The 46,194-nt window shown below is 70.1% G+C and carries 34 protein-coding genes and 1 pseudogene; 10 read left to right on the top strand and 25 right to left on the bottom strand.

Annotation, left to right across the window (positions count from 1 at the left end):
• The 6 genes and pseudogenes from AB0C02_RS28695 to AB0C02_RS28670 all read right to left on the bottom strand — a co-directional run.
• Positions 1-503, bottom strand: a pseudogene (locus tag AB0C02_RS28695) (ABC transporter permease); the annotation flags it as partial.
• On the bottom strand, positions 500-2,056 hold the full coding sequence (locus AB0C02_RS28690; RefSeq protein WP_357552168.1) for a sugar ABC transporter ATP-binding protein: 1,557 nt from the start codon (positions 2,054-2,056) through the stop codon (positions 500-502). The gene AB0C02_RS28690 and the pseudogene AB0C02_RS28695, both read right to left, overlap by 4 nt.
• A complete protein-coding gene (locus AB0C02_RS28685; protein ID WP_357552166.1) occupies positions 2,053-3,231 on the bottom strand; it encodes an ROK family transcriptional regulator in 1,179 nt (392 codons plus the stop codon). Before AB0C02_RS28685 ends, AB0C02_RS28690 begins: the two co-directional genes overlap by 4 nt.
• A gap of 200 nt (positions 3,232-3,431) precedes the next feature.
• On the bottom strand, positions 3,432-4,436 hold the full coding sequence (locus tag AB0C02_RS28680) for a YihY/virulence factor BrkB family protein (protein WP_357552164.1): 1,005 nt from the start codon (positions 4,434-4,436) through the stop codon (positions 3,432-3,434).
• Positions 4,437-4,495: 59 nt separating this feature from the next.
• Positions 4,496-5,305 carry an ABC transporter permease gene (locus tag AB0C02_RS28675; RefSeq protein WP_357552162.1) on the bottom strand — a complete coding sequence of 270 codons (810 nt, stop codon included), beginning with the start codon at positions 5,303-5,305 and terminating at the stop codon, positions 4,496-4,498.
• Positions 5,306-5,316: 11 nt separating this feature from the next.
• Positions 5,317-6,081: an ABC transporter permease gene (locus AB0C02_RS28670; protein ID WP_357552173.1), complete on the bottom strand. Its 765-nt coding sequence runs from the start codon at positions 6,079-6,081 to the stop codon at positions 5,317-5,319.
• Between the two features lie 331 nt (positions 6,082-6,412).
• Between AB0C02_RS28670 and AB0C02_RS28665 the strand changes: the two genes are divergently transcribed.
• The 3 genes from AB0C02_RS28665 to AB0C02_RS28655 are packed head-to-tail and all read left to right on the top strand — an operon-like array spanning position 6,413 to position 8,867.
• Complete coding sequence (locus AB0C02_RS28665) at positions 6,413-6,985, top strand: hypothetical protein (protein ID WP_357552160.1); 573 nt, start codon at positions 6,413-6,415, stop codon at positions 6,983-6,985.
• A gap of 56 nt (positions 6,986-7,041) precedes the next feature.
• Entirely contained in the window at positions 7,042-8,211 is a 1,170-nt protein-coding gene (locus AB0C02_RS28660; protein ID WP_357552158.1) for a sensor histidine kinase, read from the top strand.
• Positions 8,208-8,867 (top strand): response regulator transcription factor, encoded by a 660-nt coding sequence (locus AB0C02_RS28655; protein WP_357552157.1) that lies wholly within the window; start codon positions 8,208-8,210, stop codon positions 8,865-8,867. The genes AB0C02_RS28660 and AB0C02_RS28655 overlap by 4 nt, the downstream gene beginning before the upstream one ends.
• A gap of 518 nt (positions 8,868-9,385) precedes the next feature.
• Here AB0C02_RS28655 and AB0C02_RS28650 read toward each other — a convergent pair.
• From AB0C02_RS28650 to AB0C02_RS28630, 5 genes are all read right to left on the bottom strand, one after another.
• Positions 9,386-9,697, bottom strand: coding sequence for a hypothetical protein (locus AB0C02_RS28650; protein WP_357552155.1), 312 nt, complete (start codon positions 9,695-9,697; stop codon positions 9,386-9,388).
• A 36-nt stretch (positions 9,698-9,733) separates the two neighbouring features.
• Positions 9,734-10,228 (bottom strand): hypothetical protein, encoded by a 495-nt coding sequence (locus AB0C02_RS28645; RefSeq protein ID WP_357552154.1) that lies wholly within the window; start codon positions 10,226-10,228, stop codon positions 9,734-9,736.
• A 26-nt stretch (positions 10,229-10,254) separates the two neighbouring features.
• The gene (locus AB0C02_RS28640) at positions 10,255-10,899 is read right to left on the bottom strand and encodes a hypothetical protein (RefSeq protein ID WP_357552153.1); all 645 of its coding nucleotides are present in this window, start codon (positions 10,897-10,899) and stop codon (positions 10,255-10,257) included.
• Positions 10,900-11,205: 306 nt separating this feature from the next.
• Complete coding sequence (locus AB0C02_RS28635; RefSeq protein WP_357552151.1) at positions 11,206-11,397, bottom strand: DUF397 domain-containing protein; 192 nt, start codon at positions 11,395-11,397, stop codon at positions 11,206-11,208.
• Positions 11,388-12,176, bottom strand: a complete 789-nt coding sequence (locus tag AB0C02_RS28630; protein WP_357552150.1) for a helix-turn-helix transcriptional regulator — start codon at positions 12,174-12,176, stop codon at positions 11,388-11,390. The genes AB0C02_RS28635 and AB0C02_RS28630 overlap by 10 nt, the downstream gene beginning before the upstream one ends.
• A gap of 312 nt (positions 12,177-12,488) precedes the next feature.
• Here AB0C02_RS28630 and AB0C02_RS28625 point away from each other — a divergent pair, with 312 nt between their 5' ends.
• Positions 12,489-12,734: a flavin reductase gene (locus AB0C02_RS28625; RefSeq protein WP_357552149.1), complete on the top strand. Its 246-nt coding sequence runs from the start codon at positions 12,489-12,491 to the stop codon at positions 12,732-12,734.
• A gap of 29 nt (positions 12,735-12,763) precedes the next feature.
• Here the strand turns inward: AB0C02_RS28625 and AB0C02_RS28620 are convergent, their stop codons facing one another.
• Positions 12,764-13,663, bottom strand: a complete 900-nt coding sequence (locus AB0C02_RS28620; protein WP_357552147.1) for a DUF6528 family protein — start codon at positions 13,661-13,663, stop codon at positions 12,764-12,766.
• A gap of 261 nt (positions 13,664-13,924) precedes the next feature.
• Between AB0C02_RS28620 and AB0C02_RS28615 the strand changes: the two genes are divergently transcribed.
• The gene (locus AB0C02_RS28615; RefSeq protein WP_357552145.1) at positions 13,925-15,556 is read left to right on the top strand and encodes a hypothetical protein; all 1,632 of its coding nucleotides are present in this window, start codon (positions 13,925-13,927) and stop codon (positions 15,554-15,556) included.
• A 44-nt stretch (positions 15,557-15,600) separates the two neighbouring features.
• Here AB0C02_RS28615 and AB0C02_RS28610 read toward each other — a convergent pair whose 3' ends face one another.
• Positions 15,601-16,533 (bottom strand): ABC transporter ATP-binding protein, encoded by a 933-nt coding sequence (locus AB0C02_RS28610; RefSeq protein WP_357552143.1) that lies wholly within the window; start codon positions 16,531-16,533, stop codon positions 15,601-15,603.
• A 371-nt stretch (positions 16,534-16,904) separates the two neighbouring features.
• Here AB0C02_RS28610 and AB0C02_RS28605 point away from each other — a divergent pair, with 371 nt between their 5' ends.
• Genes AB0C02_RS28605 through AB0C02_RS28595 form a run of 3 tightly spaced genes read left to right on the top strand, consistent with a single transcriptional unit; the run spans position 16,905 to position 20,607 of the window.
• Positions 16,905-19,253 (top strand): nitrate- and nitrite sensing domain-containing protein, encoded by a 2,349-nt coding sequence (locus AB0C02_RS28605; protein WP_357552140.1) that lies wholly within the window; start codon positions 16,905-16,907, stop codon positions 19,251-19,253.
• Positions 19,250-19,642, top strand: a complete 393-nt coding sequence (locus tag AB0C02_RS28600; RefSeq protein WP_357552139.1) for a roadblock/LC7 domain-containing protein — start codon at positions 19,250-19,252, stop codon at positions 19,640-19,642. The genes AB0C02_RS28605 and AB0C02_RS28600 overlap by 4 nt, the downstream gene beginning before the upstream one ends.
• Positions 19,639-20,607 carry a TAXI family TRAP transporter solute-binding subunit gene (locus AB0C02_RS28595; RefSeq protein ID WP_357552137.1) on the top strand — a complete coding sequence of 323 codons (969 nt, stop codon included), beginning with the start codon at positions 19,639-19,641 and terminating at the stop codon, positions 20,605-20,607. Before AB0C02_RS28600 ends, AB0C02_RS28595 begins: the two co-directional genes overlap by 4 nt.
• Positions 20,608-20,610: 3 nt before the next feature.
• On the opposite strand, the gene AB0C02_RS28590 is transcribed toward AB0C02_RS28595, so the two are convergent.
• Together AB0C02_RS28590 and dnaG are read right to left on the bottom strand one after the other, a co-directional pair.
• The gene (locus tag AB0C02_RS28590) at positions 20,611-21,147 is read right to left on the bottom strand and encodes a hypothetical protein (RefSeq protein WP_357552136.1); all 537 of its coding nucleotides are present in this window, start codon (positions 21,145-21,147) and stop codon (positions 20,611-20,613) included.
• The gene (gene dnaG, locus AB0C02_RS28585) at positions 21,147-23,039 is read right to left on the bottom strand and encodes a DNA primase (protein ID WP_357552133.1); all 1,893 of its coding nucleotides are present in this window, start codon (positions 23,037-23,039) and stop codon (positions 21,147-21,149) included. Before dnaG ends, AB0C02_RS28590 begins: the two co-directional genes overlap by 1 nt.
• A 114-nt stretch (positions 23,040-23,153) precedes the next feature.
• Between dnaG and AB0C02_RS28580 the strand changes: the two genes are divergently transcribed.
• Positions 23,154-24,347, top strand: coding sequence for a low temperature requirement protein A (locus AB0C02_RS28580; RefSeq protein ID WP_357552131.1), 1,194 nt, complete (start codon positions 23,154-23,156; stop codon positions 24,345-24,347).
• A gap of 9 nt (positions 24,348-24,356) precedes the next feature.
• Here AB0C02_RS28580 and AB0C02_RS28575 read toward each other — a convergent pair whose 3' ends face one another.
• From AB0C02_RS28575 to ppdK, 7 genes are all read right to left on the bottom strand, one after another.
• A complete protein-coding gene (locus AB0C02_RS28575; protein WP_357552129.1) occupies positions 24,357-24,605 on the bottom strand; it encodes a helix-turn-helix transcriptional regulator in 249 nt (82 codons plus the stop codon).
• A 10-nt stretch (positions 24,606-24,615) separates the two neighbouring features.
• Complete coding sequence (locus AB0C02_RS28570) at positions 24,616-25,467, bottom strand: ABC transporter permease (RefSeq protein WP_357552127.1); 852 nt, start codon at positions 25,465-25,467, stop codon at positions 24,616-24,618.
• Positions 25,464-26,354 (bottom strand): ABC transporter ATP-binding protein, encoded by an 891-nt coding sequence (locus tag AB0C02_RS28565; RefSeq protein WP_357552171.1) that lies wholly within the window; start codon positions 26,352-26,354, stop codon positions 25,464-25,466. Before AB0C02_RS28565 ends, AB0C02_RS28570 begins: the two co-directional genes overlap by 4 nt.
• 130 nt (positions 26,355-26,484) lie before the next feature.
• Positions 26,485-27,327 (bottom strand): siderophore-interacting protein, encoded by an 843-nt coding sequence (locus AB0C02_RS28560; protein ID WP_357552126.1) that lies wholly within the window; start codon positions 27,325-27,327, stop codon positions 26,485-26,487.
• A gap of 44 nt (positions 27,328-27,371) precedes the next feature.
• The gene (locus AB0C02_RS28555) at positions 27,372-28,616 is read right to left on the bottom strand and encodes a deoxyguanosinetriphosphate triphosphohydrolase (RefSeq protein ID WP_357552125.1); all 1,245 of its coding nucleotides are present in this window, start codon (positions 28,614-28,616) and stop codon (positions 27,372-27,374) included.
• A gap of 3 nt (positions 28,617-28,619) precedes the next feature.
• Positions 28,620-28,970, bottom strand: coding sequence for a VOC family protein (locus AB0C02_RS28550; RefSeq protein ID WP_357552169.1), 351 nt, complete (start codon positions 28,968-28,970; stop codon positions 28,620-28,622).
• Between the two features lie 166 nt (positions 28,971-29,136).
• On the bottom strand, positions 29,137-31,872 hold the full coding sequence (gene ppdK / locus AB0C02_RS28545; RefSeq protein ID WP_357552123.1) for a pyruvate, phosphate dikinase: 2,736 nt from the start codon (positions 31,870-31,872) through the stop codon (positions 29,137-29,139).
• 312 nt (positions 31,873-32,184) lie between these two features.
• Here ppdK and AB0C02_RS28540 point away from each other — a divergent pair, with 312 nt between their 5' ends.
• A complete protein-coding gene (locus AB0C02_RS28540) occupies positions 32,185-33,942 on the top strand; it encodes a family 20 glycosylhydrolase (protein ID WP_357552119.1) in 1,758 nt (585 codons plus the stop codon).
• A gap of 35 nt (positions 33,943-33,977) precedes the next feature.
• Here AB0C02_RS28540 and AB0C02_RS28535 read toward each other — a convergent pair whose 3' ends face one another.
• The 3 genes from AB0C02_RS28535 to AB0C02_RS28525 all read right to left on the bottom strand — a co-directional run bounded on the left by AB0C02_RS28535 (position 33,978) and on the right by AB0C02_RS28525 (position 45,444).
• Positions 33,978-34,418: a hypothetical protein gene (locus tag AB0C02_RS28535; RefSeq protein ID WP_357552118.1), complete on the bottom strand. Its 441-nt coding sequence runs from the start codon at positions 34,416-34,418 to the stop codon at positions 33,978-33,980.
• Between the two features lie 278 nt (positions 34,419-34,696).
• Complete coding sequence (locus AB0C02_RS28530; protein WP_357552116.1) at positions 34,697-41,278, bottom strand: polymorphic toxin-type HINT domain-containing protein; 6,582 nt, start codon at positions 41,276-41,278, stop codon at positions 34,697-34,699.
• Between the two features lie 152 nt (positions 41,279-41,430).
• Complete coding sequence (locus AB0C02_RS28525; RefSeq protein ID WP_357552114.1) at positions 41,431-45,444, bottom strand: LamG domain-containing protein; 4,014 nt, start codon at positions 45,442-45,444, stop codon at positions 41,431-41,433.
• Positions 45,445-46,194: the final 750 nt, after the last annotated feature.

Raw genomic sequence — 46,194 nt, 5'->3', positions numbered from 1 at the left:
AGAGTCGCGATGAACGGCACCAACCGCCCGTACGACACCAGCAGACCGTTCACCACACCCACTCCGAGGCCCACGGTCAACGCCGTGAAGATCATCCCGGCGGCGCCGAAACTCTGCGTCGCCACCGTCGTGGACCACACCCCCGCCACCGCGACGATCGCCCCCACCGACAGGTCGATACCCCCACCGATGATCACGAACGTCATCCCCACCGTGACCACACCCACCACCGAGGCCAGCTTCAAAATGGTGAGAGTGTTGCCCCACACCCAACTCGCATCACCGTAAAGATCAGGCCGGGTCACAATGCCGATAACCACCAACACCAGCAGCGTCGCCACCAGACCCAAATTCCGGCGGACACCCTCACCCCCGTCACCCCGCCAGAAGGAAAACCGCGCCGACGCCCCCGCCTTCCCGGCCCCGGCCGAATCAGCCGATGGCGACTGGGCCGGCACGTCCGCCGGCCGCTTCGGCGCAGCGGTCCCGGTCCCCTCAGTCACGCCAGGGCTCCTTCCATGAGGGACCCCGCCATCACGAGGTCAAGCACACTGTCTTCATCCAGGTCACCGGCCGGCGCTTCCCGCACCACCCGGCCCTCCCGCATCACCAACACCCGATCCGCCAGACCGAGGACCTCGGGCACCTCACTGGACACCAGCAACACCCCCACACCCTGAGCCGCGAGATCCCGGATCACCTGATACAACTCCGCCCGAGCTCCCACATCCACACCCCGGGTCGGCTCATCCAGCAACAGCAGCCTGGTGTCCCCCAACAACCACCGGCCCACCACCGCCTTCTGCTGGTTACCACCCGAAAGGGTCCGCACCGGCCGGCGCACGTCACGCGGCCGCAGCTCCAGCAGGTCGGCGATCCGCTCCGCCTCAGCCCGCTCCCGCCCGGCATTCGTGAAACCCAACCGCGCGTAGCGGCTGAACGTCGCCAGAGTCACGTTGCGGTAGATCGGTTCACCGAGCAGCAGCGCCTGACTCTTCCGCTCCTCCGGCGCCATCCCCATCCCGGCCCGCACCGCCGCCCCGACGCTTCCCGCCCGCAACACCCGGCCGTTCATCCGCACCGTGCCCGCGTGCGCGCGGCGAGCCCCGTAAATGGTCTCCAGCACCTCGGAACGGCCGGAGCCGACAAGGCCGGCGATACCGACGATCTCCCCCGCCCCCACGCTCAGCGACACATCAGCGAACTCACCCGCCCGGGTCAGCCCCTCCACCCGCAGCAACTCGGCACCAGCCGACCCGCCGGCCGGACGCTGCGGAAACACGTACTCAATGCTGCGCCCCGTCATCCGGGCCACCAGGTCGTTGGTCGGAGTGGTCCGGGCCGGCAGATTCGCCGCAGTGGTCCGGCCGTCCTTGAGCACCGTCACCCGATCACCGATCTCCCGGATCTCCTCCATCCGATGCGAGATATAGATAACCGCGATCCCCTGCGCCGTGAGCTCCCGGATAATCCGGAACAGATTCCCCACCTCGTCATGAGCCAACACCGCAGACGGCTCATCCATGATGATCAACCGGGCATCGTGGGACAACGCCCGCGCCATACTCACGATCTGCTTACCCGCAGCCGGCAAATGCCGCACCAGACGACCCGGGGAAATCTCCGCATGCCCCAACCGGGCCAGGATCTCCCGCGTCCGCCGCGCCATACTGCCCCGACGCACGAACCCCAACCGGCGCGGCTCGTGACCAAGGAACGCATTCTCCGCCACCGACAGATCCTCAACCAGGTCGAGCTCCTGGTAGATCGTGGCGATCCCCGCCCGCATCGCCGCCTGCGGATCAGCGAAACCCGCCGGCTCGCCACACCACACGACCTCACCCGAATCCGGCCGATGCACCCCCGCCAAAACCTTGATCAACGTGGACTTACCGGCGCCGTTCTGCCCCAACAGGCAGTGCACCTCACCCGCCCGCACCTCCAACTGCACCCCGTCCAACGCGCGTACACCGGGGAACGTCTTCACCACATCGGTCAGGCGCAGGACCACCTCGCCGGCGGCGGTGGCCGGGGTTTCCACCAACCGTCCGGTCATGACGCTTCCGCGAAGGCGACGTCGCTGGCGAGCACCGCAGCCCCGGCCACCCCGGCGCGCGGACCGAGTTCGGAGAGCACGACCGGCAGGTTGCCGGTGGCCAGCGGCAATGAACGGCGGTAGACCACGCTACGAATCTCCGCGAGAAGAATGTGTCCCAACTGGGCGAGTCCACCGCCAATTACGATCATCGACGGGTTGGTGAAGCTCACCAGGCCGGCCAGAACACTGCCGACCCGCCGGCCACCATCCCGAATGAGCTGAATGCAGGTGACGTCCCCCTCGACCGCCCCCTGCGCCACGTCCAGCGCGGTGACCGCCCCCCGCGCGGCCAGGCGCTCGGCGAGCACCGGGGAGACCTCGACCCGGGCCGCCGCGGTGGCCTCCCGGGCCAGCGCCGCACCGCTGAAGACGGCCTCCAGGCAGCCGAGATTGCCACACGAGCACATCGGAGCGTTGGGTTCGACCTGGATGTGGCCGATGTCGCCGGCGCAGCCGTCGGTGCCCCGGTAGACCTCACCGTTGAGATAGATCCCGCATCCGATGCCCGTACCGATCTTGATGAACAGGAAATCATCCACCGAGTGGGCCACGCCGCCGTGTCGCTCACCGATCGCCATGATGTTGACGTCGTTGTCGACCACAGCCGGGCAGCCATGCTCCCGAGTCAACAACTCCCGAACCGGGAAACGATCCCACCCCGGCATGATCGGCGGCGACACCGGCACACCATCCCGGAAACTCACCGGCCCCGGCACCCCGATACCGACCGCAGCCAGCCGCTCGTACGCACCATCCACCCTGGCCTTGTGCAACAACTCACTGACCCGCTGCAGAGTCACCTTCGGCCCCGAACGAATATCAGCCGACTCCGCATACACCGCCACCGGCTCAAGCCGACCATTCACCACCTCGACATCAATCGAACTGGCACCCAGATCCACCGCGGCAAACCGCAAACCCGGATTCAACTCCACCAACGTCGAACGACGACCACCCCGAGAAGCCGCCAACCCCGCCTCGGCCACATAACCGAGACCAACCAGCCGATCCAGCTCGGCGAGCAGCCGCGGGCGGGGTATCTGCAAACGGTCGCCGAGCTCGGCCCGGGATACCGCCCCCTCGTCCCGCAGCAGTCGTAGGAGCTGTACGTGCAGGGGGTCCAGCGTCCGCACCGGGACTCACCTCGCATCGGAGTCGTGCACATCGACGCACCGGCGATGTGTCGTGCTCGACACAGTAGGAGCCTTCCCGGCCGCATGTCCATAGCTTCAATCAACCCGACACAAACTTTTGTCCACACGAACGAAAGCCGACGACGGGTCGGCGAAAGTGATCTTGGTCGTCGGTCGAGCCAGCCTCGGGGTGGGCCTGGTCAGCGGCCGTCGTGCTTCTTGCGCAGCTTGCGGTCGTCGCGCAGCTCGACGTACGGCTCCCGTTCGGCCGGGTGCCCCGTCGCGATGGCGCGGCTGCGTGCCAACTCGGCATCGAACTCCACGCCGAACAGGATGGCGATGTTGCTCAGCCAGAGCCACACCAGAAAGATGATCACTCCGGCCAGCGCCCCGTAGGTCTTGTTGTACGAGTGGAAGTGCCCGACGTAGACAGCGAAGAGCACGGAGATCACCAGCCAGATCACCACCGCCAGCACACTGCCGGGGCTGATCCAGCGGAAGCCGCCCTGGCGGGCGTTCGGCGCGACCCGATAGAGGATCGCGAGTATCAGGCTGACCAGCACCAGCAACACCGGCCACCTGACGATCTTCCACACCGTCACGGCGGTCGGGCCGAGCCCGAACGCGCCCACCCGCTCGGCCAGGCCACCGGTGAAGACCACGATCACGACGCTGGCCAACAGCATCACGCCGATCAGCACGGTGGCACCGAGTCGGATCGGTAGCCTCTTCCAGATCGGCCGCCCCTCCGGCACCTCGTAGATGATGTTGGCGGCGCGCATGAAGGCGGAAAGGTAACTGGAGGCCGCCCAGAGGGCCCCGACCAGGCCGACGACCGCAGCGACGCTGGCCAGCCCCTCGGAGGTACGCGCCTGGTCGATCGCGGTCTCGATGATCCGCCGGATGTGCTCCTCCGGCACTGCCTCGTCCACGACGTTCCGCACCTTCTCGGGTGCCCGGGTGTCGAACAGGCCGAGCACCGAGATGAACACCAGCGCGCCGGGGAAGATCGAGAGCATGGCGTAGTAGGTGAGCGCGGCGGCCGAGTCGGTCAGCCGGTCCTCCCGGGTCTCCCGGACCGCACGCCTCAGTGCCGCCCCCCAGCCGACAACCGGCAACTCGGAAGGGCGCCCCGGCCCCGCGTCCGGCCCGACCTGCCGACCCCGGTCGCGCCCGCCGTGTGCGGAAGACTCGTCGGCGGCCATCGGCCCTCCCTCATCGTCGGCGTCGTCCCCGACTGCCCAAGCGGGAAGGCGTTAACCACCTACGTGTAGAGCAGCCGGCCCATCCGCCGGGATGCCAGCGTGAGCATGCCGGCGGCCAGCACCACCAGGTACGCCACGTCCAGCAGCCAGGACCAGCCGGAGCCTCCGACGCAGATCGCGCGGACCAGGTGCACCGACCGGTAGAGCGGGGTCAACTCGACCACCCAGCGCAGCACGGCCGGATACGCCTCGGCCGGCACGAAGGTGCCGGAGAAGAGGAAAAGGGTGAACTGGGCCGACCCCATCAGGTCGAAATCCTGCCAGCTGCGAATGAGCGTGGCGACGACCATGCCGAGCGCGCCGAACGCGACGCCGACCAGAATCGCGGCAGGGAAGGCGGCGGCCGCCCGGGCCGCGGTGGTCAGGTCCATCACCACCATGATCAGCAGGAACGCGGCCGAGTAGAGGCTGCCCCGGATCATCGCCCAGCCCAGTTCGCCGAGGGCGATCTCGAACGGCTGCACCGGGGTCGCGATGACCCCGTCGTACAGCTTCATGTACTTCATCTTCCCGAAGAAGTTGAAGGTGGTCTCGGACAGCGCGCCGTTCATCGCCGAGGAGGCCAGCATCGCCGGGGCGACGAACGCCGCGTACGTCACCACCTGCCCGCTGGGCAGGGTGAGGTCGCCGACCAGCGCGCCCACCCCGACGCCGATCGAAAAGAGGTAGAGCACCGGCTCCAGGAAACCGGAGAGCAGCACCAGCCAGTACGCGCTCCGCAACGCGGTCAGGTTGCGCTCGGCGACTGAGGCGGACCGGCGCGGCGCCCCCTCGAAGCTGACCAGCCGGGGCAGGACGAGACCGACCACGACACCCTCCTCTACACGACCAGCGAGCGGCGGAACATGCGCCGGGCCAACAGCCAGCCGGCGGCGGCCCAGGCGGCAAGGTAGAGCAGGTGGCCGGCGGCCGACCACTGCGGAGCGACGCCGAGCGTGGCGGCCCGGCACAGGTCCACGGCGTGCCAGAGCGGTGTCGCGTACGCCAGCCAGCGCAGCGCCTCCGGCAGTGACTCGATCGGGAAGAAGACCCCGGCGAACAGGGTCATCGGGATCACCGCGAACCGGAACAGCAGGGCCAGATAACTGTCGCTCGGCACCGCCGCGCTGAACGCGAAGGTCGGCGCGGCGACCGCGAGCCCGAGCAACAGCGCCACCGGCAGGACGGCCACCGCCCAGGGCGAGCGCAGCGCCCCGAACAGCGCCGTCACCAGTACGAACGCGGCGGCACTGGTGAGCACCCGGAACAGCACGAAGGCGAGGTGCCCGGCGAGAATGTCCCCGATTCGCAGCGGTGCCGCAACCTGGGCGTGGTAGGTCCGGATCCAGCGGAAGTTGCTGTGCACCGGCCAGGTCGACTCCGCCATGGCGACCTGGAGCGCGGTGGCGGCGATCAGGCCGGGCACCAGCCACTCCAGGTAGGACACCCCGCCCACGCCCCGATGCACGTACGCCCCGACCCCGACGCCGAAACCGAGCACGGTGAGCACCGGCAGCAGGAGCGACGAGAAAACCCCCGCCCGCCAGGTGCGCCGGTAGGCCACCAGGTGGTAGGCGAGGACCGCCAACGCCGGCGTCCGTGCCATCCCCGGCCCGGCCCGCTCCGCCACGCTCACCGCGACCACCCCCGCTCTCCGCCCACCCCGACCTTCCTACCGCCCGGGTACGACAAGACCGCCGGCCACCCTACGAGGACTCACCGATGCTGTCGCGCCACTTTCCCGCTCCCCGCCCGGTCCGGAGTTCCTCCAGACCGACACGTTGCTTTCACATCCTGAGCGCCGGGGGCTCTCGCTCGCGCGGCGGAGCCACTCGCTCGTAGGAGGGATGGCTGAAGATCGCCCCCGACGGCGATGAGCCGGGGCGGGAAAGGCCAGAGGATCGACACGTCAAACACCCGCGTCTTCAGGAGTCACCGTGAACATCGCAAAGGCATCGTTCGTCGCCGCACCCGCCCTGATGGCCGGGTACGGGGTGGTCCGGCTGACGGACAGCGAGCACAGTCCCGGTTTTGTGTGGACCTTCGGGCACCTGCTGATGCTGGCCAGTCTTGTCATGTTCGGATGGGTGTTCGCCGGGCTGCGCGGCGCGGTACCGGGCCGGAACGCGAAGGTGTTCGGGGCGATCGGGTTCGTCGGGCTCGGTGCGGTCATCGTGCAGATCTGCGCCGACATCGTCGTCGGATTCATGTCCAGTGACGCGGCGACCAAGGACCACAACTTCGAACGGTTCCAGGAGATCCCCGGCGTGCTTCCGGTCGTCTACACGGTGGTGCCGGTGCTGTTCTACGTCGGCCTGCTCGGACTGACGATCTCAGCTGCCGTCGTGCGTCCGCGCCCGTTGCCGTGGTGGACCCCCGTGCTCATCCTGGTGGGCACCGCCGTCGCCGGAGTGAGCCTGGACTATATTCCCGAAGCTGGCGTCCTGTACCTGATCGCCTTCCTGCCGCTCGTACTGCGCACCCCCCGGGTCGCGCTGGCGAGCGCGTGAGGACCGCGGGTCACCGGCCAGCCGTAAACGACGGCAGACCTGTGGAGTGGGATCAGATGCGACACCTGATGACCGCCCGAGATCTGCCGCTGTGGCAGCGCCTGCCACCGTCGTGGCGGCCGTACGCCGCGGACGCCGGCGTGGCGCTGCTGGTGCTCGCCGTGCTGTACGTCCCCTTGGTGATCCCCCGGGCGGAGCAACCCGGTCCCTACTCGCCGTGGGCGTGGGTGTTCCTGGCCGGGTCGGCGCTACCGCTGGTGGTCCGGCGGCGGTTCCCCATCCTCTGCCTCCTCGTCAGCTACCTCTCGCTCGTGGGATACAACACCGTCGACCGGGCGGTGTCCGAACCGATCGGCTGGGGAGTGCTTGTGGCCATCTACTCGATCGCGTGGGTCGGCCGGCGCTGGCATCAGATCTGTGTCATGGTGTTGATCGCCGTGACCAGCCTCGCCAGCGTGAAGAGCCCGACAACTGCGATGATCGGCCTGCTCACCGCCTCGGCGGCGCTGCTGCTCGGCACGCTCGCGCGGCGCCGGGACCTGCGCCTGCAGGAGCTGGCCTACCGTGCCGGGCAGTTCGAACGCGACCGGGAGACGCAGGCGGCACACGCGGTGGCGACCGAGCGGGCCCGGATCGCCCGGGACATGCACGATGTGCTCGCCCACGCGGTCGGCCTGATGATCGTCCAGGCCGAGGCGGGAGCGACGGTCGTGCGTACCTCCCCGGAGCGGGCGGAGAAGGCGCTCGACGCGATCGCCGGTGCCGGTCGGGACGCGATGGTCCAGCTCCGCCGCACGCTGGGCATATTGAAGGAGGACCAGGACACCGGGATCCGTACGCCGCAGCCGACCCTGGCCGCCATCCCCGCGCTGATCGACCAGGTGCGCGAAACCGGGGTGGCAGCGTCCTTTACCGTGTCCGGCGTGCGGCGTGCGGTGCCGCCGGACACCGAGGTGGCCGCGTACCGGATCGTTCAGGAGGCCCTGACCAACACGCTCAAGCACGCGGCCGCGCGCACGGTGACGGTCGCGCTCGACTGGGGGGATGAGCTCATCATCACGGTACGAGACGACGGTTCCGGCGACGGCACGCTTGGCATTGCGGGGGCCGGTAGCGGGCTGATCGGCATCCGTGAGCGCGCCGCGGCGTGCGGCGGCAGCGCCGACGCGCGGGCCGGCAAGCACGGTTTCACCGTGTCGGCGTCCCTCCCGGTGATGGCCCGATGAGCATTCGGATCGTTGTCGCCGACGACCAGGAGTTGGTGCGCGGCGGATTCGCGATGATCCTGGACGCCCAGCCGGACTTCGAGGTGGTGGCCGAGGCGTCCGACGGCGTCGAGGCAGTCGCCGCCACGCTGCGCCACCAGCCCGACGTGGTGCTGCTCGACATTCGGATGCCGGAGATGGACGGCATCGAAGCCGCCCGGCGGGTGTGCGCCGAGACGTCGAGTCGGGCCCTGATGCTGACCACCTTCGACCAGGACGATTACGTCTACGACGCGCTCTACGCCGGGGCCAGCGGTTTCCTGCTCAAGGACGTCCGCCGCGACGACCTGGTGCACGCCGTCCGGGTGGTGGCCGCCGGGGATTCGCTGCTGGCACCGGCCGTGACCCGGCGACTGATCTCCGACCTGACGGCACGCCGGCCGCGTGGTGGGTCACCAGCGATCGGCCTGGAGGCGCTGACCGCGCGGGAGCGGGAGACCCTGACGCTGCTCGGTCGGGGCCTGTCCAACGCGGAGATCGCCGCCTCCATGGTGGTCAGCGAGCACACCGTAAAGACACACGTCAGCAACGTGCTGAGCAAGCTGGCCCTGCGTGACCGGGTGCAGGCCGTCATCGCGGCGTACGAATCCGGTCTGATCGCCCCCGGCTCGGCCTGAGGTCGAGCAGCCGGGGCGCCGGCGGGTGGGCTCAGGGTGGGAATGTGCGGGTCCGTGCCGCCTGAGCGTCGCTTGACGAGCCACGGCCGATCACGGGGACAAGGATGTTGCGCACAATCTCTCTAAAGTCGGCGCAGGCCGCGATGGAGATAACGCATCAACAAAACGGCTAGCTATTTGCGAGACAGAGCACTCGCAGTCTCTCTCAAGTATCTAAAACGCCGAATGAGGTACGCCGGCAAATAAAAGACCGGCATGATCAAACTTCCGAGCGCCCAACCTACAGCGCCAAGCCGAGGCTCGCCTCCAGTTCGCCCTCCGTATTCCATGCCCAGATGCCTGGCATCGAAGAATACGATGACCGCGACAACGAGATCCAACAGACTCAAGATAGTCGTTCGCACGTAGGTTCCCACCTCGGCTAGTAATTCTGCGTGTTACCAGGAATTGAATGGGAGCGCCTGACCTGGCGCGGCCTCGGCCATGGCCAGCACCAGCCCCAAAGTGGTCGCTGCTTCTCACACCGCTGGCCCTTCGCTGCTAGCCGGCTTGGCCGTCGACCTCCGGTAGACGCGGACCGCGAACAGCAGCAACACAACCAACACCACCGCGTACGCGCCGTAGTAGAACCACCGGGACAGGTTACCGGCGGTGACCACGAAATCCACGATCGGCAGGGTCAGGATGAGTGCCACCATGACCACCCCATCCCGAACGTTGCCGCGCATGGCGCCAGCCGGACCTGAGTACCTCATTCCGAAGTGGAGACCGATGAAGTAGAGCAGCCCGCCGAAACCCGTCACCAAGTGCACGATCGACTGTGTCTGCATACCAAATCCTCGTTGAGTCGGCGAGGCTGGGCGTGATCAGCGACCCACTGCGGCCTCGGAATTCTCTGGCATTCTGTACGGCCCGCTCCAGTGACGAATGCTGGCCGCCAACGCGAGTGCGGTGGCGGCCAGCACGTCGGCCCAGACAAGCTTGAGTTGACCGTCAAAGGCGGCGGTGTATCCCGCGACCCAAGTCACAGGGACGTAGACATAGACAGCTGCCGATGACGCCACCAGGGGGCAAGGGGCATCATCACGCCACTGTGGCCTGGGCGGCTTCGGCCGACGGTTTTGACTCCGTTGATCCCACCACTCAAGCAGCAATAGGCCCGCCGCCGTCGACACCCACATCAGCGTGAAGCTGCTCAGGCTGAACTCGCGCCGCGTTGCCTCGCCACCGAGTACCAGGAGGTGCCCACTGCCGACCGCGACGACCAACCCGAACAGCAGACGCCGGCCGAGCCGCAACCAACGCCTCTTTACCAACGGCGTGTGGTGGCCCTCGTCGGTGCCACCCTCGGCGGAGACCATGAGTGAAGTCTATGGCGGCACACCGGTCAGCCGAAGTGCGGGCCTATCACCGTCTCGGCATCCGCCCGGCCGAGCCAGCGGTCAACATGCAGGTGCTCCCCGCACCAACTGACGAGGGTCCGGAGCTCCTCGCGGACCTCGTCCGCATCCGGGTAGACGCGTTCGTCGAGCCGCCACCGCTCCGGCTCCCCGGCATCGACCAGCGCCGCGCTCAGGTGCACCGACAACGCCCGCTTGCCGTCGCTACCGGCGGGATCGCCGACTCTGACGTACAGATAGCCGATCGCACCCCGGTCACTGCACACCTCGGCGACCCGGCCGTCGAACCGCAAGATTGGGTCCCACCCCGAAGGCGGTGCCTCCTGCGTTTCCCGCCACCGGCGGTAGGCGGCCATCCTCGCCTCGTCCGCGCGCCTCCTGCGCCGGAAGGCCATCAGCGACCCGGCCCACATCAGCAGCCCAAACACGCCGCTGGCCCACATCAGGTCGCGGTCCTCAAAGGACCCGATCGACATCACCGCGACCAGGATCGGGTAGCAGCCCAAGACGAGGAGTATCGCCCACGGAGTGTAGAAGCCGGCGAGCCCGTGCCGGCCCGCGAAGTCGAGGAACTGGGTAGGGATCTCCTCCTCGCCCTCCGGGCACCGCGCGCGCTGGTCCCGGATCCCCACAATCCTCCGCCCCCTACGACGGCCCACCGCTACCGACGTGCGGCGAGCCAGATTGACACGTTCGCGAGCCAGCTAAAGACGATCTCCAAACGCACTCGGCCAAGCCAGTAGCGCACGTGGGCAAAGCGCTGGCTGGGTGATGCCTTCAGTTGCTCCAGGGCAGCTATTTTCGACCGATATCGCTCGGCAAGAATCATGGACGGGTCAGCCAACGGTGCCATGCCGGACTCCACGGGGATGGTCAGGGCGGCGACAGCGCCCGTGTCCAACTGGGATCCGGAGTAGGCGCTGTCGTGCCGGTAGCCGCTACGGCCGCTCGGTGACACGTCCGAGGAACGCGCGCCAGGCGTCGGGGCCGAAGGCCAACACCGGACCGCTCGGGTCCTTGGAATCGCGTACGGCGACCACACCGGGCAGGTTGTCGGCCACCTCCACGCAGTTGCCGCCCTGGCCACTGCTGCGGGTGCTCTTGCGCCACCGGGCGCCGCTCAGGTCCATGTCTCCGCCACTTCCGCTATCAACTCGAGGGACTGCTGCTGCGATAGTGCCTCACCACGGATCGACTCCCAAACCTCGACCATCTCCTGCACGAAGTCGGCTCGGTCGATCACCTGCCCGTGACGCTGCCCCTCCAGATAGACGACGTCCTCCCTGGACGGCAAGGTGGCGATCACAAACGGCCCGGCGAGCCCAGGGTACGCGCCGGCCGACATCGGCACGACGTGGATACGCACCCGCGGCAGGGTTGAGCCAAGCTTCACCAGGTGCCGCAATTGCTCACGCATCACCTCCGGCCCGCCGATGCGGCGGCGCAGCACGTACTCGTCGATCACCATGCTGAGCAGCGGCGACCGGTCTCGGGTGAGCACACCCTGCCGATCCAGCCGAGTTGTCACATGCCGCTCGACCTCGTCCGCTGCGAACAGTCCACCGCCGGCGTGGATGGCACCCGCATACCCCTCGGTCTGCAAAAGACCGGGCACGCAAAGCGGCTCGAACGTACGCAGTGCGGTTGCTTCCTGTTCGATGCCGGCCCAGTCGCGGAACCAGGGGACCACGGTCTCCCGGCTGATCCGCCGCTGGATGCGCTCGAACCGGCCGTCCGTGCCGAACACGACGTCACTGCGGCGCGCGAAATCGAGGCTCGGGCGGCGTTCACACTTCTCCACCTTGGCGACCAGTGCGGCCGAGTAGCTCAACGCCTCGGCCAGCGCGGTCTGGGACATGCCGCTGGCGGCTCGGGCGAGCCGTAGCTCCTCGGCGAAGTGCTCCAGCATGGACGAGCCTTCCACGGACACCCTCCGTACATCCTCGTACCGCTTGGGGTCGGGCAGCCGGACTCGCTGGTCGTCGGCGCGCGAGATTTCCCACCGTAGTCGCGCGCTCACCAGACTGTCATGCAGCGGGACCGCTCACGGGATCGGACGGCGGGCGGAACCAAGCCGGAGGCGTCCTGCGACAACTGCGTCCAGGACGCCTCCATCCATCCTCGACGGAGGCACCGACATGCGATTCAGGTTCTGGCGCTGCGCGCGCCCGGCACCACCCGCCCCGCTCCCCCGCCGCCGGGCCGGGGAGGGGCCGCGCTGATGCCCCGCTATCGCCCGCATGTCGCCGCGCGCCCGTCGTGGCGCTGCCGCGTGTGCGGCGCCGCGTGGCCGTGTTCGCCGGCCCGGCTGGCGCTGCTCGGCGAGTATCGCGAGAACCGGATCGGCCTGTTGATCTACCTCGGCACGCTCATGCAGGAGGCCCGGGCCGACCTGGCCGGTGTCACCGGCCAGGTCGCGCCCGAAGGCATGGCCGAACGTTTCCTGAGCTGGGCGAGGGCTCGTTGACCAGCAGGGACGATCGGCTCAGGTTGGGACTACCGGTAGTTCCAGACCACCGGTCGTGCCTTGTAGATGGCCGCGCCGGTGTAGGTGCGACTGCCGGCGGACGAGCCGTTCAGCTTGTAGAGCGACACCTTGTTGGTGCCCCAGGTGCCGTCCGAGTTCGCCTTCGTCACCTTGGCGGTGATGACCAGGCCGCCGGAGATGTTGCCGATGCTCTTGATCTGCGAGTTGTCGATGGAGCCGCTGGCCTTGCTGAACGTCCCGCGGTTGAGGTTGTAGGTGTAGACGTGGCTACCGGTGCTGAGCCACAGCTGCGCCGACTGGCCGTAGACCGGCGAGAGGTCATGGCCGCCGCCGGAGGGCGTCTTGGCGCAGACCTTGCCGCTCAGCGTGGGAGCGGTGGCCGTGCCGCCGACCTTGAAGCTGCACAGCTGGTTGCCACCAAGCGCCCACAGTCGCTTCGTGCCCGGTTCCCAGAGCACGGCGTGCGCGTCCGCGAACGAGTACGTGCGACCGCTGGTCTTGCCCTTGCCGTACGCCGTGAGCTTGCCGGCCGAGGAGGCGACCACGACCGCACCGTTGGGCAGCAGTTCGATCGCGTGCGGGTTTCCGCCGGGGCTCGCCGACCACGTGGTCTTCTTCGTCGAGTAGTCGATGATCCCGGCCGCGCCACCGGAGGCGACGGCCAGGACGACCTTACGACCGCCGTACGTCCGGAACTTGACATCCGACAGGTTCGACCAGGCGGCAGTCTTCGGCTTGTTCCAGGCCCAGACCCCGTTGCCCTTCCAGGTGGTGGAGTCGAGGTTGAAGATCTTCACGCCGCTTCGCTGGTCCACGATGGCAGCCTGCCCGGCCGCCGCCTGAGCCGGCGCTGCCCCGGCGACCGCGCCGCCGACGCCAACCGCGCACGACAGCGCCGCGAGGCTCACCTTCCGTAGCCGACTACGCCAATTCCCCGTGATTTTCATTGGTGTCGTAGGTCCTCCTATACCCAAGAATCGCCTCATCGGGCGATTCACGCTAAATCCGCCCGGACCGCAGTTCGAGAGACTTCTGCCCGGAACGGCCGGGCACACTCTACGACCTACATGTCGGGCATGTCTGTCCCGACAAGGCAGACGAAAAGTCAATGCCACCGCGGAATCGGGTGGCCTACGATCTTGGCACCGCGGATCAGGAGGTCAGGCAGCATGACGCATTCCACCGAGCACGACACCGTTCAAATCAGGGGGAGGTACGTCAATCTCGACGGGACGCCCGCCCAGGGGAGCGTCACCTTTACGGGCAACGTTGCCGCGATCGCGACTGCGTCTCAAAGCATGGTCATTCCGGGCACGATAACCGCAGACCTGGACGCGGACGGCGCCTTCACAGTTTCCCTCCTGGCGACCGACGACCCGGATCTCCGACCGAACGGATGGACCTACACGGTCAAGGAAAACTTCACCGGCGGCCGGACGTACGACATATCCGTCCCGATCTCCGCGAAGCGGACCGGAGTCGACCTTTGCGCGGTTGCCGCGACGGCCCTGGCTCCGCGCACGGCTGGCTCATCTGCCGGCATCCTGTCTCGCCGCGGCCTGTTCGCCGCTGCCAGCGCTGTCGGCGCCGGCATAGCGGCCGCACCGATGATCGGCTCGGCGGCGGCGTTCGCAGGGTCCGCTTCGCCGTCCGGTGGCATCGTCGACGACGGGCACTCAGAATCCCTTACGCTCCGCTCGTCCTTCGACGGCGGCGAGGACGACGGGGCGGCCGGCCACTTCGACAGCACCGGGCGCCTGAACCTGGAGAGCTACCAGCGGGCGGCGGTCATGTCGCACGGCGAGGTGCTGCGGATCTACTCGCGCCGTGCCGACAGTAAGCAGATGATCGCCTGGTACGGGCCGAGGTCGTATGACATGGCCACCCGCGCGCCGATCGGCCCGGACAAGCCGTGGTTCTGGATGGGCGCACACTACGAGGCCAACGACCATGGGTCGGTTCACGGCCATTGGTCGTGCGAGGTCCCGGACTCTACCGGCGCGCTGCAGACCCGGCTGGAGATGCCGATCTGGGACCCGACGACCGGGCAGTACGGTATGGACAAGACCGTCATCAAGACCAACCAGGCCGACCTCTGCGTGCGGACGTCCAACGGCCAGGAGCTGCGACTCGCCGCTCCGGCCGGGCAGGAGAAGCCGATCACGTTCTCCCACGACAGCAACGGCGGCACGCCGTTCAGGCGCTGGAAGATCCGTGCCACGAGCGAGGCTGAGACCGGGTCGAACGCCGGAACCAACTTCCAGCTCGTCCGGTACGACGACAGCGGCACTCTGGTCGACACCCCGCTCGCCGTCAACCGCTCGACTGGTCAAGTATCGGTCGGGGGCGCGTCTGGAACGGCCGCCGGCCTGTCGATCATTCGGAACGGCGGGGCGGCGTTGACCATAAGGCCGACCGCCGCGGGCGGCCAGGCTGCCCTCGTCACCGGAAACGACGAGACCACCAGGTCCTATCAAGGCCAGGTCAACGGAGACTCGCTGGTGCGCAGCGTCATCTACGTCGACGGAAAGATCGAGTGGGGATCCGGCTCAGCCGCCCGCGACACGAATCTCTACCGCTCGTCGGCGGGTGTGGTGAAGACGGACCATTCGCTGCACGTTTCGCAGAACCTGCGCCTCAACACCACGAGCCTCGGCGGAGGCTCCGGCGTCATCGCCATTGCCAACGCGACCACCGTTCCGTCCACGAACCCAACCGGCGGCGGTGTTCTCTTCGTCCAGAACGGCGCTCTCATGTATCGCGGATCCTCGGGAACGGTCACCAAGATCGCCCCCGCCTGAGCCGGGCTGACACCTACCTCACCGGCCTCGTCGCGCGGATTGGCTCAGTCCACCAGGGTGCGGCCGGTGAGGTGGAGGAAGACGTCCTCCAGGCTGCTACGCCGGACCAGGACGCTGGCCGGGACGAGACCGCGTGCGGTCACCTCGGCCAGCGTCGCGTCACCGTCGGCCACGTAGAGCAGGATCCGGTCGGGCAGCACCTCGAGCCGCTCCCCGAGCCCGCTCAGCTTGCCGGCGAACGCCTCCTGCGACTCGGCGGCGAAGCGCAACTCCACCACCTCACGGGTGGCGTGCCGCTCGATCAGCGTGCGCGGCGAGCCCTCGGCCACGATCCGGCCGCCGTCCATCACCACCAGCCGGTCGCAGAGTTGCTCTGCCTCGTCCATGTAGTGCGTGGTGAGCACCAGGGTGACCCCCTGCTGCTTCAGCCGGAACAGCCGCTCCCACACCAGGTGGCGGGCCTGCGGGTCGAGCCCGGTGGTGGGCTCGTCGAGCAACACGATCGCCGGGTTGTTGACCAACGCGCGGGCGATGGTGAGCCGGCGTTTCATGCCGCCTGAGAGCGGCTCCACCTTGCTCTCGGCCCGCTCGGTGAGCTGCACGAAGTCGAGCAGCTCGGCGGCCCGCTCGCGGGCCACCCGGCGCGGGATGCCGAAGTAGCGAGCGTAGGTGGTGAGGTTTTCCCGGACGGTGAGCTCCGGGTCGAGGCTGTCGAGTTGCGGGCAGACACCCAGCCGGGCCCGGATCGCCGGCCCGTCGCGGACCGGGTCCATGTCGAGGATTCGCAACTCGCCGCCGGAGGGCGGGGAGATGCAGCCGATCATCCGCATGGTGGAGGACTTGCCGGCGCCGTTCGGCCCGAGGAAGCCGAACGCCTCGCCGGGGCGTACCTCCACGTCGATGCCGTCGACGGCGGTGAAGTCGCCGAACCGCTTCACCAGCCCTCGTGCCTGGATGAGTGGTCGAGCAGTGGTCACCGCTGCACGGTAGCCGCCCGGTCCGACAACCTCGACCGGTTAACGCCGGCACCCCGCCCGGAAGGCCGATGGGCGTCAGCTACGCCGAGTCACGCCCGCAAGAGCCACGGCGCCAGGACTTTGCTCACCATTTTGGACAGATCACTCCCGGCGGCAAGGGAATACCGGAACCACAGAGCAATTCTGGGTCAGACATTTACGAAGGATGCCTTTAAGAAGGCCCATGCATGAGAGGTCGGCCGCTCAGCTCCGTCACGCAATGCAATCACGGTCGGCAATGTTCCCCCGGGTGCGCGATTCGCGTATCGTGCCTGCTCGTGTCGCCCGGCCGTCCGTCCAGGCCCGGCACCTGACCTCGACTGGGAGACCCCGTGCCGCTCCCCGACCCCGCCCGCGTACGCCGGCACAGCCGACCCGCGGACCGCACCGGCCAACTTCGGTCGGTGCGCACCCAACTGCTCGCGCCGATCCTGGTGGCGACGGTCGGTCTGGTCGTGCTCGGCGCCACCCAGACCAACGCTGCGCTCGCCGCCTCGACGGACGCCGACCGGGCTCGCGTGCTCGCCGGCACCGCCACCGCGACCGTACGGCTGGTGCACGAGCTGGAACGCGAACTCGGCGAGACGGCGGCGCTGCGGCAACGGGGCGGCATGGCCGGCCGGCCGCTGGTCGACGCCCAGCGGCGACGGGTGGACGCCGCCCTCGACCGCTACCGCTCGGCCAGCGGCAAGGCCCGGCGGGCCGCCCCGGACCTGGCCCGGGTGCTCGAAGACGCGGACGGCCGCCTCGGCCAGCTCGACCCGACCCGCCAGCTGGCGCTGGGCGGTGACAGCGCCGATTTGGCGTACGGGAGCCTGGTCGAGTCGCTGCTCGCCGTCGCCGACGCGCTCCCGGCGCAGCTGAGCGACACCGACCTGGCCAATGGGGCGCGGGCAGTGGCGGCCGTGGCCGCCCAGGAGCACCTGGCGTCCCTGGAACGCGACCTGTTGCGCGGGGTCTTCGTGCGGGGCGAGCTGGCCCGCGGTGAGCTGGCCCGACTCGGCCGGCTGCGCGGCGCCCGGGAACAGCGCCAAGCCGAGTTCCTCCGGGTCGCCACCGGCCCGGCGCACGCCGCCTGGTCCCGCTTGATCGACGGCGTCGACATCGGGGCGGCCCACCGGATGCAGGACGACGTGCTGAACACCGACGGCGGGCCGGAGGCGTTGAAGAGCGACGGCGATGCCTGGTACGTGGCGCAGAGCGGCACCATCCGCCGGTACAACCTGCTCGGCCGGGAGCTTTCCGAGGATCTCGACCGGGCCGCCGCCGCGCTGGCCGGCACCACCTGGGAACGGGCCCTGCTCACCGCCGGGGCGACCAGCACCGTCGCGCTCGCCTCGCTGGTCACCGCCGTGCTGCTGGCGGTGCGGACCAGCCGGCGGCTACGCCAGCTGCGGGTCGCCGCGCTCACGGTGGCCAACCGGGAGCTGCCGGAGCGGATCACCGCGATCGCCTCAGGCGAGCGGCGCCCGGACGACGGCACGCCGACCCAGTTGACCGGGGGTGTCCGGCGCGGCCGGGACGAGGTGACCCAGGTGGCCGAGGCGTTCGACACGGTCAACCGGGCCGCGCTGCGGCTCGCCGGCGAGCAGGCCGAGCTGCGGTTGGACGTGACCCGGATGGCCGAGGCGCTGGCCCGGCGGATCCGTACGCTGATCACCCGTCAACTGCGCCTGCTCGACGAGTTCGAACACGAGGAGACCGACCCGGAGGCGCTGGCCCGGTTCTTCGCGCTGGACCACCTCGCCGCCCGCCTGCGCCGCAACGGAGAGAACCTGCTGGTCCTCGCCGGCGGCGAGCCGGGCCGGGCGCACGAGGGCGCGCTGCTCCTTGACGACGTGGTCCGGGCGGCGGCCGCCGAGATCGAGGACTACCCCCGGGTGGAGATCGAGGTGCCGACCGCGGCGGTGCACGGCGCGGCGGCCGGCAACCTGGTGCACCTGCTGGCCGAGTTGCTGGAGAACGCCACCCTCAACTCGCCGCCGCACACCTTCGTGCTGGTGGACGGGCGGCGTACCGTCGACGGGGTCACCCTGCGGGTGCACGACCAGGGCATCGGAATCAGCGAGGGTCGGCTGGCCACCATCAACCAGCGGCTCGCCGCGCCGGCTCCGCTTTTCAGCGCCGCGGCCGGCAGCATGGGCCTGCACGTGGTGGCGCACCTGGCCGCCCGGCACGGGATCCGGGTGCAGCTGCACCGCACCCACACCGGCATGGTCGCCCAGATGGAGGTGCCCGAGTCCGCGTTGACCCGGGTCGAAGCGGTCACCCGACGCGCTGCGGTGACGCACTCCGCCCCGGCCGACCCGAGCCCGCCCTGGTTCCGGCCGCGAGCCACCGTCGCACTCGCCGGGGCGGTCGCCGATCCGGTGGCCGGGGCGGCCCCGACGACCGGCGCCGTCCGGGGCGTGGCCGCCGTACCGTCGCCCGGGATCACCCTGCTGGTACCCGACGTCACCCCGGCCCGGCCGTCCGACAACCTGCCGACCACCGGGACCGGGCTGCCCCGCCGGATCCGGGGCGGCCAGCTCTCCGTCACCACTACCACCACCGCCCCACCGCCCCGACCCGACCTGCTCGACCCCGAAGTGGTTCGGGCTCGCCTGTCCGCGCTCGCCGAGGGCGTGGCCAGCGCGATGCGCCGCAATCCGCACCCCACACCCACCGGGAGAACCCAATGACTTCATCCGTGACCGACGGACTCGACTGGCTGCTGGCGAACTTCGCCGAGCGGGTGCCGGACGTGTCGCACGCCCTCGCGGTGTCCGAGGACGGGCTGCGGCTGGCCGCTTCGCCGGACCTCGCGGCGGACCAGGTGGACCAGCTCTCCGCCGTGATCAGCGGGCTGGCGAGCCTGACCGTGGGCGCCGCCCGGCTGATGTCCGCCGGGCGGGTGCGGCAGCAGATCGTCGACATGGACGGCGGGGTGATGCTGGTGATGGCCGTCGGCGAGCGCGCGCTGCTCGGGGTGCTCGCCGCTCCCGGGTGCGACCTGGGCCAGATCGGCTTCGAGACGGCGACGCTCGTCCAGCGGGTGGCCGAGGCACTGGAACCGGCGGTCCGGGCGTGATCGGGCGCCCGCTGCGACTGGTGGCCGCGCTGCTGTCGGCCGCCCTGATCGCGGGCTGCGTCAAGGCGGACGCGCGGCCGCAGGCGTGGCACGGCGGGCGCATCTTCCTGGCCACCGGCAACACCACCGGTGTCTACTACCAACTCGGCGGCGGCTACGCCGACGTGATCAGCCGGCACCTGCCCGGCTACGAGGCACGGGCCGAGCCGACCGGCGCCTCGGTGGAGAACATCAACCGGGTGAGCAGCGGCGACATGGAGATCGCCTTCAGCCTGGCCGACACCGCGGCGGACGCGGTCACCGGACGCGGCGTGTTCGACGGGCAGCCGCAGCCGGTCCGCGCGCTGGCCCGGGTCTACCGCAACTACACGCACGTGATCGTCCGGGCCGACAGGAAGGTCGACACCTTCGCCAAGCTGCGCGGCAAGCGGATCTCCACCGGGTCACCGAAGTCCGGCACGGACATCGTCGCCGGGCGGCTGCTCGCCGCCGCCGGGATTGACCCGGACCGGGACATCCAGCGGGTCAACCTGTCGCTACCGGAGACGGTGCAACAGATGCGGGCGGGCAGCCTGGACGCCATGTTCTTCTCCGGCGGCCTGCCCACCCCGGGCATCAAGGATCTGCTGGCCGGCGCGCCGGGAATGTTCCGGCTGCTTCCCGTCGCCGACCTGGTCGAGCCGCTGACCGCCCGGTACGGCTCGGTCTACACCACCGCCACCCTGCCGACGGAGGTCTACGGCACGCCGGCGGCCATCCCGACCATCACCGTGGCGAACGTGATCCTGGTCCGGGCGGACATGCCGGACCAACTCGCGTACGACCTGACCCGGTTGCTCTTCACCTACCAGGGTGAGCTGATCTCGGTGCACCCGGAGGCGGCAAACTTCACCCGGGAAAGTGGGGCGGGCACCGACCCGATCCCGTTGCACCCGGGCGCGGCACGGTATTACCGCGGCAGCTGACGATCAGAGGTTCGCCGGGGTGGTGGTGCTCTGGGCGGCGACGACCAGCCTGCCGGTCTCGGCGGCCACCGCCTCGTCGTCGGCCGGCGTGCCCGGGTCGTAGCGGACCGTCCAGGTCAGCCCGTCCACTCCGGGCACCCGCCGGGCGGCGATCCGGCCGGCGCCGCCGGGCACCGGATGGTGCGCGGTGTACACAACCGAGCCGGTGACCCGGGTCCGCACCTGGTCCGGCAGGTCGCCCGGGTCGAGCAGCAGGTAGGTCTCGGCCGGACAGTCGGCGACGACCAGATAGCCGTCCCGCTCGGCGACCCGCTCGGCCGGGGTGACGGTGAGTTCGCGCCCGGACCAGACCGCCTTGAGGATGTCGTGCCAGCCGATCCGGTGCCCCCGGCCGGGCAGCCAGAGCCCGAGGTTGCTGGCGACCACCACGCCGTCGCCCTCGCCGTTGCCGGCGGCCGCCCAGGCGAGCACCCGTTCCTCGGCGGCCAGCGGCGGCCGGTCGGCGGGCGGCAGCTTCGGCTTACGGTTGAACAAGCCCATCAGAGTCCTCCGGCGGCCTGCTCGCGCAGCGCCCGCGCGTGCTGTTCCAGCGAGAGCAGTTCCCCGAAGAGGCCGAAATACTCGTCCTTGTGGCTCACCGGGTTGATCCGCTGGATCTTCGACTTGAGATCCTTGATCCGGCCGGTCACCGAGCCCCACTGCAGCTGGGCCAGGGTGACCGAGACGTAGCGGGGGTCGGGCTCGCCGTCGATGCGCAGCGGCTCGACGGCCAACTCCCCGACGAGCGCCTGGCCGGCCAGGTCGTCGCAGGCGTCCCGGACCTGCTCGATCCAGACCGCGCCACCGGTGGCCGCCGCCACGCCGCCGGCCGCGGCGATCGCCGCCCGGACCGTCACGTGCACCGGGTGCCGGTATGCGCCGGCCTCCACCGCGTCGAACATCGGGCCGGCCAGCACCGGCTCCTGGAGGGCGAGCTTCAGCGACTCCCGTTCGACCAGCGACTGCGGGCTGTCCACCGCCGGCGCGGCCGACCCGGTACGCGCCGGGGCGCTCGCCCCGCCGGCCGGCTGCCCGGACCCGGCGGCCAGCACCGCGCGCTGCACCGGCTCGATCTCCATGCCGAGGTCACCGGCGAGCTTGCGGACGTACTCGGGGCGCTTCTCCCGGTCTTTGATCTTGGCGACCAGCGGCGCGGCCCGGCGCATCGCCTCCACCCGGCCGTCGACGCTGTCCAGGTCGTACCGGTTGATCACGTGGCGGAGGGCGAAGTCGACCAGCGGCTCGCGACGGGCGACCAGGTCGCGCACGGCCAGGTCGCCCTTGGCCAGGCGCAGCTCGCACGGGTCCATGCTGTCGGGGCTGACCGCGATGAAGGTACGCCCGACGAAGCGCTGGTCGTCCTCGAAGGCGCGCAGCGCGGCCTTCTGCCCGGCGGCGTCCCCGTCGAAGGTAAAGATGATCTCGCCGGCTCGCTCGTCGCTGTCGAAGAGCACCCGCCGCAGGACCGAGATGTGGTCGGCGCCGAAGGCCGTGCCGCAGGTCGCCACGGCGGTGGTCACCCCGGCCAGGTGGCAGGCCATCACGTCGGTGTAGCCCTCGACCACGACCACCTTGCCCTGCTTGGCGATCTCCCGCTTGGCCTGGTCGATGCCGTAGAGGACGTGGGACTTCTTGTAGATCGGCGTCTCAGGGGTGTTCAGGTATTTCGGGCCGTCGTCGTCGTCGAACAGCTTGCGCGCGCCGAAGCCGATGACGTCGCCGGTGAGGTCGCGGATCGGCCAGAGCAGTCGGCGGCGGAACCGGTCGATCAGGGTGCCGGAGCGGGACGGCCGGGACAGCCCGGCGGTGACCAGCTCGTCGTGGGTGAAGCCCTGCTGGCGCAGGTGCTTGGTGAGCAGGTCCCAGGCGTCCGGGGCGAAGCCGCAGCCGTACCGCTCGGCGGCGGCCCGGTCGAAGCCGCGCTGCGCCAGGAACTCCCGGGCGAGCCGGGCGCCGGCCGTGGTGAGCTGGGCGCGGTAGAACTCCTCGGCTGCGGCGTGCGCGGCGACCAGCCGCTGCCGCTGCCCCTGCTGCGGCCGGGTCCGCGGGGTCGACCGGTCGTCCTCGACATAGCGCAGCTGGATGCCGGCGCGGGCGGCGAGCCGCTCGACGGACTCGACGAAGCTCAGGTGCTCGGCGTCCATCAGGAACTTGATCGCGTCGCCGCCGGCCCCGCAGCCGAAGCAGTACCAGACGTTGCGGGCGGGCGAGACGTTGAACGACGGGCTCTTCTCGTCGTGGAACGGGCACAGGCCCTTGAGGTTGCCGCCGCCGGCCGACTTGAGGGTCACCGTGTCGGAGATGACCTCGGCGATCGAGGTGCGCTCGCGGACCAGCGCGATGTCCTCGTCCCGGATCCGCCCCGCCATCTCCGCCACCTCCTCGGCGTACATCCTGCCCTGCCGGACCGGCGATCCGACGGTCGGGGGACGGCCGGTGTGGCGAATCCCGCGTGGGCTCGGCCGTTGCGCCTCGCGCGCCGCTCGGCGTCCGCGATCATGGAAGGCGTGCGACGGGTACGCGCCGACGGTGCGCGCTGGCCGGGACGGCTCGCCGCCCGGTTGATCCTCCGGCCCGCACGCCGCTCGCCGGACGAGGCCGGCCAGCGACACGCGACCTGGCTCGAGCTCTTCTTCGACCTGGTCTTCGTCCTGGCGATGGGCGCCGTGGTCGGCCGGCTCGATCATGTCCTCGTGCCCAGCCCTTTGGCGCTGCTGGCCGCCGGAGGGCTCTTCGTGGTGGTGCAGTTCGCCTGGGCGGGCCAGGTCTTCTACGACACCCGGTACGACCCGGACGACACCCAGCACCGGCTGCTGGTGCTGGTGGCGGTGGCCGGCGCCGGGGCGCTCACCCTGGGCGTGGCCGGGGCGCCGCACTCGGTCCTGCTGCCGGTCGGCTACCTCGTGGTCCGTGGCGTCCTGCTGCTGCTCTACCTCCGGGTCCGGCCGAGCAGCGCCGCGGCCCGCGAGGTGACGACCGTCTACCTCACCGGTTTCGGTGTGGGCTGGCTGATCTGGCTCGCCTCGCTGGCCGTGCCGGTGCCCGCCCGGCCGGCGGTCTGGGCGGTGGCGATGGCCGTCGAGCTGGCCACGCCCTGGCTGGGGCTGCGCCGGCTCAGCCGGTCCCCGGTCGACGTGGTGCACCTCCCCGAGCGGATGGGCCAGTTCTCCATCATCGTGCTCGGCAGCGCGCTGGCGAACGTGCTCGCCGCCGTCCCGATCCACCCCGGGCTGCGGCTGGCCGCCGCCGCGGCGGCCGGGTTCGCCATACCCGCGTCCGTGTGGTGGGTCTACACCACCTTCGTCAACACCGGACTGGCGCTGACCCGGTTGCGCGGCGGGCAGTGGTACGCCTACCTGCACCTCCCGTTGAGCACCGCGCTGCTGGTGCTCGGCTGGTCGCTCGGGGAGGTGGTCCGGCAGATCGGCGTGGACGCGCCGACGATCCCGCTGGGGCTGCGGCTGATCCTGGCCGGCTCGCTGGTGGCGTGGATGCTCTGCGGCCTCGGCCTGAACTGGTTGTCGGCGCAGTCTCCGGGCACCCGCCGGGTCGCCCTGAGCTGCGGCGGGATCGGGGCGGTCACCGCGATCGCCGTGGCGGTGCCCCGCCCGTTCCCCATGCTGCTGCTGGTCGCCGCGGCGCTCGGCGGTTACGCGGTGCTGCTCACCCGGCACCTCACCGGCATGGCGAAGACGTCGTGACCGGGCCGGTCAGGCTGACCGTCCCGCCCCCGCGCCCTCCCCGATTCGCGGGAACGGCTCGATCGAGAAGACCACCTCGACCGGCACCTCGAAGTACGCGGCGATCCGCAGCGCCAGGTGCAGGCTGGGCCGGAACTCGCCCCGCTCGAGGTAGCCGACCGTCTGGTAGTGCACGCCCAGCGCGTCGGCCAGCTGCCGGCGGGAGATGCCCCGCTCGGCGCGCAGCACCGCGATCCGGTTGTGCACGGTCTCACTCATCGACGTCCTCTCACCCGACCCGCCGCATGGCCCGCTCCCGGCGCGCGGCCACCCGCGAACCGGACTCGCGACGGGCCATCCGGCGCAGCACGGCCGGGGCGACCAGCAACCCGGCCGCCGCCCAGAAGCCCAGCACGGCGAAAGTCTCCAGGTGCCGCCAGGAGCCGCCCAGCTCGACCGCGGCCAGCGCCTGCGGCAGCAGCGCCGAACGCATCCCCAAGCCTAACCAGTAGATCGGGAAGGCCTGGGCGACGGCCTGGAGCCACCCCGGGAAGCCGTTGATCGGATAGAAGATGCCGGAGAGCGCGATGAGGCCGAACATCGGCATCACCACGAGGCCCATGTTGCGGGGATTCTCGATCAGCGAGCCGATCACCGCGCCCAGCGGCAGCGTCGCCACCAGCCCGAGCGGCACCACCCAGGCCAGCGTGAGCCAGGCGCCGCCGTCGGTGATACGCAGGTCGTCCAGGAAGAACAGCCCCGGGGTGAGCTGGAGGACCAGCCCGATCAGCGACACCGTCGAGAGCAGGACGATCTTCCCGATCAGGTAGCCGAGCATCCCGTTCGGCGTCGCCTTGGCGCGCAGCAGGGTGCCGTCCTCCCGGTCGACGATGAGCTGCTGGGACAGGCCGAGCAGGCCGCCGAAGGCCAGGCCCATGCCGAGCGCGCTGGGCAGCGTACGCGCGCCGAGGGAGAAGGAGGTGCCGGGCACGGTGGCGCCGCGCATGAAGAAGATCGTGACCAGCAGGATGACCGTCGGGAAGAAGTAGTTCCACAGGTCCTGGACGTTGCTGAAGGTGTTACGCAGCTCGATCACACCGCGCCGGATGCCGGCCCGGACGGCCGCCATGGTCGGGTTCATCGGACGCTCCCCTGCTGCCACACCCGGTCGGCGGCGCCGGTCCGGATACCGGATTCCTCTTCGTAGACCAGCGCCATGTACGCGTCCTCCAGGCTGGCCCGGCGAACTTCCAGCTCCCGCACCTCGTCGCCGTACTGCTGGAGCAGGTCCCGGACGAAGGCGGTGGCGTCGGCCGCGGCGTGCACGCAGCGCTCCCCGTCCCGGGTCCAGCGGATCTCCGCGTCCCCGGTAACTCGGCGGGCCAGCTCGTCGGCCGAACCGTCGGCGATGATCCGGCCACCGGCCAGGATGAGGATCCGGTCGGCGAGCTTCTCCGCCTCGTCCAGGTCGTGCGTGGTGAGCAGGATGGTGGTCTCGTCCAGGTCGGCGAGCCGGTGCACCAGCTCGTGGAACTCGCGCCGGGCGGCCGGGTCGAACCCGACCGTCGGCTCGTCCAGGAAAAGCAGCTCCGGGCGGCCCACGATGCCGACCGCCACGTCGAGCCGGCGGCGCTGGCCACCGGAGAGCTGGTGCACCCGCTTGCCCGCGTGCGGGGCGAGACCCACGGTGTCCAACAGCTCGTCGACCGGCCAGGGCCGGCGGATCCGGTCGGTGGAGTACGGGGCGTAGAAGTCGCCGAGGTGGGCCACCACGTCCCGCACCCGCCACTTGCCGTGGTCCCGCCAGGACTGGAGCACCACCCCCATCCGGGCACGCCAGCGCTCGCCACCCCGACCGGGGTCGACGCCGAGGACCCGGACGTCGCCCGCCGAGCGCATCCGGAAGCCCTCCAGGATCTCGATGGTGGTGGTCTTGCCGGCGCCGTTGGGCCCGAGCAGGGCGAGCACCTCGCCGCGCCGTGCGGTGAAGTCGACCCCGTGCAGCACGTCGACGGTGCCGTAGCGCATGCGCAGGTCACGTACGTCGAGGACCAGGTCCTCGTCGGGTGGTTGGGGAGCCTCGGCGGCTCCCGCCAGTTCGACCGCAGTCATACCGCGAAATGTAGCACCTCTGCTACACGTCGAGGTAGATACTGGATCAGGCGGGTGTGTCGTGCGGGAGGGACTCCTCGGCCTCGATCTGGGCGTTCCAGGCGCGCTTGGTGGAGCGCCAGCCCTCGTCGTCGAAGCCGCGCCGCCAGTAGCCGGAGATGGAGAGCGCCGCCGCGGGCACCTCGCGCTCGACCCGCAGCAGCCGGCGCAGCTCCTTGACCGCGGCGGCCTCGCCGTGCACGAAGGCGTGCACCCGGCCGGGTGGGAAGTCCAGTGCCCGGACCGCCGCGACCAGTGCCTCGCCCACCGGCCGGCCGGCGCGGTGCAGCCAGGTCAGCTCGACCGCCCCCGGGCTGGTCAGCGGCAGCTCGTCGGCCGGGCCGTCGACCTCGACGAAGACCTTCGCCCGCGCGCCGGCCGGCAGCCGCTCGCACGCGGCGGCGATCGCCGGCAGCGCGCTCTCGTCGCCGGCCAGCAGGTGCCAGTCGGCCGTCGGGTCCGGCGCGTACGCCCCGCCGGGGCCGGTGAAGAACACCCGGTCGCCCGGGCGCAGCGCGGCCGCCCACGGCCCGGCCAGCCCCTCGTCGCCGTGGTGCACCACGTCGATCGTCAGCTCACCCGCCGCCGCGTCCCAGGCCCGCACCGTGTACGCCCGCAGCCGTGGCCACTGCTCGGCCGGGAACTCCCGCTTGATGGCGGCCAGGTCGGTGGGGTGCGGATACGCCACCCCGGCCGGCGGGAAGAGCAGCTTCACGTAGTGGTCGGTGCACGCGCCCACCGGCAGGCCGGCGAGCTCCTCGCCGCCGAGCACCAGCCGGATCAGGTGCGGGGTGGGCCGCTCGGTCCGTACGACCGTGGCGGCGGTGACTGTCTTCGGGCGCTCCGTCATACGACTTAGGCTAACCTAAGCCGCCCGCACCTCGGGCGACCTGGTCAGGCGGCGCGGACCAGGCGGACGTGCCAGGCCAGCGCAACCGGATCGGTGAGCGAGGCCACCTGATCGATCACCACCCGCAGCCGGGCGGCGTCGTCCGGTGCGTCCCGCCACAGCGGCGCGAAGACCGGGTCGAGCGCGTCCGGCGCCCGGTCGAGCAGGGCGGCGACCAGGTCGGCGAGGATCTCCTGCTGCTGGGCGTACCGGGTGGCCGCGCCGGGACGGCGCATGACGTAGCGCAGCGCGATGCCCTTGAGCAGCGCGCACTGCGCCCGGATCCGGCGGGGCACCACCAGGTCGGCGGCGTAGCGGCGGTGCGGGCCGGGGCCGTGGCGCTGCTGGGTGGCGGCCACCACGCTGGCGACGAACCGGCCGGTGAGCACGCTGGTGGTCGCCTTCAGCGCGGCGAGGGCCCGGTGACTGCCGTCGTACGCGGCGAGCGGGGCGAGCACCGGCTCGGCGAGCAGTTCGACCAGCACCTCGTGCAGCTTCTCGGGGGCCTCCCCGGAGTACGCCGCCGCCACGTCGGCGCAGAGCGCCCGCCGTTCGTCGGCGTCGGCCAGCAGCGGACGCAGGCTGACGTACCCGCCGTGGATGCCGTCCTCGACGTCGTGCACCGAGTACGCCACGTCGTCGGCCCAGTCCATCACCTGCGCCTCTAGGCAGCGCCGCCCGCCGGGCGGGGAGCCGGCGCGCAGCCAGTCGAAGACCGGGCGGTCGTCGGCGTACACCCCGAACTTGCGCTGGCCGGGACGGCGCGCCCAGGGGTACTTGCCGACCGCGTCGAGCGCGGCCCGGGTCAGGTTGAGCCCGGCCGAGCGGCCGTCCGGGGCGAGCACCTTGGCCTCCAGCCGGGTGAGCACCCGCAGCGTCTGGGCGTTGCCCTCGAAGCCGCCGCAGTCGGCGGCGAGGGTGTCCAGGGCGTACTCGCCGTTGTGCCCGAAGGGCGGGTGGCCGAGATCGTGCGCCAGCCCGGCGGTGTCCACCACGTCCGGGTCGCAGCCGAGCCGGGCGCCCATCTCCCGGGCGATCTGCGCCACCTCCAGCGAGTGGGTCAGCCGGGTACGCAGGAAGTCGTCCGTGCCCGCGGTGTGCACCTGGGTCTTGGCGGCGAGCCGGCGAAACGCCGCCGAGTGCAGCACCCGCGCCCGGTCCCGCTCGTACGGCGACCGCCCGTACCCGGTGTCCTTGGGTGCCTCGACGACCAGCCGGGCCGCGTCGTCAGGGCCGGGACCTGCGGTCAACCGTCAACCCCGCGATCGCAGTACGCGGAACTCGTTGCCCTCCGGGTCCGCCAGCACCGTCCAGCCGACGTCACCCTGATCGGTGTCGACGTGCCGCGCGCCCATGTCGACCAGGCGTTCCACCTCGGCCTCCTGGTCTGCCGGGCGCAGGTCGAGGTGCAGCCGGTTCCTGCCCCGCTTGGGCTCGGTGACCGGGACGAAGACGATGCCGGGCAGCACGCCGGGCGAGCGGCGGATCTCCACCTCGTCCGGCTTGTCGCTGACCACCTGGTATCCAAGCGCCTCGGCCCACCACCGGGCGAGCCGCGACGGATCATCGGCGCCGATGGTCAGGTTCTCCCAGACGCTGGTCATACGCCCACCCTCCCTGATCACCACGCCCAACCGAGCCCAGATTACGCCCGCCCCCGCCCCCACCCCCGCCCCCATCGGCCGGTCGATCATGAGGTTGGCGGCGGCATCGGAGATCGACATCACCGCCAACCTCATGATCACCGAGGGTGGGGCGGGGGGTGCGGGGTCAGCGGGGGTCGGAGCCGGTGGTTTGCACTGCGGCGCGGGCGGACTCCAGACGGGCGACCGGGACGCGGAAGGGGGAGCAGGAGACGTAGTCCAGGCCCACCTCGTGGAAGAAGTGCACCGAGTCGGGGTCGCCGCCGTGCTCGCCGCAGACGCCGAGCTTGAGCCCCGGACGGGCGGCCCGGCCCTCCTCGGCGGCGATCCGGACCAATCGGCCGACCCCGTCGCGGTCGATCGACTCGAACGGCGAGATGCCGAAAATGCCCAGCTCCAGGTAGCGCCAGAAGAACGCGCCCTCGACGTCGTCGCGGGAGAAGCCCCAGGCCATCTGGGTCAGGTCGTTGGTGCCGAAGGAGAAGAACTGCGCCGCCTCGGCGATCTGCCCGGCGGTCAGCGCCGCCCGGGGCACCTCGATCATCGTGCCGATCAGCACCTCGACGCCGCTGTCCCCGACCACCTCCGCGATGATCTTCTCGGCCTCGGCGCGTACCGTCTCCAGCTCCTGGACCGCGCCGACCAGCGGGACCATGATCTCCGGGCAGGCCGACCCGCCGGCCCGGGTGACCTCGACGGCGGCCTCGGTGATCGCGCGGACCTGCATGGCGAACAGGCCGGGGATGACCAGACCGAGCCGCACGCCGCGCAGGCCGAGCATCGGGTTCTCCTCGTGCATCCGCCGGACGGCGGCGAGCAGCGCCTCCTCCTTGGCCACGTCCTCGCCGCGCTCCTGGGCGACGGCGACGTTGACCGCGAGCTGCTCCAGCGGGGGCAGGAACTCGTGCAGCGGCGGGTCGATCAGCCGTACGGTGACCGGCAGGCCGGCCATCTCGCGGAAGATCTCGATGAAGTCGGCCCGCTGCAGCGGCAGCAGCGCGGCCAGCGCGTCCTCCCGCTCGCGGTCGGTGCCGGCGAGGATGAGACGCTCCACCAGCTCCCGCCGGTCGCCGAGGAACATGTGCTCGGTGCGGCACAGGCCGATGCCCTCGGCGCCGAAGCGCCGCGCCCGCGCCGCATCCACGCCGGTGTCGGCGTTCGTCCGGACCCGCAGCCGCCGCCTGGCGTCGGCGTGCGTCATGATCCGGTGTACGGTCCGGACCAGCGGGTCGTCGGTCCGCTCCGGGTCGAGGGTGCCCTCGAAGTACTGCACCACCTCGGACGGCATGACCGGCACCTCGCCCAGGTAGACCTTGCCGGTGGTGCCGTCGATGGAGACGACGTCGCCCTCGTTGACGGTCTGCCCGGCGACGTTGAACTTCTTCGCCGGCACGTTCACGTCCAGCTCGTCGGCGCCGGAGACACAGGTCTTGCCCATGCCCCGGGCCACCACGGCGGCGTGGCTGGTCTTGCCGCCGCGCGAGGTGAGGATGCCCTTGGCGGCGATCATGCCGTTCAGGTCGTCCGGGTTGGTCTCCCGGCGGACCAGGATCACCGGCTCTCCCTCGGCGGCCAGCTCGACCGCCCGGTCCGAGCTGAAGACCACCTTGCCGACGGCCGCGCCCGGCGACGCGCCGATGCCCTTGGCCACCGGCTCGAAGTCGTGGTCCAGCCTGAACCTGGGGAACATCAGCTGGGCGAGTTGGGCGCCGTTGACCCGGTGCAGCGCCTCGTCCATGTCGATCAGGCCCTCGTCGACCAACTGCCCGGCGATGACGAACGCGGCGGCGGCGGTCCGCTTGCCGACCCGGGTCTGCAACATCCAGAGCTTGCCGCGCTCGATGGTGAACTCGATGTCGCAGAGATCCTTGTAATGCCCCTCAAGCCGGGCCATGTAGTCGAGCAGCTCGTCGTAGGACTTTCCGTCGATCCGCTCCAGCTCCTGCAACGGCACCGTGTTGCGGATGCCGGCGACCACGTCCTCGCCCTGGGCGTTGGCCAGGTAGTCGCCGTAGATGCCCTGCGCGCCGCTGGCCGGGTCGCGGGTGAAGGCGACGCCGGTGCCGGAGTCCGGGCCGAGGTTGCCGAAGACCATGGCCACCACGTTGACCGCGGTGCCCAGGTCGGCCGGGATGCGCTCCTGCCGGCGGTAGATCACCGCGCGCTCGGCGTTCCACGACTCGAAGACCGCGCGGATGGCCAGGTCGAGCTGCTCGCGCGGCTCCTGCGGGAACTCCCGCCCGGTGTGCTCGGCGAAGATCTTCTTGTACGTGTCGACCAGCGCGCGCAGGTCGTCCGCGTCCAGGTCGAGGTCGTTGACGGTCCCCTTGGCCCGCTTGGCCTCGTCGATGGCGTGCTCGAACTCCTCGCCCGGCACCTCGCAGACGGTCTTGCCGAACATCTGGATCAGCCGGCGGTACGAGTCCCAGGCGAACCGGTCTGCGCCGCCGGAGGCGGCCGAGTCCGCTCTGCCGCCCGCCTGTAGTGCGAGTCCTTCGACACTGCGGTCGTTGAGGCCGACGTTGAGGACGGTCTCCATCATGCCGGGCATGGAGAACTTGGCTCCGGAGCGCACCGAGACCAGCAGCGGGTCGTCCGGGTCACCGAGTTTGCGGCCCATGCCGCGCTCCAGGGACTCCAGGTGCGCCTCGATCTGCTCGGCCAGCCCGCCCGGCTCCCGACCGGTCGCCAGGTACGCCTTGCAGGCCTCGGTGGTGATGGTGAAGCCGGGCGGGACCGGCAGGCCGAGATTCGTCATCTCGGCGAGGTTGGCCCCCTTGCCGCCGAGCAGGTCCTTGAGATCCTTGTTGCCCTCGGCGAAGTCGTAGACGTACTTGTTGTCCACCGTCTGTTGCGCTGCCACCAGAGCCTCCCACGCGCGCCGGAAGTGACACTTAACGAAGGTTCAGTTCTGACATACCCCGGGGCCGACCACCGGTAATCCGGCGTCGTCAGCGTTCGGTGGGCGAAGGTTAAGCGAACTTCGAGCGGTCTGGGACTACTCGGTGACAATCGGCACAGCGGTCACCACTATCCGCGTTCGTACCAGTTTTTGGGAACGTTTCCACGCGCACGACCACGCAATTCCGCTTCCCCTCGTACTCTTGACGGCACTGGTTTTGCTGAACTTGACCTTTGCCATATTCAACGCAAATACACCCCCGGAGTCATCGCCGTGCCGACCACCCCCGCCTCCGACACCGGTCCCGAGCCGCTCGACCGGGTCGACCTCGCCACCCGGCAGCCGGCCGATCTGGCCGGGGTCGCCGCCGCCGACCTGGCCCGGACCGCCGCCACGGTGGCCGGAGAGCTGCTCGCGCCGCCCGCGTCGATGCGGCTGGGCGACGTCGTGCCCGCCCCCGAACTGGTCACGCCCGACGCGGCGGCCGACTTCACGCTGCCCGAGGACGCGGTGATCCGGGTGGCCGCCGCCCCGGCCGCCCGGGACGTCGCCGAGCAACTCGCCGAGCTGCTCCGCCCCGCCACCGGCTACCCACTCCCCGTCACCGACAGCGCCCCCGCCCACCCCAACGCCCCGCTCATGCTCACCCTGTCCGCCGCAGCCCAGCAGGGCAGCGAATCTTGGCAGGAAACGGCCCCTGGAGGGGCCGAGATCTTCCAAGATCTCGCACCGGGCGGCGGCGAGGGGTATCGGCTGGATGTGAGCGGCGTTGGGGTGCGGATCATCGCCGGCACCGCTGCCGGCCTGTTTTACGGGGTGCAGACGCTGCGGCAGCTCCTGCCGGCGGCGGTGGAGAGCGCCACGCCGGTCGCCGAGCGCTGGGTGGTGCCGGGCGGCACCATCGTCGACCGCCCGCGGTTCGCGTACCGGGGCGCGATGCTCGACGTGGCCCGGCACTTCTTCCCGGTCGAGGACGTGCTGCGGGTGATCGACCACCTGGCCCGGTACAAGCTCAACCACCTGCACCTGCACCTCACCGACGACCAGGGCTGGCGCATCGCGATCGACGCCTGGCCGAGGCTCACCGAGGTCGGCGGGACCACCGAGGTGGGCGGCGGGCCCGGCGGCTGGTACACCAAGGACGACTACCGGCGGATCGTCCGGCACGCCGCCCGCCGCCACGTCACCGTCGTGCCGGAGATCGACCTGCCGGGCCACACCAACGCGGCGCTGGTCGCGTACCCCGAACTGGCGCCCGGCAAGGTCGCGCCGCCGCCGTACACCGGCACCGAAGTCGGGTTCAGCTACGTCGACCCGACCGACGAGCGGGCGTACGACTTCGTCGCCGACGTGCTGGGCGAGGTGGCCGCGCTGACCCCCGGCCCGTGGCTGCACATCGGCGGCGACGAGGCGTTCAAGGTCAAGGGCGAGGCGTACACCGGCTTCATCGAGCGGGCGCAGGAACTAGTAGCGGCGACCGGGAAGACCGTGATCGGTTGGCACCAGCTCGCCCCGGCCGCCCACGCCGACGGCCGGGTGCTGCAGTGGTGGGGCACCAACGGCGACGACCCGGTGACGGCCGAGGCGGTGCGCCGGGGCGCCCGGCTGATCCTCTCCCCCGCCAAGCACGCCTACCTGGACATGAAGTACACCCCGGACACCCCGATCGGGCATGACTGGGCCGGGCTGATCGACGTGCGGACGGCGTACGACTGGGACCCCGCTGCCCACTTGGCCGACGTGCCGGCGGAGGCGGTGCTCGGCGTGGAGGCGCCGCTCTGGACCGAGTCGGTCACCTCGCTCGCCGAGATCGAGTTCATGCTTTTCCCGCGCCTGCCGGCCCTCGCCGAGCTGGGCTGGTCACCCCCGACGACGCACGACTGGGAGGGGTTCCGCGCGCGGCTGGCCGAGCACGGGCCCCGCTGGAGCGCGGCCGGCACCACGTACCACCGGTCGCCGGAGGTGCCGTGGCCGGCCGAGCCCACGATTCCCGCTCCCCGTAGCCCGCGCCGAACGAAGACGCGGCAGTAGCGCGGAGAGCCGTCCACAATCACGTGGCCTAGCCGTCAACCGCTCACCCAGCAGTAGACCCCGTGGCCCGAATGGGCGGCCTCGCGCGCCAACTCCGCCACTCCGGTCAGGATGCCGAGCGCGGCATCCACGCCGAGGTCCTCCCCGTCACGTAGCAGCTCGGCCCGCCACGCCTCGGCAACCTCCCGCAACCGCGGCAACTCCGCCCGCACGAGGCACGCCACCAACTCGTCCGACAGCGCGAACACCGCGCTGCCGTCGTTGACCCACGGCGCCACCATGCGCGGCTCCGCCAGCGTCGCCTCATTCGCACCGATACGGCCGGTCAACACCTTCTCCCAGCACACGACCGCGTCGTCGGCGTCGAAGAAGGAGCCGGACACGGTCCTGCCGAGTCGTTTGCCAGGACCCCGGGCGTGGACGGCCTTGGCCCGCCGATCACTGCGCGCCGCGAAGAACTCGACGTACTCGCTCATCAGCCCATCGTGCCTTCCTCTTAGCTGGTCGAACACCCGCATGGCCAGCACTGTCCGCCGAGCAGGATCCACTTGCGCTCAGCCTGTCAACGGCACCCCTGGCTAATGGACAACCGTCGGTTTCGATCCGCACTGCCCAGAAGCCGAGCGCTGGGCCGGCTACGAAGGTTCCCTGGGGCGTCAGGACAAATCCTGACGCCCCAGGGAACTGAAAGCCTCTTGGCACTACGGGATGCGCGCGAACTCGGCCGAGAAGCGCCGGTCCAGCTGCTCCGTCACTAGAACCATTTCAGCCTGTACCACATGGAGAGCATTCTGCAGCTCCGACATGGACCAATGCTTTTGCCATGCTTCGCATTAGTTGATTTCTTTCTAACAATGACCGCTGCGGCTCGCGCCCCCCTCGGGTTCATCCCCCTGTTCAGCGCCTCCGAGATACATTGAGGCAGACCGCATTGTCCGTGCCCCTTCCCTCTGAACCTCTTCGGGATCAGGTTCAGGATCCTCTGGACCCGCCGATGCAGTGTGGGTGCGCCACCCTTCATGCTCGCCTTGGCGATAACCACGCCATTTTTCAGCTTGATTGCTTCCGCCACCGTGGGGCGAACTTTGTCCGGCTTCCCGAGGTGCTTGTCTGCTTCCGCTCGCGCTGCCGCGAGTTCACAAGCATCGCCGGAACTCCCCGTGTTGTGCACGAGGACATCGATGCCGCCGGCCTGAACGTAGTAGGTGTGGATGTCGTCGACGGTCAGGTTGTGGACCGTGGCGACCGCGCCGTACGCGACGACAGCCAGGACGCTGACCCGGGCACCGTCCGGGTTCAGCAGCTGGTCGCCGGGGCTCAGGTGCTCGGCGCGGAGCCACTCCCGCTGGTCGTCGACCCAGAACGGGTGGCCGTCGGTCGCGGTGACCGTGCCGTCCGCCTTGCCATCGCCGTCGGAGTCGACGGTGATGTCGACGAGCTTCTTGTCCCCCTCACCGGTGATCAGCGCGGTGACCGGACGGGCGCCTTCCTTGCCGCTCTCCGGGTCGGCCGCCCAGACCACATCGTCGAGCTCGATCTCCTCGATGGGCTTGTAGCTGCCGTCGGCCATCCGCACCGGCGTACCGGGCACGAAGCTGTTACATCCGGACTTGGGCAGCTTCCTCTTGGCGGCGTTCTTCACCGCTCCCACGCCACGGGTGGCGGTCCTGGCCTGCCGGACGCCCGGGACCATGGAAGCAATACCCGTGGCGCAGCCCAACCTGTCGCCGCCCGCACAACTCTTGGCGGTGTCGATCGCTCCCGCGACCGCCGCCACCGCACCCGCGGCCGCCGCCACCACCTGCGCCGGCGGCGGCAGGAAGGTGGCCACCATCGCCACCGTGCCGGCCACCGTGGAGATCGTGCCGGCGTTTTTCACCACCCACTTGGTCGTCGACTTGGCGGCACTGGACACCGCGCCGCCGACCTTCTTGGCCGCGTTCTTGATGGCGCCCCAGAAGAGACCGTCCGGGTCGGCGAAGGTGATCGGGTTGTTGTTCGCGTACGCGAACGGGTGCATCCGCTGCGGGTCGTCCTCGTCCGTCTCCGGGTCGACGGAGATGAACGCACCGAGCGCGGCGTCGTAGAACCGGGCCCCCAGCAGCATCAGACCCGTCGGATCCTCGATGCCGCCGACGAATCCGCGCTGCCCGGACGGCCAGGCACCTGCGGTGCCGCCGGCACGCGGGCTGCCGTACGGATCTGAGTACTTGACGGTCTCCACCCGGGTGACCGAGTTGACCGCCCACTGCGCCGACTCATGCTGGTCCGAGCCGAGCCAGATGACGTCCTTGGCGCCGGTCGCCGTGGAGGCCGCGCGGGAGGCGACGGTGTCCCCTGCGTGGTCGTAGTAGCGGGTCGCCACCGTGTCCTGGCCAACGACGCTCACCTCGTGCCCGGAGACGAAAACCGCCGCCCCACCGTCGGGGTCGATCCGGGCGATCCGGTTACCGTCGACGTCGTAGATCATCCGGGTCTTGCCGCCCGGCCCGTTGATCTCCGTCAGCTTGCCCTGCGGGTTCCAGGTCAGGGTCTCGGTGTCCCCGTTCACCCGCCGGTACGTCAGGTTGCCGGTGGCGTCCCAGTCGTAGTGGTCCACCCGGCTGCCGGTGGTGACCGTACGCACCGCGTTCGGCTGGCCGGCGCCCGCCGCCGCGTATCCGTAGTCGCTGGTCACTCCGGCGCGGTGGTCCGTCACCGACGTACGCGAGCCCGCCTTGTTGAAGGCGTACGACTTCCAGTACGGGGAGACTCCACCCACGTCGTTCGCCGACGGGGTCGCCGCGCAGGCGTTGGCGGCCTGGGTCCAGGCCTTGGTGAGCCGGCGCAGGTAGTCGTACTGGAAGCACTGCACGTCGCTGTCGCCGGGACGGACGTTGCCGTTGTTGTCCTGCGGCCGGTTGGCCATCGACAGCACATTGCCCGCCGGGTCGTACCGGTAGGTCAGCGCGGCGACGTTGGTGACCGAGGCGTCGCGATCGAAGTAGAACTCCGCCAGCCGCCGGGTGACGTCGTCGTAGATGTACGACTGGTAGCCCTGCGGCTTGTTGTTAGCACCGAGGGTGCGCTTCAGCAGCTCGCCGTAGGGCGAGTAGGTGGCGGCGTCGACGTAGACGGTGCTCGTGCCCGACGGGCTCGACGTGCCGACCAGCCGGGTCACGTTGCCCAGGTCGTCATAGGTGTGGGCGAGAATCTCCCGCTCCAGCGCACCTGTCTTGGGCATGCTCATCCGGTCGGGCGAACCGTCGACCTTGTAGGTGTAGGTGGAGACGTATGTCCCAGCCGCCTTGCCCAGAGCGGGCATCGCCGGGATCACGGCCTCCTCGTCGGCCACCTGGTAGCCGTCGCTGTAGGCGAAGATCTCCCGGCTGAAGCGGTACCCGTCGACGATCGACACCTGCTTGGACAGGTGCCCCTTGGCAATGGTGTCGTAGGTCCACTCGGCGGTCACCTGGCCGTTGACGAGGCGCCGGAGCTGCCGCCCCAGGTCGTCGTACTGGGTGGAGACCACCTCGCCGAGCATGTTGGTGGACGAGGTCACCTCGTCGTCGTTGTCGTACTCAACGGTGGTGACGCCCTTGTCCGGGTCGGTGGTCCGCACCTCCCGGCCGCGCAGGTCGTACTCGTACCGCCGGACCTGTCCCATGGCGTTGGTCACCGTGGCCAGGTCACCGCGCGGGGTGTAGGTGTAGGTCGTGGCGTCGTAGCTGCCGGTCGGGGTGCTGCCGTGGTACTCCCGCAGCTCGGTCGTCTGCCCCTGGACGTCGCTGATGGTGACGGTGGCGGTTTCTCCCTGCAGCGGGGTCACCGCGACCTGCCAGCCGTCGGCGCTGCCGCCGTAGCTGGTGGTCGTCGCCCACAGCTGGCCGTTCCCCGACCACGTGGCCTCGCTGATCACCTGGCCGAGCGCGTCGTAGCTGAGCACCGTGCGAACCCGATCAGCGCCGGGGTTGGCCTGCAGCAGCGTGGTGGCGGGTGCGCCGGTGACATAGTTCGGGCCGGCCTGGTAGACCTCGAGGCCGCGGTCGTTGTAGCCGGTCGACTCGACCAGCCGCCGGCCGCCCAGGGCATCCTCCTGGGTCTGCACTGGCCGGTAGAGCGAGTCGAAGAGCCCGATCTCGGTCATGTAGTTGCCGTTGGGGCCGAGCCGCTTCGTGGTGACCGCCAGCGGTCCGTTGTTCCGGATCAGGTAGGTGAACTCCATGCTGGGCGTCTGGTTCGCGCTCGACCGGCCGGGCAGCCACACCTTGGCCAACCGGCCCAACGCGTCGTGCGTCAAGGTGGTGCGCTTGTTGTTGGCGTCCACGATCGCGGTCGGCTCCGCCCAGGCCGGATCCTGGTCGGTGGTCACCTTGTGGCCCAGCGGGTTGGTGGTCACCGTCTGGGTGACCGGCCCGGGTCCGACCGGCGTGTAGTCGGTCCTGGTCACCTTGCCGCGCGCGTCGGTGGAGGTGACCTCTCGGCCGAGATCGTCGAACGAGCTGCGCGAGGTGGTGGTGTAGACAGCGCCGCCGTTCCAGCGGTCCAGGGTGTCCTCGCGGGTCACCAGGCCACGAGTCGGCGTGGCACCGTGCGTGTCGGAGCCGTCGTAGTACGTCTTGACGTCCGAGATGACGTCGGCGGGCCGGGCCGGGGTGTCGGTGCACGCCTTGGCGACGGTCTCCACCCGTGAGACGGTCTCCCGGATCCACTTGCTGGTGTTCGTGACGTACGTGGTGCGGGTGCAGGTCTCGTCACCGGAGCGGGCCGTGTCGCCCAGGTCCGACACGTCCGTCGGCAGCCCATCGTTGTTGTACGTGGTGCGAACCTCGGTACGCGCCCACGTTCCCGCCTTCAGCAGCTTCCGCGTCTTGTGCACGGACGAGCCACTGAGGTACGCCCGATCGGTGCCGCCGGAATGGCTCCGGGCAGCGGTTTCGCGGGTCCAGTACTGCGTGGTCGACGCCTCGACAACGGCCGAGCCGTCCAGGGTCGCCTCCTCCAGCGGCGCGCCGGCCAGGCCCGGGTGATCCAGGTAGCTGTTGCCCTCGGAGTCGCTCACCTGCACGGTGCGCTTGGTCCCGTTTGGCAGGGGCTGGTCGTTCAGACCCCGGTAGAACCGCTGCCGGGTGGTCAGCGGAACACCCCGGCCCGGTTCGCCGACGAGCGTGGTGACCTGGGAGTATCCGCGCCAAAGCCCGTACGTGCGGTGCTTCTTCTTGGTGAACTCGCTGTCGTCGAAGGCCCACAGCGTGGAGGTGCCACCGCCGTCGGTGCTGTACTCGTACCGGGTGGTGATGGCCGGCTGGTCGGCGGTCCGATCGATCTCGGAGATCTCGGTCACCACGTACTTGTGGAACCAGTCCAGCTTCGGCTCGAAGTAGCCGTCCGGCGTCCAGTAGACCGGGAAGCAGCGCCGCGTGTTGGTCTCCGGCTTGGCCGGCAGGTCGTGGGTGTCACAGTCCGGCGCGGAGTAGGTGACGTGCAGGTCCGCGCCCGACTCGGTGCGGATGGTCTGGATCCGCCAGCGGGAGAAGAGCGGGGCACCGGCCAGGGCGTTGGCACGGTTGACCAACTCCACCCCGGTGAACTGGACGGGCGGATCGGTCACCGTGCCGTTGACGTGCCCGGCGTGCACGATCTGCTTCAACCACAGCGAGGCCGACCCGGCCACCTTGGGCGCCTTGAACTCGTGGGTTAGGCTCCAGGACTCGACGGCGGGGAAGCTACTGCCGCGACGGACCTGCGTCGTGATCTTCGTCAGCCGCTTCGTGGTGAAGAAGACCGGCGCGAGCTTGTCGGTGCACGGCGCGGCGGCACAGTCCTTGTCCCACGGCACGTCCGGCCAGTTCGCGTTGACCGGCTTGCCGTCCTTGTAGCACTCCGTCACCAGGCAGCGGTCAGCGGTGTCGAACACGACCTTGGCGGTGGCGGCCACCGTCGGGTGCGCGGTGTGCAGCCCGTACTCGATCCGCTCCAGATAGCCGCCGCGGGTGTACGAGACCCGGTTGTCCTTTTCGCCCGCGGCGCCGTAGTGCCCGGTCTCGCTGGTGTAGTAGTAGCGCACCATGTTGCCGTGCACGTCCACGGCCTTGTCCAGCATCCACCGCCACGCCTGCTTGCAGGACGAGTCCTTGAAGGCCGTGGCATAGCAGTTCTCGCCGGAGTGGTTGCCGAAGACGGGCACGGTCCACCGCGAGTCCGAGGTGGCGGCCTCGCCGGCGAAGAAGTACTGCGTCCCGTCCGGCGTGGTGATGGTCCAGCGCTCGGTGGTCGCGGCGCTCGGCGTCGCCGCGCTGCCGACCAGCTCGATCTTCCAGTTGCCGTCGCTCTGGGCTCGCCACGCCCCCGTCGCGTCGTCCTTGATCAGCGACGTGTTGATGCCGTTGAGCGAGACGGTGACGCTGGGCGAGGTGCCCATCCAGCACTGGTCGGCGGTTTCCTTGGACTTGTTGTTCGGGTCGCGGCCGCTCACCGCGTCGCGGTCATCCGTGCAGGTGGCGTAGGTGCGCTCGATGAACCCGGGGGCGTACTCCCAACCGTCGCCCACCCAGGACGCCTGGTTGTTGGCGCCGGCCATCCGGCCGTCCACCGCCTGCGACGAGTAGTCCAGCGACAGCTCGGGCAGCGGGCCCTCCGCCGGTGGCAAGCGAAGCGGGTTCGAGTACGAGAAACCGCCGGAGCTGTCACCGCCCGTCCACGATCCGGATGCCTTGAGGTCGGTGGCCTTGTAGTCGCCCTCGTCGGAGGACTCGCTGGCAGCCAGCGCGAAGACGGCCGGCGCCGAACCGGCGAGAGTGACCTCGGTCGACACCGTGTTCGTCGACGGGTCGTTGGTCGCGTCGACGGGCGTCGCCTGCTGGCACTCGGACCGCTGCGGGGTGGTCGCCGCGCAGGCGGGCAGCTTCAGCAGGGTCAGCCGCTGCCCCCAGCCCGCGCCGTACAGGTCACGGAATTCGGCGTAGTCGAAGGCCGTCCTGAGCTGCCCCGCGTCGCCGTCGACCACGATCACCGGGCCGCTGACACCCAACTGGCGGGAATGCTGCTCGTCTAGTACCCGCACGCTCGCCTCGGTCGGCGTACGAGCACCGGCCACGGCCGAAGCCGAGACCGGCAGACCACCGGCTGAGCCGCGGGCCGACCGACGCGCGTCGGTCGCAACCGCGAGCGTCGCCCGGCCGGGCTTGGGCCAGGTGACCTTTGTCGGCTTGGTCCAGCGGCCGCCGTCGTCAGGCAGCGGCGTGCGATCGACCGGAACCCGACCGACCGTCGCCGCGTTGACCGCCTTGACCGCGCGGTCACCCTTCGGTATCTCGGCGGCCTGGGCCGGTGTGGCCACGGTAAGGGTCGATGCCACCAGCACTGCGGTTGTGGTCAGGGCAATTAGTCGTCGGGGACGAGACAGAGCCGGGCGTGGCTGCGACATAGCACCTTCCTGACGCGAAAGGGGTGGGGGGGAAGCCGAGGGGGGAACCGGGGGCGACGGGTGCCGTCACCCCCGGGACCCGGCTAGCCAGCGGCGAGGTCAGAAATGCGGTCGGGATGGAGGGTGGACGTCCAGATCCGTACGTCGTCGACGACGCCACCCAGCGGCGACCAGCGGCCGCCGCCGGTGTCGCCATCGCAACCGATCAGCGTGGGTCCGCTGGCCATCCACGGCGTCTTCGGGCCGTCAACCTCGTCCTCCAGCACGCCGTCGACGTACAGCCGCACCTTTCCGGACGCGACGTCATACACGCCCGCCAGGTGAGTCCACTTGCCGAGCTCCGGCGCGTGCTGCGAGCTGGCCGTGTGCCAAGTCGTCGAGGTGCTGTCATTCGATGGCAGCCCGAAGTGCCACCGGTTGGCGGTCGGGTTGTACTTCAGATAGAGGCCGCCCTGAACCTTGCCAGCCTGCGACACCACCGTGTGGTGCCCGGTCGTCTGCTCGAGCAGCACCCAGGCGGCCACGGTGAACGAGGCGTTGGTACGGATCACCGGGCCGGCGGTCTCGGCGCAGGAGTTCCCGGCAAGTTGCAGCCCCAGGGCACCGTCCCGGCCGAAGCCCCGGTCCCGCACCCACGCGTAGTCGCCCGCGATGGACAGGTCACGGCCGTTGCCCGACACATCGGTCAGGTAGGTCGGCTCATCGCTGGCGGGGCCGTCCAGCGGCCAGAACGCCTCCACTTGCACGGGCGGGTTACCGCCCTTCACTGCGGCCACCTCGGCGGCGGTGAGCGCACCACGCCACGCGCGAGCATCGGAGATCGCCCCGTTGACTCGGTCGCCACGGGCCCCGGCGTAGAGCGCGCAGCCGATGGTCATCGCGCCGTTGGCCCGCCACGCCGTCGCGGTCCGCGTGATCGACGACGCCAGGACACCGTTGACGTAGAGGCTCATCCGCTTGTCGGTGGCGTCGTAGACCCCGGTCAGGTGCGTCCACCGGCCGACGTCAGCCGTGATCGAATTGGCCGATCCCGTCCACTGCGAGGCCGAGTTCTCGTCGTCGGTGGCCTTCATCATCAGCCCCCAGTACGGAACACCGCCCGAATGACGGGTGCCCAGATACCAGCCGCTGACCCGGTTGCCGTCCTGCCCGATGACCGTCTGGTTGCCGGTGCCCGCCGTGGCCAGCTTGACCCACGCCGCCACGCTGAACGACTCGTCGGTGCGCAGGATCTGGCGTTCCGCCGCCGCGCACTGGGTGCCATTCAGCACCATCGCCGACTCGGTCCGACCGTACTGGTCATCGGCCCACGCGGCGCTCTCGGGCACCTCGACGTCGGACGAGCGACCGGTGACCTCGGCGCCGTTGGCGTGCAACGGCCAGTCACCGACCAGGCCGGCGGGCAGCTCGGTGGCGGCACGGGCGATCTGCTGGTCGGAGAGCAGCCCCTGCCAGACCCCGACGTGGTCGATCGAGCCACTCATCTGATTCCAGACGGAACTCCCGGTGCCGACACATCCCACCAGGAAGCGTTGCTGAGCATTCCACGGCGCGAAGGGCAGGTCTCCTTCGGAGACCATTTTCCCGTCGAGGTACATCCGCATCACCTTGGCGACCGGATCCACGGTCACCGCCACGTGCTGCCACACACCCACGGGCGTGGCCGAGGGCGCCGAAAGCGTGGTGAACGTCGCGTCCTCGCGGTCGGCGTTGCTCAGCACCAACTGCCACCGGTCACTCGGCCCGTTGTACTGCAGGTAGAACGACGACCGGGACACACCGCCCTGAGCTACCAGCGCGCGGACACTGAGCTTGTCGCCGATCTTCGCCCAACCCGCGACGGTGTACTCGGCGTCAGTGCGGACAGCTGGCGACGTCGTCGCGCAGCCGGTTCCGTTGAAGGTCAACGCGGCGTTGGCGTTGCCCTTACGGTCGGGGCCGTAGCCGACCCCGCTGCCGAGCACCAGATCCCGCTCCTGGCCGGAGTCGTCGAGCGAATCACCGTCGAACCGCCAGGCACCCTGCGGCTGGACCTCAGTGATGCGACCGGTGAAGAAGTTGTACGCGGTGCGTGCCGAGTAGTTGCCGGCGTTGTCCTGTGCCCACACGTACACGACGGTGCGCCCGGCCTCCGGCGTGAACGTGATCGTCGTCGTACCCGTCGAGGCCTTGAAGCTCTGCTGGGCGTCGACACCGATGCCGTAGGCGAACTGCTTGACCCCCGAGCGGGCGTCCGACGAGGTGAAGCTGAGCGTCACCGGCTGACCGATGACCGGAGTACCAGAGGTCCGCGTGACCACCGGCGCGGTGGGCGGGGTGTAGTCCAGCCGGAAATAGCAGTACGCAGTCCACGCGGTGTTGTCCACCGTGTCGGTGCCCCGAACCCGCCAGCTGTAGTTGCCCTCGGCCAGCGTGGGGGTCGTCCAGCCCCGCTCGGCGCCCGAGTTGGTCCAGGCCGAGGTGTAGTCAGCCGGACTGGTCGGGCCGTTGAGGTCGAACTGGATCTTGACCGTGCCGTCACCGTCGCTGGCCTTGCCATAGAGCGTCGGCGTGCGGCTGGTGATCCACGGCCCGGGCGAGGTCTTGTTGCAGTTGCCGCCCGGGGAGGAACGAATGGCCACCGGCGAGGTCGGCTTGGACTGGTACGTCGCCTTCAGCACGACCTTGGCCGGGTCGAACTTGGCCCAGTGGCCGCCGCTCTCGCTCGCCATCCGAAGCCCGAAGGTGATCGACGGGTGCTCGGCGTCGGCGTGCCGCTGGACGTGGAAACCGACCTGCGAGCCGTCGAACTTGAGCCAGTTGGGCGACTGGCCACCACCGCAGGCCGAATTGCCCTTTGCGGTCTTGGTCTGCAGCGCCCCGCCGTGCAGCCACTTGTCTTTCATCCCGTTCCAGGTCGGGGTGTTGCTCGCGATCGAGTTCGTCTGCCAGATGGCGATCGACTCACCCGCGCACCAGGCGGTGTGGAGAAGGTACGCGTCCACGCTCGTCGTGCCGGTCAGCCGCTTACCCGCCATCGACGTGGTGTCGAAGTAGAAGTGCGACCGCCACAGGTCCGAGTAGTTGTCAAAGTTCGACCCCACCCGGGCCGTCTCTCGCGGCCACGCGGTGCCCGAGGTCCACTGGCTGTTCGGGCTGGAACTGTTCGTCGGGGCCCAGCGGGTCCACTTCTTGTCATACGACGGGTCGATGAAGACCGGGAAGTGCGGGCCGTCCAGCACCTCGGACGCGGCCGCGACCGTCAGCGAGCCCTTGCCGATCCGGACGGCGGCCGGGGCGACCGTGGCGGAATCGGCCGGGCCACGAACGGTCGACGTGCTCGCGCGAGCCGAACCCTCCGCACCTGAGCGGAGCGCTCCGGCGAGCCCCTCGCCGGCGATGGACGATCCATCCGCGGGTGCCGAGTCCCAGGCCATCGCCGGCGGGGCCGCGGCGAGCAGGCCGTCGGGGCCGGAAATGGTGACACCGCCGTTCACCGCGGTCACCTCGGCCGAGCCGCCCACGACGTACTGCGTCTGACGCACCGAGGGGTTCTTGGCAGCCTCAGCGGTCTTCACGACGAGCAGGTGGGAGAAGCCGCCGCGCTCGGCGCGTACCACCAGGTCGACGTCGGCATACACGTTCGGGTAGGTGATCGTGTCACCGCTGATGACGCCCGCTGGCAGCGCGCTCGGCCAGCCGAGCGAGAAGTCGGCACCGGCGCCGGTCATCGTGGCGAAGGGGCCGTTCCCACCGCGGGAGAAGACCACGTCGGCCGTGGAGGCGACCGGGCGGACGAGGCCGTCGGCGCCAGCCACCAGGGTCGTGTCGATATCCCGCCATCGACCGTCGCGCTTCGTCCACTGCGGCTCGGCCCACGACTCGAAGCTGAACTCTCCGGAGGGCTGGGCAAAAACCTTGGTCGTCTCCGACGCCCCCGCCAGCGCCTCGACGGCGACGTTGCAGGCGCTCGCGAGCGCCTGAGCCTCCGTCTCGGATGCGGCTGTCGGCGCCTCTCGGCCCTCGACGACTGCGGCGCACCTGTCCGCCGCGTCGGCAGCCGCCGCGCCCGGCGACGAGACCACCGATATCCCGGCAGCCACCAGAGCACACGCCATTGTGGACATTATCCAGGCAGGACGAAGTGACGCCACCGCCGCACCCCCGTAGAGCAGCAAAAGGATCTTGCGAGACACCGTACAGAGCCATCGACGGTTACGCCACGGGAAGATCAAAAATATTTCGGCCACTTGGGACAGTCCCTCGTAGACGGTGCGCCTCAACCGGATACCCGGTCCTCTCCGACGCGTACCAGCTCGGCCCGCCAGACCTCGGCGACCTCCCGTAACGCGGCAGCACCGACCGAACGAGGCACGCCACCAACTCGTCCGACAGCGCGAACACCGCGCTGCCGTCGTTGAGCCAGTCCGCCACCATGCGCGGCTCCGCCCTCGTCGCCCCGTTCGCCCGGATACGGCCGGTCAGCAGGTCCTCCCAGGTGACGACCGCGTGATCGGATGCCGTCCTCGACCTCCTGGGGAGAATGTCCGGATTCGGGCATTGAACGGATACGCGTGGTGTCAGGTTCATGGCCAGATGTCCGATTGTCAGCCACCAGGGGGCGGAATGATGGCCCGGCGCGGGTCGTTGTACATGGCTGACCGCGCCGCATCCCCGCGCCGGTCACCCGGCCCGCCAGCACGGGCCACCGGCCCGGCGGAATGATCCGCCACCGGCCGTGGTTACATCCCCCGGACCCGTCGAGCAGGCCCACCGGTCCCCCGGCCCCGGCGGAATGACCCGCCACCGGCCGTCGTTACATCCCCGGGCCACCCGAGCAGGTCCTCTGATCGCCGGGCCGCCCTTCT

The organism is Micromonospora sp. NPDC048999, assembly GCF_040649295.1.
Classification (GTDB): domain Bacteria; phylum Actinomycetota; class Actinomycetes; order Mycobacteriales; family Micromonosporaceae; genus Micromonospora.
The sequence above is the reverse complement of the archived record's forward strand: the minus strand, read 5'-3'. Positions and strand labels throughout refer to the sequence as shown.

Bases quoted from the DNA above. Each gene is read 5' to 3' on its own strand.
- AB0C02_RS28690 (WP_357552168.1), bottom strand. From the start codon at position 2,056: ATGACCGGACGGTTGGTGGAAACCCCGGCCACCGCCGCCGGCGAGGTG.
- AB0C02_RS28680 (WP_357552164.1), bottom strand. From the start codon at position 4,436: ATGGCCGCCGACGAGTCTTCCGCACACGGCGGGCGCGACCGGGGTCGG.
- AB0C02_RS28670 (WP_357552173.1), bottom strand. From the start codon at position 6,081: ATGGCACGGACGCCGGCGTTGGCGGTCCTCGCCTACCACCTGGTGGCC.
- AB0C02_RS28660 (WP_357552158.1), top strand. From the start codon at position 7,042: ATGCGACACCTGATGACCGCCCGAGATCTGCCGCTGTGGCAGCGCCTG.
- AB0C02_RS28655 (WP_357552157.1), top strand. From the start codon at position 8,208: ATGAGCATTCGGATCGTTGTCGCCGACGACCAGGAGTTGGTGCGCGGC.
- AB0C02_RS28650 (WP_357552155.1), bottom strand. From the start codon at position 9,697: ATGCAGACACAGTCGATCGTGCACTTGGTGACGGGTTTCGGCGGGCTG.
- AB0C02_RS28645 (WP_357552154.1), bottom strand. From the start codon at position 10,228: ATGGTCTCCGCCGAGGGTGGCACCGACGAGGGCCACCACACGCCGTTG.
- AB0C02_RS28635 (WP_357552151.1), bottom strand. From the start codon at position 11,397: ATGGACCTGAGCGGCGCCCGGTGGCGCAAGAGCACCCGCAGCAGTGGC.
- AB0C02_RS28630 (WP_357552150.1), bottom strand. From the start codon at position 12,176: ATGCTGGAGCACTTCGCCGAGGAGCTACGGCTCGCCCGAGCCGCCAGC.
- AB0C02_RS28625 (WP_357552149.1), top strand. From the start codon at position 12,489: ATGCCCCGCTATCGCCCGCATGTCGCCGCGCGCCCGTCGTGGCGCTGC.
- AB0C02_RS28615 (WP_357552145.1), top strand. From the start codon at position 13,925: ATGACGCATTCCACCGAGCACGACACCGTTCAAATCAGGGGGAGGTAC.
- AB0C02_RS28600 (WP_357552139.1), top strand. From the start codon at position 19,250: ATGACTTCATCCGTGACCGACGGACTCGACTGGCTGCTGGCGAACTTC.
- AB0C02_RS28590 (WP_357552136.1), bottom strand. From the start codon at position 21,147: ATGGGCTTGTTCAACCGTAAGCCGAAGCTGCCGCCCGCCGACCGGCCG.
- dnaG (WP_357552133.1), bottom strand. From the start codon at position 23,039: ATGTACGCCGAGGAGGTGGCGGAGATGGCGGGGCGGATCCGGGACGAG.
- AB0C02_RS28575 (WP_357552129.1), bottom strand. From the start codon at position 24,605: ATGAGTGAGACCGTGCACAACCGGATCGCGGTGCTGCGCGCCGAGCGG.
- AB0C02_RS28570 (WP_357552127.1), bottom strand. From the start codon at position 25,467: ATGAACCCGACCATGGCGGCCGTCCGGGCCGGCATCCGGCGCGGTGTG.
- AB0C02_RS28565 (WP_357552171.1), bottom strand. From the start codon at position 26,354: ATGCGCTACGGCACCGTCGACGTGCTGCACGGGGTCGACTTCACCGCA.
- AB0C02_RS28560 (WP_357552126.1), bottom strand. From the start codon at position 27,327: ATGACGGAGCGCCCGAAGACAGTCACCGCCGCCACGGTCGTACGGACC.
- AB0C02_RS28550 (WP_357552169.1), bottom strand. From the start codon at position 28,970: ATGACCAGCGTCTGGGAGAACCTGACCATCGGCGCCGATGATCCGTCG.
- AB0C02_RS28535 (WP_357552118.1), bottom strand. From the start codon at position 34,418: ATGAGCGAGTACGTCGAGTTCTTCGCGGCGCGCAGTGATCGGCGGGCC.
- AB0C02_RS28525 (WP_357552114.1), bottom strand. From the start codon at position 45,444: ATGGCGTGTGCTCTGGTGGCTGCCGGGATATCGGTGGTCTCGTCGCCG.